Origin of the sequence: Bacillus sp. CGMCC 1.16607, from assembly GCF_042683745.1 — a bacterium.
In the GTDB taxonomy this organism is placed as follows: domain Bacteria; phylum Bacillota; class Bacilli; order Bacillales; family Cytobacillaceae; genus Pseudoneobacillus.
In genome coordinates this window covers 1-57,671 of record NZ_JBHUJX010000025.1, presented here as the reverse complement: position 1 = coordinate 57,671, position 57,671 = coordinate 1, and the positions used below count along the sequence as shown (strand labels likewise).

The 57,671-nt window shown below is 35.4% G+C and carries 50 protein-coding genes and 1 riboswitch; of the genes, 39 read left to right on the top strand and 11 right to left on the bottom strand.

Features of this window, described 5'->3' with window-relative positions:
• Positions 1-102: 102 nt before the first annotated feature.
• The 3 genes from ACFSO7_RS16600 (at position 103) to ACFSO7_RS16590 (ending at position 4,526) form a co-directional block, all read left to right on the top strand.
• Positions 103-1,458 (top strand): aspartate aminotransferase family protein, encoded by a 1,356-nt coding sequence (locus ACFSO7_RS16600; protein WP_377878455.1) that lies wholly within the window; start codon positions 103-105, stop codon positions 1,456-1,458.
• A gap of 244 nt (positions 1,459-1,702) precedes the next feature.
• Positions 1,703-2,326, top strand: coding sequence for a hypothetical protein (locus ACFSO7_RS16595; RefSeq protein ID WP_377878454.1), 624 nt, complete (start codon positions 1,703-1,705; stop codon positions 2,324-2,326).
• Between the two features lie 658 nt (positions 2,327-2,984).
• Positions 2,985-4,526 carry an ABC-F family ATP-binding cassette domain-containing protein gene (locus tag ACFSO7_RS16590; RefSeq protein ID WP_377878453.1) on the top strand — a complete coding sequence of 514 codons (1,542 nt, stop codon included), beginning with the start codon at positions 2,985-2,987 and terminating at the stop codon, positions 4,524-4,526.
• Positions 4,527-4,746: 220 nt separating this feature from the next.
• Here the strand turns inward: ACFSO7_RS16590 and ACFSO7_RS16585 are convergent, their stop codons facing one another.
• The gene (locus ACFSO7_RS16585) at positions 4,747-5,151 is read right to left on the bottom strand and encodes a DUF5367 family protein (protein ID WP_377878452.1); all 405 of its coding nucleotides are present in this window, start codon (positions 5,149-5,151) and stop codon (positions 4,747-4,749) included.
• Positions 5,151-5,735, bottom strand: a complete 585-nt coding sequence (locus ACFSO7_RS16580) for a TetR/AcrR family transcriptional regulator (RefSeq protein WP_377878451.1) — start codon at positions 5,733-5,735, stop codon at positions 5,151-5,153. Before ACFSO7_RS16580 ends, ACFSO7_RS16585 begins: the two co-directional genes overlap by 1 nt.
• A gap of 256 nt (positions 5,736-5,991) precedes the next feature.
• Here ACFSO7_RS16580 and ACFSO7_RS16575 point away from each other — a divergent pair, with 256 nt between their 5' ends.
• The 6 genes from ACFSO7_RS16575 to ACFSO7_RS16550 all read left to right on the top strand — a co-directional run bounded on the left by ACFSO7_RS16575 (position 5,992) and on the right by ACFSO7_RS16550 (position 12,475).
• Entirely contained in the window at positions 5,992-6,750 is a 759-nt protein-coding gene (locus ACFSO7_RS16575) for an exodeoxyribonuclease III (RefSeq protein ID WP_377878450.1), read from the top strand.
• A gap of 301 nt (positions 6,751-7,051) precedes the next feature.
• Positions 7,052-9,634 (top strand): DEAD/DEAH box helicase, encoded by a 2,583-nt coding sequence (locus tag ACFSO7_RS16570; protein ID WP_377878449.1) that lies wholly within the window; start codon positions 7,052-7,054, stop codon positions 9,632-9,634.
• Between the two features lie 319 nt (positions 9,635-9,953).
• A complete protein-coding gene (locus tag ACFSO7_RS16565) occupies positions 9,954-10,298 on the top strand; it encodes a PadR family transcriptional regulator (RefSeq protein ID WP_377878448.1) in 345 nt (114 codons plus the stop codon).
• A complete protein-coding gene (locus ACFSO7_RS16560) occupies positions 10,295-10,636 on the top strand; it encodes a DUF1048 domain-containing protein (RefSeq protein WP_377878447.1) in 342 nt (113 codons plus the stop codon). Before ACFSO7_RS16565 ends, ACFSO7_RS16560 begins: the two co-directional genes overlap by 4 nt.
• Before the next feature lie 327 nt (positions 10,637-10,963).
• Positions 10,964-11,725, top strand: coding sequence for an ABC transporter ATP-binding protein (locus tag ACFSO7_RS16555; RefSeq protein WP_377878446.1), 762 nt, complete (start codon positions 10,964-10,966; stop codon positions 11,723-11,725).
• Entirely contained in the window at positions 11,726-12,475 is a 750-nt protein-coding gene (locus ACFSO7_RS16550; protein WP_377878445.1) for an ABC transporter permease, read from the top strand. It begins immediately after the preceding gene.
• A 253-nt stretch (positions 12,476-12,728) separates the two neighbouring features.
• Here ACFSO7_RS16550 and ACFSO7_RS16545 read toward each other — a convergent pair whose 3' ends face one another.
• The 3 genes from ACFSO7_RS16545 to shc all read right to left on the bottom strand — a co-directional run bounded on the left by ACFSO7_RS16545 (position 12,729) and on the right by shc (position 16,692).
• Complete coding sequence (locus ACFSO7_RS16545) at positions 12,729-13,664, bottom strand: VanW family protein (protein ID WP_377879449.1); 936 nt, start codon at positions 13,662-13,664, stop codon at positions 12,729-12,731.
• Between the two features lie 126 nt (positions 13,665-13,790).
• Positions 13,791-14,660: a DUF1259 domain-containing protein gene (locus ACFSO7_RS16540; RefSeq protein WP_377878444.1), complete on the bottom strand. Its 870-nt coding sequence runs from the start codon at positions 14,658-14,660 to the stop codon at positions 13,791-13,793.
• A 133-nt stretch (positions 14,661-14,793) separates the two neighbouring features.
• Positions 14,794-16,692, bottom strand: coding sequence for a squalene--hopene cyclase (shc, locus tag ACFSO7_RS16535; RefSeq protein WP_377879448.1), 1,899 nt, complete (start codon positions 16,690-16,692; stop codon positions 14,794-14,796).
• Between the two features lie 90 nt (positions 16,693-16,782).
• Here shc and ACFSO7_RS16530 point away from each other — a divergent pair, with 90 nt between their 5' ends.
• Positions 16,783-17,910 (top strand): DUF2515 family protein, encoded by a 1,128-nt coding sequence (locus ACFSO7_RS16530; RefSeq protein ID WP_377878443.1) that lies wholly within the window; start codon positions 16,783-16,785, stop codon positions 17,908-17,910.
• On the top strand, positions 17,843-18,280 hold the full coding sequence (locus ACFSO7_RS16525) for a CBO0543 family protein (protein ID WP_377878442.1): 438 nt from the start codon (positions 17,843-17,845) through the stop codon (positions 18,278-18,280). Before ACFSO7_RS16530 ends, ACFSO7_RS16525 begins: the two co-directional genes overlap by 68 nt.
• 161 nt (positions 18,281-18,441) lie before the next feature.
• On the opposite strand, the gene ACFSO7_RS16520 is transcribed toward ACFSO7_RS16525, so the two are convergent.
• The gene (locus ACFSO7_RS16520) at positions 18,442-19,515 is read right to left on the bottom strand and encodes a Gfo/Idh/MocA family protein (protein WP_377878441.1); all 1,074 of its coding nucleotides are present in this window, start codon (positions 19,513-19,515) and stop codon (positions 18,442-18,444) included.
• Between the two features lie 144 nt (positions 19,516-19,659).
• On the opposite strand from ACFSO7_RS16520, the gene ACFSO7_RS16515 reads away from it, so the two are divergent.
• A complete protein-coding gene (locus tag ACFSO7_RS16515) occupies positions 19,660-20,115 on the top strand; it encodes an SRPBCC family protein (RefSeq protein ID WP_377878440.1) in 456 nt (151 codons plus the stop codon).
• Positions 20,116-21,144: 1,029 nt separating this feature from the next.
• Here ACFSO7_RS16515 and ACFSO7_RS16510 read toward each other — a convergent pair.
• Positions 21,145-21,768 (bottom strand): ribonuclease H1 domain-containing protein, encoded by a 624-nt coding sequence (locus ACFSO7_RS16510; protein ID WP_377878439.1) that lies wholly within the window; start codon positions 21,766-21,768, stop codon positions 21,145-21,147.
• A gap of 242 nt (positions 21,769-22,010) precedes the next feature.
• On the opposite strand from ACFSO7_RS16510, the gene ACFSO7_RS16505 reads away from it, so the two are divergent.
• The 5 genes from ACFSO7_RS16505 (at position 22,011) to ACFSO7_RS16485 (ending at position 29,813) form a co-directional block, all read left to right on the top strand.
• The gene (locus ACFSO7_RS16505) at positions 22,011-22,961 is read left to right on the top strand and encodes an AAA family ATPase (RefSeq protein ID WP_377878438.1); all 951 of its coding nucleotides are present in this window, start codon (positions 22,011-22,013) and stop codon (positions 22,959-22,961) included.
• Positions 22,961-24,160: a DUF58 domain-containing protein gene (locus tag ACFSO7_RS16500; RefSeq protein ID WP_377878437.1), complete on the top strand. Its 1,200-nt coding sequence runs from the start codon at positions 22,961-22,963 to the stop codon at positions 24,158-24,160. Before ACFSO7_RS16505 ends, ACFSO7_RS16500 begins: the two co-directional genes overlap by 1 nt.
• A 25-nt stretch (positions 24,161-24,185) precedes the next feature.
• Positions 24,186-25,397, top strand: coding sequence for a UbiA prenyltransferase family protein (locus ACFSO7_RS16495; protein ID WP_377878436.1), 1,212 nt, complete (start codon positions 24,186-24,188; stop codon positions 25,395-25,397).
• 170 nt (positions 25,398-25,567) lie between these two features.
• Complete coding sequence (locus ACFSO7_RS16490; RefSeq protein WP_377878435.1) at positions 25,568-28,573, top strand: efflux RND transporter permease subunit; 3,006 nt, start codon at positions 25,568-25,570, stop codon at positions 28,571-28,573.
• 136 nt (positions 28,574-28,709) lie between these two features.
• A complete protein-coding gene (locus ACFSO7_RS16485) occupies positions 28,710-29,813 on the top strand; it encodes an alpha/beta hydrolase (protein ID WP_377878434.1) in 1,104 nt (367 codons plus the stop codon).
• Positions 29,814-29,869: 56 nt separating this feature from the next.
• On the opposite strand, the gene ACFSO7_RS16480 is transcribed toward ACFSO7_RS16485, so the two are convergent.
• A complete protein-coding gene (locus tag ACFSO7_RS16480; RefSeq protein ID WP_377878433.1) occupies positions 29,870-30,799 on the bottom strand; it encodes a DMT family transporter in 930 nt (309 codons plus the stop codon).
• 100 nt (positions 30,800-30,899) lie between these two features.
• On the opposite strand from ACFSO7_RS16480, the gene pdxR reads away from it, so the two are divergent.
• Positions 30,900-32,306, top strand: a complete 1,407-nt coding sequence (pdxR, locus tag ACFSO7_RS16475) for a MocR-like pyridoxine biosynthesis transcription factor PdxR (RefSeq protein ID WP_377878432.1) — start codon at positions 30,900-30,902, stop codon at positions 32,304-32,306.
• A gap of 36 nt (positions 32,307-32,342) precedes the next feature.
• Here pdxR and ACFSO7_RS16470 read toward each other — a convergent pair whose 3' ends face one another.
• Positions 32,343-33,326 (bottom strand): DMT family transporter, encoded by a 984-nt coding sequence (locus ACFSO7_RS16470; RefSeq protein WP_377878431.1) that lies wholly within the window; start codon positions 33,324-33,326, stop codon positions 32,343-32,345.
• A 138-nt stretch (positions 33,327-33,464) separates the two neighbouring features.
• On the opposite strand from ACFSO7_RS16470, the gene ACFSO7_RS16465 reads away from it, so the two are divergent.
• The 4 genes from ACFSO7_RS16465 (at position 33,465) to ACFSO7_RS16450 (ending at position 37,333) form a co-directional block, all read left to right on the top strand.
• On the top strand, positions 33,465-34,835 hold the full coding sequence (locus ACFSO7_RS16465) for an aldehyde dehydrogenase (protein ID WP_377878430.1): 1,371 nt from the start codon (positions 33,465-33,467) through the stop codon (positions 34,833-34,835).
• Between the two features lie 17 nt (positions 34,836-34,852).
• Complete coding sequence (locus ACFSO7_RS16460; RefSeq protein ID WP_377878429.1) at positions 34,853-35,455, top strand: branched-chain amino acid aminotransferase; 603 nt, start codon at positions 34,853-34,855, stop codon at positions 35,453-35,455.
• A gap of 161 nt (positions 35,456-35,616) precedes the next feature.
• Positions 35,617-36,273, top strand: coding sequence for a TetR/AcrR family transcriptional regulator (locus tag ACFSO7_RS16455; RefSeq protein ID WP_377878428.1), 657 nt, complete (start codon positions 35,617-35,619; stop codon positions 36,271-36,273).
• 25 nt (positions 36,274-36,298) lie between these two features.
• Entirely contained in the window at positions 36,299-37,333 is a 1,035-nt protein-coding gene (locus tag ACFSO7_RS16450; protein WP_377878427.1) for an alpha/beta hydrolase, read from the top strand.
• 155 nt (positions 37,334-37,488) lie between these two features.
• Here the strand turns inward: ACFSO7_RS16450 and ACFSO7_RS16445 are convergent, their stop codons facing one another.
• Entirely contained in the window at positions 37,489-38,706 is a 1,218-nt protein-coding gene (locus tag ACFSO7_RS16445) for a gluzincin family metallopeptidase (protein ID WP_377878426.1), read from the bottom strand.
• 173 nt (positions 38,707-38,879) lie between these two features.
• On the opposite strand from ACFSO7_RS16445, the gene ACFSO7_RS16440 reads away from it, so the two are divergent.
• The 10 genes from ACFSO7_RS16440 to ACFSO7_RS16395 all read left to right on the top strand — a co-directional run bounded on the left by ACFSO7_RS16440 (position 38,880) and on the right by ACFSO7_RS16395 (position 47,116).
• Positions 38,880-39,083 carry a hypothetical protein gene (locus ACFSO7_RS16440; protein WP_377878425.1) on the top strand — a complete coding sequence of 68 codons (204 nt, stop codon included), beginning with the start codon at positions 38,880-38,882 and terminating at the stop codon, positions 39,081-39,083.
• A 108-nt stretch (positions 39,084-39,191) separates the two neighbouring features.
• Positions 39,192-39,686 carry a DinB family protein gene (locus tag ACFSO7_RS16435; RefSeq protein WP_377878424.1) on the top strand — a complete coding sequence of 165 codons (495 nt, stop codon included), beginning with the start codon at positions 39,192-39,194 and terminating at the stop codon, positions 39,684-39,686.
• 282 nt (positions 39,687-39,968) lie between these two features.
• Positions 39,969-40,481, top strand: a complete 513-nt coding sequence (locus tag ACFSO7_RS16430) for a GNAT family N-acetyltransferase (RefSeq protein WP_377879447.1) — start codon at positions 39,969-39,971, stop codon at positions 40,479-40,481.
• Between the two features lie 143 nt (positions 40,482-40,624).
• Entirely contained in the window at positions 40,625-41,071 is a 447-nt protein-coding gene (locus tag ACFSO7_RS16425) for a GNAT family N-acetyltransferase (RefSeq protein WP_377878423.1), read from the top strand.
• Between the two features lie 273 nt (positions 41,072-41,344).
• Positions 41,345-42,310 carry an NAD(P)-dependent alcohol dehydrogenase gene (locus ACFSO7_RS16420; RefSeq protein WP_377878421.1) on the top strand — a complete coding sequence of 322 codons (966 nt, stop codon included), beginning with the start codon at positions 41,345-41,347 and terminating at the stop codon, positions 42,308-42,310.
• Between the two features lie 33 nt (positions 42,311-42,343).
• Positions 42,344-42,571: a DUF3951 domain-containing protein gene (locus ACFSO7_RS16415; RefSeq protein ID WP_377878420.1), complete on the top strand. Its 228-nt coding sequence runs from the start codon at positions 42,344-42,346 to the stop codon at positions 42,569-42,571.
• Between the two features lie 288 nt (positions 42,572-42,859).
• Positions 42,860-43,029: riboswitch (M-box (ykoK) riboswitch) on the top strand.
• Positions 43,030-43,382: 353 nt separating this feature from the next.
• A complete protein-coding gene (locus ACFSO7_RS16410) occupies positions 43,383-44,321 on the top strand; it encodes a magnesium transporter CorA family protein (RefSeq protein WP_377878419.1) in 939 nt (312 codons plus the stop codon).
• A gap of 434 nt (positions 44,322-44,755) precedes the next feature.
• Positions 44,756-46,180 (top strand): FAD-binding oxidoreductase, encoded by a 1,425-nt coding sequence (locus ACFSO7_RS16405; RefSeq protein WP_377878417.1) that lies wholly within the window; start codon positions 44,756-44,758, stop codon positions 46,178-46,180.
• Positions 46,180-46,737, top strand: a complete 558-nt coding sequence (locus tag ACFSO7_RS16400) for an MFS transporter (protein WP_377878416.1) — start codon at positions 46,180-46,182, stop codon at positions 46,735-46,737. Before ACFSO7_RS16405 ends, ACFSO7_RS16400 begins: the two co-directional genes overlap by 1 nt.
• A gap of 109 nt (positions 46,738-46,846) precedes the next feature.
• Positions 46,847-47,116: a DUF1292 domain-containing protein gene (locus tag ACFSO7_RS16395; RefSeq protein WP_377878415.1), complete on the top strand. Its 270-nt coding sequence runs from the start codon at positions 46,847-46,849 to the stop codon at positions 47,114-47,116.
• 31 nt (positions 47,117-47,147) lie between these two features.
• Here ACFSO7_RS16395 and ACFSO7_RS16390 read toward each other — a convergent pair whose 3' ends face one another.
• Entirely contained in the window at positions 47,148-48,281 is a 1,134-nt protein-coding gene (locus tag ACFSO7_RS16390) for a glycoside hydrolase family 18 protein (protein ID WP_377878414.1), read from the bottom strand.
• Between the two features lie 180 nt (positions 48,282-48,461).
• Between ACFSO7_RS16390 and ACFSO7_RS16385 the strand changes: the two genes are divergently transcribed.
• The 7 genes from ACFSO7_RS16385 (at position 48,462) to ACFSO7_RS16355 (ending at position 57,385) form a co-directional block, all read left to right on the top strand.
• Complete coding sequence (locus ACFSO7_RS16385) at positions 48,462-49,376, top strand: copper amine oxidase N-terminal domain-containing protein (RefSeq protein WP_377878413.1); 915 nt, start codon at positions 48,462-48,464, stop codon at positions 49,374-49,376.
• A 184-nt stretch (positions 49,377-49,560) separates the two neighbouring features.
• On the top strand, positions 49,561-51,609 hold the full coding sequence (locus tag ACFSO7_RS16380) for a bifunctional diguanylate cyclase/phosphodiesterase (RefSeq protein WP_377878412.1): 2,049 nt from the start codon (positions 49,561-49,563) through the stop codon (positions 51,607-51,609).
• A 251-nt stretch (positions 51,610-51,860) separates the two neighbouring features.
• Positions 51,861-52,406, top strand: a complete 546-nt coding sequence (locus ACFSO7_RS16375; RefSeq protein ID WP_377878411.1) for a YkoP family protein — start codon at positions 51,861-51,863, stop codon at positions 52,404-52,406.
• Between the two features lie 77 nt (positions 52,407-52,483).
• On the top strand, positions 52,484-53,281 hold the full coding sequence (locus tag ACFSO7_RS16370; RefSeq protein WP_377879446.1) for a metallophosphoesterase: 798 nt from the start codon (positions 52,484-52,486) through the stop codon (positions 53,279-53,281).
• Between the two features lie 249 nt (positions 53,282-53,530).
• Positions 53,531-55,480, top strand: coding sequence for a lipoteichoic acid synthase (ltaS, locus tag ACFSO7_RS16365; RefSeq protein ID WP_377878410.1), 1,950 nt, complete (start codon positions 53,531-53,533; stop codon positions 55,478-55,480).
• Positions 55,481-55,768: 288 nt separating this feature from the next.
• Positions 55,769-56,146, top strand: a complete 378-nt coding sequence (locus tag ACFSO7_RS16360; protein ID WP_377878409.1) for a YunG family protein — start codon at positions 55,769-55,771, stop codon at positions 56,144-56,146.
• A 177-nt stretch (positions 56,147-56,323) separates the two neighbouring features.
• Entirely contained in the window at positions 56,324-57,385 is a 1,062-nt protein-coding gene (locus ACFSO7_RS16355; protein ID WP_377878408.1) for an alpha/beta fold hydrolase, read from the top strand.
• The last annotated feature ends 286 nt before the right edge of the window (positions 57,386-57,671 follow it).

Sequence of the window (57,671 nt, the reverse complement as noted above, 5' to 3'; positions counted from 1 at the left end):
AAATATGTTTGCGTTTCACTATATGTTGAAAAACGAAGAAATTGGAAATTAAGCGCGTCCAAATTCAGGTAGGTTTGAAATAGATTGGAGGGATTTAAAAAAATGGCTCAAACAAGTCAGTCCCAGGAAACTTTATTGAATCTCGACGAAAAGTATGTTTGGCATTCGATGAAGCCTTATAATCCGAAAGCGACCATCGTTGCCGCTAAGGCTGAAGGTTCATGGATCACAGATGTTGATGGAAATCGTTATTTAGATGCAATGGCGGGCTTATGGTGTGTAAATGTAGGATATGGAAGAGAAGAACTTGCAGAAGCAGCCTATGAACAGTTGAAGGAAATGGCTTATTTTCCTCTATCACAAAGCCATGTTCCAGCTATTAAACTCGCGGAAAAGCTCAATGAACTAATAGGAGAAGAATATGTTATTTTCTTCTCCAACAGTGGGTCAGAGGCAAACGAAACGGCCTTTAAAATAGCTCGTCAATATCATCAACAGAAGGGTGAGCATAACCGTTATAAAATCCTTTCGCGCTACCGGGGCTATCACGGTAATTCAATGGGAGCTTTGGCAGCGACAGGCCAAGCGCAAAGAAAATACAAATACGAACCATTAGCTCCAGGCTTTATTCATGTGGCACCTCCTGATTCCTATCGAGATGATTGTAATGTATCAGACCCGCATGAGTTGGATTCCGTAAAAGATTTAGACCGTGTCATGACATGGGAATTAAGTGAAACGATAGCAGCAATGATTATGGAACCAATCATTACAGGTGGAGGGGTGCTTGTTCCACCTGAGGGGTATATGAAAGCAGCCAAAGAGGTTTGTGAAAAGCATGGTGCACTTTTGATTGTTGATGAAGTCATTTGCGGATTTGGTCGGACAGGGAAACCGTTTGGTTTTATGAACTATGGAGTGAAGCCAGATATAATTACGATGGCGAAAGGAATTACGAGTGCTTATTTGCCGCTTTCTGCGACAGCTGTGAGAAAAGAAATCTATGAAGCCTTTAAAGGTTCCGAAGAATATGACTTTTTCCGGCATGTAAACACATTTGGAGGAAATCCTGCTGCTTGTGCATTAGCATTGAAAAATATAGAAATCATGGAACGAGAAAATTTATTTGATCGTTCACGTGATTTAGGAGAAATTTTATTAAAAAATTTGACCAATCCTCTTCAAGACCATCCTTATGTCGGTAATGTCCGAGGAAAGGGGTTATTGATAGGGATTGAATTGGTGAAAGACAAGAATACAAAAGAGCCTTTAGATTCTAATCTTGTCAATGAGGTCATCGCAGGCTGCAAGCAGAAAGGCTTGTTAATCGGCAAAAATGGTGTCACCGTGGCTGGGTTCAATAATGTATTGACCTTGTCTCCTCCATTAAATATTGAACAAAAAGATATAGACTTTATGGTCAAAACACTTGTAACATCTCTTGAAAACATAAAATAGACTTTTACTAAACACTCGCTGTTATGAAATAAGCGGGTGTTTTTACTTTTTTCATGTAAAGGATCCACGTCGCTATAATCACTTTGTATGAAAGTTCTAGTGTACATGTCCCCAGCATTTATAAATATCTAAACAACGGAATTGGAATGGTTTGAGACATAAAATAGCAAGATTTTGCTAGACATACATTAATTCTTGTTAGGCTGAATATAAAATAGGAATTATTTGTTTGGGGTGAATATTAATGAAGTGGAAACCAGATAGGTTATTACACGCAACATTAATTTATATTATTCTTAGTGGGATTACATTTTGGTTGCCGTTAATTAGAGGACTATTAGATGGCAAATCTTATTCATGGCAAGGGTGGATGGGGATTGGTGGAGCAGGTGTAGGTGGAGATTACTGGATATTATTGATATTGACTTCCGGTCTGATCGCTGTAGTTTTTACGGGTTGGAGGGGTTCGAGGAAACCGTTTTATTGGTTATTAATCATATGGTTTTTTCTGTTGGTTATTGAATCAGGTTCTTTATTCTTTTCTTCAGAAATAATTTATTTCAAAGGTGACACACTAGGTGTGAACTTAGCAATAGGAAAAGTCATTTTTCCTATCGATGTTCTTTTCTTTCTTCTCTCAATCTTTTGGATTATTCGTGATAGGAAAACCGCACTTTATCAGCACAGACCCCCTTGGTTAAAGATAAATAGTTGGTTAATGATTCTGTTCTTCTTCCTTTTGCCATTACAATTCATTTTCCTCAGGCTTTTTGATCTATATAAAATATTTGATCAGATCGGAGTTTTCCTCACTGTATTTCAATGGTTTTTGCTAAACTTATCGTTTTATCCTTGGGAGAAGAAGTAGTAAATGGAAGATAGGTGACTGATTTCAAAGCAATGGATAAGCCAAAATTGAATGATTTTGAATAAATACAGAATTAACCCGTTAGCCTGAGCGGTTCACATATAGCTTCAAAAAGGGGAATTTATTGCTTGTATATCGATAGGACAAGGGGGAACTATACCCATATTTTTTCAAAAGTCCAAAGTGAAATCATATCAAGTTAGGAACAGTGAACCTATTATTACTATGACCCTCCTAAACACTCGCTATTTTGAAATTAGCTTCTTTTCTTGCTTTTCTAGGCAAATATCCCTTTACTAGAACTCGTATTATTTGTAAAATTATCTTGAATACTATTTTTTAACATTAAAGGAGGAATCAGGGTCTGATGAATAAGTTTGTTGTTTTGGCGATGGTTTGAGTTTAAACGGGATAAGTCTGCCCATTTTCACTACTACCAATCGTAAAACAACGGACAATTTGACCCTTTTTCTCTATTTATATTCGTGTTTCAGGTGTATAGCCAATAAATGGTTACCTAAAATATGTTTAAGGTAGAGGTGTATTTCTCTACCTTTTTTATTTGGATTTTCCGAAAAGTGAATATGACCGGGTTTATTTATTTGTCCTCTCTTTTTACGATTGGTTCATTTTATAACCAAAAAAGGAGAGACCTAATATGAGTATCTTGAATGCAGAAAATGTAACGGTATTTTATGGAGATAAATTAGTTTTGAAAAATATAGAGTTTCGGTTATTAAATAAGGAGCGAGTTGGATTAGTTGGCCCAAATGGTGCTGGAAAATCCACATTATTTCAAGTATTGTCAGGAAATATCCTCCCGGATGAAGGCGCAATAAAATGGCAACCCAATATACAGGTAGGCTATTTAGAGCAGCATATGGATTTATCGGAGGGGCTAAGTATCCGTAATTTTTTACGGAGTGCCTTCCAGAATTTATATGCTTTAGAAGAAGAGATGATCCAGCTTCTTGAAAAGATGGCAATTTGTGACTCAAATGAACTAGAAAAGAGTTTAAATCGATTTGCATATATTCAAGAGCAATTAGAGCATCATGACTTCTATTTTATTGATCCGAAGATTGATGAAATTGCATACGGTTTAGGTATTCAAGTGTTAGGGATGGAAAAAGATGTCTCTCAATTAAGTGGTGGACAGCGAACGAAACTGTTGCTTGCTAAATTGCTATTAAAAGAGCCAGATGTTCTGTTGCTTGATGAACCAACCAACTATTTAGATTATGAACATATAAATTGGTTAAAGGACTACCTGAAAAACTATAAAAACTCCTTGATTTTAATTTCCCATGATACAGAGTTTCTTAATGAGGTGGTCAATATCATATACCATCTTGAGTATAAGCAATTAACGAGGTATGTTGGGAATTATCAAAAATTTATTGAAGTTTATGAATTTAGAAAGCAGCAAATCTTTATCAATTATGATCGTCAACAAAAAGAGATTGAAAAGCTTGAGACCTATATTCAGAAAAATAAAGTACGCGCATCCACATCGAAACAGGCGAAATCACGTGAAATCAAATTATCAAAAATCGATCGAATTGATAAACCAGAAGCAGCTGCTAAACCGAAGTTTTCATTTGCGATATCAGAAAAACCAGCTAGTTTAATTGTAGAAGCAAAACAACTGGAAGTCGGTTATGAAACATCGTTATTACCTCCATTCCAATTCAAATTGAAAAGGGGCGAAAAAGTCGCCATTATTGGCCATAATGGGATTGGCAAATCAACAATGTTAAAAACGATTATCGGTGAACTTACTCCATTTAATGGGAGTGTTTCTTTCGGACAAAATGTAAAACCAGCTTATTTTGCCCAAGAATGGAACACAACTTCAAATGAAACACCTCTTGAATACATTTGGTCCAAACATGAAACGATGACCCAAAAGGAAGTCCGACAAGCATTGGCCAGATCAGGACTTAAAACGGAACATATTTTTCAACCTTTGCATTCTTTAAGTGGTGGAGAGCAAACAAAGGTTAGATTATGTCAATTAATCTTAGAAAAGAGCAACTGGCTTATTTTAGACGAACCGACGAATCACTTAGACTTATTAGCCAAAGAATCCTTAGCAAATGCCCTACAGCAATACGAGGGAACTATTTTACTCGTTTCCCATGAACCAGATTTTTATAAGGACTGGGTATCACAGGTTTGGAATTTGGAACAAATGTAAGAAAAGGATAAAGGACGAAAAAATGCGATTCGATTCAGGAATCGCATTTTTTTTCAAAACGGGCATTTGCTTTCCCCATTATTTCTATAGTATTTTTGATTTTTATAAATCCAGTTTTGCGGTAATATTTAAATTTTGAATGATTGAAAAATAATGAAAGGCTTTTTTTTCTAATCTCATATTTATTTAAAGTCTTTTCTTTGAATCAGAACATCATTCTCTAATTAATACTACGACCTAATTGTCGGTTAAACTTTAAAGGTATAAATAAATATAACGCATATGCAAAAGACATCCATGCTGTAAAAGCAATAACCTGTGAATCATCTAGTTTTGGAAAAAACATATGATGATTAGATAAAGAAAATGTGTCTAACACTAAACCAATAATAGTACCAAGTACCCCGAATTTTAACGGTGCATTGTTTGTTTTATCGAATAATAGATACACATATGTAACACCCCACAGTAAAACGGATGTTCCAACTAATAAGAGGAAAATGCTGAAAACGAATTCATTTGTATCAGGACTGAAGAGAACGTGTTCCCCAAAAAACCTGAAAAATAATGAAGCAAATAGCCATACTAAAACACCCCATGTTGCCGTGAATAAATAGCCTTTCATTATTGGACCTCCTTACTTACCAAAGTGTTAAGTCCCTTAACTAATTGCTCAAGTTCCTTGTATGTTTTTTCAATTGGAAGATCTTTTTGTAATAATGCCTGTAATGCCAACCCGTCGACAATGGCATTTAATAAAATTCCCCACGTCTCAAGAGTAACCCCTTCTATGGGTGATTCCGTCCACAAGTTCAATAAATTTCCAGTTAGAGCTTTATTTTCTTTCATAATAATTTCGCCAAGTTTACCTTTTATGTCCACATTATTAAAGCTTAGAGCAACCAAGGAAAAAAATAATTTATGAAAATAAGAGTCATATGAACAACGACTTTTAGCCGATGCAATAGCTTGCTCTATCAAATATTCACTACTATGAGATATTTCTTGCCAGCTGGTTTCACAAATGTCTTGAACAATATCAATCAATAGCTGTTCCTTTGTTCTAAAATGGTAATAGATTGTACCTTGTGTAACTCCTGCCGTTTCAGCAACTGCTCGTAATGTGAATTTTTCAATTCCGTTATCGACCAAACATTTCTTTGCACAGTTAATTAGTTCACCCTTACTTATCACATTTGATTTTGCCATTGTATCATCTCCTTTTAGTTATTCAACTAACTAACTGTATAGTAACAACAAAGAATAATCATTACAATCATTTCTTTGTTAAACTTTTTATTCCACAAAATACAAAGATTTATGGTTAATATGTTATTAGGCTATTAAATCAGTAATTCCACTATATACTCCGAAGACTCTATAAAAATATGACATTAGTAATTTGTATATGAATCTATTAAAATGTAAGATAGCGTTCATATTATGCAACAAGGAGGATATATAGATGAAACTTGTCTCATGGAATGTGAATGGTCTTCGGGCTTGTACAAATAAAGGGTTTTTAGATTACTTTCATGATATAGATGCCGATATTTTCTGTGTTCAGGAAACGAAATTGCAGGAGGGGCAAATCAATCTTGAATTGGATGGTTATTCTCAATTTTGGAATTATGCAACGAAAAAAGGGTATTCAGGTACAGCGATTTTTTCAAAAAGAAAACCTTTGTCCGTACAATATGGAATCCGTTCAGAGGAACACGATTCGGAAGGTCGAGCGATTACATTAGAGTTTGAGGAATTTTATCTTGTCAATGTTTATACACCTAACTCACAACGTGATTTAGCAAGACTGGAGTATCGATTAAGATGGGAGGAAGAAATACGAAAGTACTTATTAGAATTGAGCTCAATGAAACATGTTATTCTCTGTGGAGACCTTAATGTAGCCCATTCTGACATAGATTTAAAGAATGCGAAGTCTAATAGAGGAAATTCTGGTTTTACTGATGAAGAACGTGGGAAAATGAGTGAATTACTAGACAGTGGATTCGTTGATACATTTCGACATCTTTATCCAGATACAGAAGGCGCATACACATGGTGGTCATACATGAATAAGGTCAGAGAACGGAATATTGGTTGGAGAATCGATTATTTTATTCTCTCAGAAAAGGCAGCAGAATTCATTAAAGATTCTCAAATACATTCATCTGTTATAGGCAGTGATCATTGTCCAGTCGTTTTAGAAATTGATTTTAAATAATGGCTGTGCTTAAGGACAGTGTTGTATATTGAACTGTTGATTGGAGCAAAAGGCGCTTGACTCCTGCGGGAGCAGCGGGACAGGTGAGACCCCACAGGCGCGAAAAGCGCCGAGGAGGCTCACTGCACGCCCTGCGGAAAGCAAGCGCCTGAAGTGGAAATCAGCATTCTACTTTAATAATCTTAATTAATAAAAGGAAGGGACGAATTCAAAATGAATCGTCCCCCTTTAAATTTGGAACATTGTCATTTTCTACACAAATAGTAGCAAACTAATGATGATTGAAGGGAGGAGTCCGAAAATGAGTAAATTAAATGATTTATATCCACTCGCAGTCCAGCATACAAAACGGAAAATATATGAAGATATTGACCGCTATTTAGAAAATAAAGAGAAACCTCCAACTTTTGAACAGTATATCGAAGATCGAATCCATTATATTGATCAGATTTGGATGAATGTGTGGTTAAACGAAACGAATAATAAGGTTTCAAAAAGTGATAAGAAACAATTTTTAAGTGAAAAAGGATTTGAAACAGAAGGAATCGAACGGAAACTGATTCAATCTTTGTTTCGAACCGAAATGAGAACGTATCAACCGTTTCAAGTGCAAGAGTGGTTAAAGCAAACGTTTTCTAATCAAGAAGGAAAATGGCTAGAAAGGTATGAACAAGCGAGACATTATTTTTTCAATCGTGAGTTTGAAGAACAAATTTTGGAAAAAAGAGAAAAATTACTAGAAGAGCTTGAGGATTGGGCAATTGATTTTATAAATGAGAAGGTAGAAGATTTCTATTTGTATGTAAGAAGTTTCATTGCTTATCGTTTAAGAGAAGATTTCAAAAACAAAACAAAGTATCAAAAAGTCGACACTTTTGCATTGGAATTGAAGTTGGTTGAACAAGGAGCCTTCCAACTGGAATCCTATGCCACCATGACTGATTTTTTGGAAGAATTGACTGGGGAAATTCATAAAACGTTTCACTTTGGACGGTCATATTTTGAATATGAAACGTATTATTATGCCTATGAAAGGGCCATTTATGAATATGTAAAAGAATTGGTTTCAGGCCTTATTTTATTGGAGTTACCTGTAGAACTTGTTAATCAGTATCATGAATTATTTGATGAAAGTTTGACTGAATTACAACTAAAGGAACTACTAGAAGATCCTCTAATCGACTTATTTGATCATGTTTTTCCAAAAATACAAGAAGAGTATTTGTCTGATTTGATCAGATTATCTGATATTCCTTTTGATATGGATCTTCATAAAGAAATTTATGAACAGGACCTTGCTGCTTGGGCAAAAAGAAAAATGGAAGAGCTGGCTGAGTTGGAGCGGAAAAGGGAAGAAGAAGCCCGAATGATGGCTGATATATTTGGTCGTGAATACAGTTCTTCTTACGGAAAAAATATTCGCTACGTCCTTCATATTGGGGAGACGAATACAGGAAAAACTCACCATGCACTTGAGAAAATGAAGGAAGCAGAGAGTGGTTTGTATTTAGCTCCATTAAGATTATTGGCACTTGAAGTATACGACAAATTGAATGCAGAAGGTACCCCATGCTCGTTAAAAACAGGAGAAGAAGAAAAGGTGGTACATAATGCACAACATATATCCTGCACGGTAGAAATGTTTCATGAGAAGGATTTCTATGAAGTGATTGTCATTGATGAAGCGCAAATGATTACTGATAAGGATCGGGGCTTTTCGTGGTATAAGGCCATTACGAAAGCAAATGCAAATGAGGTACATATAATCGGAAGTAAAAATGCAAAATCAATGATGTTGAAACTTTTAGGAGATTCTAATATTGAAATCCATGAATATAGACGGGAGACTCCGCTTGAAGTGGAACCGAAGGATTTTAATATGAATGATGTAAAAAAAGGTGATGCCCTTATTTGTTTTTCAAGAAAGCGAGTATTGGAAAATGCCGCTAGATTACAAAGGTCAGGTCATTCGGTCAGTATGATTTATGGAAGTATGCCACCTGAAACGAGACAAAAACAAGTTCAGCTGTTTATTAAGGGAGAAACGAAAGTGATTGTCTCAACGGATGCGATTGGGATGGGTTTAAATTTACCGATTCGTCGAATTGTGTTTTTAGAAAATGATAAATTTGATGGGACAAAACGAAGAACACTGACATCTCAGGAGGTTAAACAAATTGCTGGCCGTGCTGGACGTAAAGGTATTTATAATGTAGGGAAAGTGGCATTTTTCTCTGATAATAAAAAAATGAAGGAATTATTAGAGAAAGAAGATGTCCCTGTCCATCAGTTTGCAATCGCCCCAACAACGGGTGTGTTTGATCGTTTTCAAAAATATTATCGGGACTTAGGCACCTTTTTTGAATTATGGGAAGAATTTGAAAGTCCTAAGGGAACGAAGAAAGCATCCCTCTCCGAAGAACGCGAGCTTTATAAACTGATTCGGGGGACGGATATTGAAGGACGTTTATCACTGGCAGATTTGTATGGTTTTTTACATATGCCTTTTTCCTCGAAAGAGCCAGAGCTTATTGAACAATGGAAACAAAGTATGTTTGCTATTGTAGAAGGGCGAGATCTACCAGAACCTAAGGTGAAAAAGCGAAATCTTGAGGATTTGGAGTTAACATATAAAGCAATTGGGTTGCATCTATTGTTTTTATATCGTCTAGGTCAGAGGACAGAAGCAATTTATTGGGAGCGATTGAGAGCTAGTATTAGTGATGATGTCCATGAAAGTTTAAAAACTGAAGTCAAAACCCTCACGAAAAAATGCAAAAACTGTGGGAAAAAGTTATCGTTGGAACATTCCTTTCCGATTTGTAATAGTTGTTTTGAAGCAAGATCACGGCGTAGGTATGATGATTATGAGGGGTGGAATTGATTTTTTGCTATTTTATTACTAATCATCATTTTGATTGCTTTAAGATGTAAATCAAGTACACCAAATTTTCTATAAAAAATGAGCCCCGTGGCTCATTTTTTTGTTAAAGCAGTCTAATTTCTGAACTATCAAATTTGATAAAAACATTTATGAATTCCTATTAAAACGGGCTTTTTTGACTAAATGTTTTACTCATTGACAAATGATACTACTCTGCGTTACTATATACCAGTAATAAGTAATACTAAATATCCGTATCACAAAATACTCGTGATACAGAGTACTGTAAAAATACAATAAAATACAAGTGGTGAAAAATTTGGAAAATATAACAGAAATGCTGAAAGGAGTGCTTGAGGGGTGTGTGCTTGAGATTATCAGCCGTGGCGAAACATACGGCTATGAAATCACGCAACAGTTGCGAGAACTTGGCTTCACTGATGTGGTTGAAGGCACAGTTTATACGATAACCATGCGGCTTGAGAAAAACAATCTGGTGGACATTGAGAAAAAGCCATCCACTATGGGACCACCAAGAAAATTTTACACACTCAACTCAGCAGGTCAAGAGTACCTTGAAGTTTTTTGGAAAAAATGGGAGTTCGTCTCAAGCAAAATTAATGAACTCAAAACTAACATTAAATCGAAAGGAGAAGTAATATGAGTTTTATTGAAAAAATTATCGGAAGTCTGGATGACAAGCGAGAATGGAGGGCGATGGAGGCGCGAGCGAAGGCACTTCCAAGTGAGTACCGAAATGCTTACAAAGCTATTCAAAAATATATGTGGACTACTGGTGGTGGTCCCACCGACTGGAAGGACAGCAGTCGTATATTTATCGGCATTCTTGACCTCTTCGAGGAAGGAGCAGCGGAAGGCAAGAAAGTTACAGACCTGACGGGCGAGGATGTGGCTGCTTTTTGCGATGACCTGGTGAAGGATGAGCAAACTTGGAAAGACAAGTATCGCAAAGAGTTGAACGATACCATTGGTCGTGGCTAACGACGAAATGCTAGTTGTTTTGCCTAACGTCGACACTCACGAGGTAAACCTGAAAATATCGATAATACTTACTGAATAGCTAGTTACATATGTGAATTTCAAATTTCACGTACACTATTCAGTTCTTTTTTTATCCTGGTAGTAAGTCATACTGATTATCAGTCATGCTAAGTAGGGGAATATAGGTAATCTAACTACGCAAGGTGCTCGATCGGATCTCTAGTCGGCATTGTTTGAATGCGAGCCACAAGCCCGCTTATCAGACAAAGCTTCATAATTTCCGAATCTCGCAAACAACCTTGCTACGTTTTTAAAGGAGGAAAAAGTATGAGCAAAGCAGCGATTTCTGTAAAAGGATTAAAAAAATCCTTTAAAGACAAGGAAGTCTTAAAGGGGGTGGATTTTGAGGTGCAGCGTGGCGAAATTTTCGCACTACTAGGCTCAAATGGAGCGGGCAAGACGACGACGGTCAACATCCTCTCGACGCTGGTGAAGCCCGATAGCGGCCAAGTAGGTATTTGTGGCTTTGATGTTCAGCGCCAACCGGATCATGTTCGCCAGAGTATTAGCCTAACAGGGCAGTTCGCAGCTTTAGACGGAATGCTCACTGGGAGAGAAAATCTGATGATGATTGCCAGGTTGCGTGGTGTTTCCAATCCTGCCCATGTCGTCGACAATCTGCTTGCAAGATTCAGCCTGACCGATGCAGGTCACCGCCGGGCGGATAAATATTCCGGCGGGACGAAACGCCGGCTTGACATTGCTATGAGCTTGATCGGGACGCCAGATGTTATTTTTCTCGACGAACCGACGACAGGGCTTGACCCCGAAGCGAGAATCGAGGTCTGGGAAACGGTTAAGGAGCTTGCCGACGGTGGAAAGACCATCTTGCTAACGACCCAGTACCTGGAGGAAGCCGAACAACTGGCGGACCGTATCGCTATCCTGCATGGTGGAGAGATCATTACGACCGGTACTCTCACCGAACTCAAAGAGATGTTCCCGCCAGCGAAAGTGGAGTACATTGAGAAGCAGCCGACATTAGAGGAAATTTTCCTCGCGATCATCGGCAAAAGGGAGGAAAAGTAAATGAAAAGCAAAACAGGGGTATTACTAGGTCGTTTAATGCTCAATATCCTGCGAAGCCCGGATACGATTATCACGGTGGCGATTACGCCGATTATGATGATGCTACTGTTTGTCTACGTATTTGGCGGTGCCATAGAATCAGACACGGACAACTACGTCAATTATTTATTGCCGGGAATCTTGCTGATGGCTATTGCATCTGGCGTTGTTTACACTTCAGTAAGGTTGTTTACGGATGTAAAGAGCGGGCTGATGGCGCGTTTCATTACCATGCCCATCAAGCGCTCGTCGGTATTGTGGGCACACGTGTTAGCCTCGCTTGTTTCAAATGCACTTACTGTCGTGGTGGTTATCCTTGTCGCTATCTTGATGGGCTTCCGTTCTAGCGCTGATATTCTGGCTTGGCTCGCGGTAGCTGGGATACTCGGGCTGTTTACAATAGCGCTGACTTGGCTGGCGGTCATCCCCGGATTGACAGCAGGGTCTATGGAAGGGGCGACAGCCTACTCGTACCCGCTGATTTTCCTACCGTTTATTAGTTCGGCTTTTGTCCCTACCGAAACCATGCCTAAACTTGTCCGTGCGTTCGCTGAGAACCAGCCTGTGACTTCAATTGTGAATGCGATTCGTTCCCTTTTGTATGAAGGGGCAGTTGGCAACGGTATCTGGACCGCGCTTGCCTGGTGCGTCGGCATCATGGTCATCTCTTACTTCTTCGCCAGTAAAGAATTTAAACGCCAGCTAGGGTAATATAAAATAGAAATAATAAAATTTTAGTTCTTTAGTAGATTATTACATCCGCGACGCTCAGATTTTTTCTGAGCGTCGCGGATAACTATTTATATTATTGCTTTACTGATGAAAATTCGCTATTTAGCTATTGTTATAAGCATTTTCTTCCCGATAAATGAACCTGTTTTTCAAACATAGACGAGTTTTTTCTCATTTATTTTGCTTACAAATAGTCAATTAACTGAAAAAGCACCTCAAAACCATATGTATTCTACTCCATATAAGAATCATTAATTTCTAAATCAACCTTGATTTCTTCTGGTAGTGTGTGGGAGGCACTAGGAATTTTTCGTGGTTTATAATTAATTAAATCAGATGAAAAGACCATAATGACTAAAATACCTTCATATGTTTTCGCCTTTATTAGTATGGGTTGATTAAATTTATTTTGAAAACGGAAGTCTGGGCCATACCAGCTGACAGTTGCGTCCCGGCCATCTGGAACATAAGGAACTCGTTTACTATGCGAATACCTCTGAATAATTTTTAAACCTGCATTATCTACGGCATTAAACAGGGTAGAGGACACTTGGCAAATCCCTCCCCCTATCCCTTCAGATAATTCTCCTTTAACAATGACGGGAGCTAATAAATACCCCTTATCTTTCGTTCTTTTCCCAACGGTTCGATTGAATGAGAATGTTTCTCCAGGGAAAATAACTTGATTATTAATCGCTTCTGCCGCTAAATGAATATTATGAGAGCGTGTTTTGTTGCCTGCATTATAATAGGTAACATAATGGCCAATTCGTTGTTCACGAATGGTTGAAAGTAATTCCGTATCCACCTTGGGAAAAAGGGTATGTGTCGGAACATCAATGATTTTTGGACCTGATTGAAAAAAACTATCATAAAGCATAGCGGTAAATCTCTCACGATCCAAGATAAAACCCTTCTGTTCTGGTTGGATGGTTCCATGATCGTCGATGGAGGCATTTATTGGTTCGATATATATTTGTTTCTCCAATTGATTAAGAAATTGTTGATACGAACTAATATTTAGAAAAGGTCCACCAGGAATGGGCAAAATATAATCAGAGTTTTTGATAATGGCAATCGTATTCTTATCCTGTTGGACGATGATTTCGTCATTTGGAATCATTTGCTGAGCTAGTAGTAAAATACCTAATATCCAAGATACTTTCATCAACGTACATTCCTCCCGTTGTTAGTATTGGCAATGAAATACCATTTCATGTGAAAATTGTTAAGTACAAACAAAAAGGCGCAAGCATGTTCCTTAATAGGACTTTGCTTGCGCTTTCGTATATTTTTACTTTCTTGGATAAACATCTTTTGTTGTAAGGACCTCGAAAGAATCTTCCACATCTTCAGCAAAGCGGACAGGATCTTCAATTTTTTCAAAATGAATATACATGAGGCGAGGGTCATCAAATAACCAATGATTATGAAAGGCTGTAACAATAATTTTATGTTCTCGTAAGCGACTTACAAGCGGATTGAATTCTTCTTGTAAAATGACAGATTCTCCGCTACAAAGAGCAGTACCATCTCTTGCTAATGATTCAAAAGTAAACATTTGAGGGATCGCTAGGAAAGAATTCGTTCGTCTACCAAGAATGGTTGGTTTAATATTTGTGCGAGCTCTCATTATCGTACAAATCCCATTTTCAAAAGTATGCATTCCACCAAGAATGTCATGAAATTCGTTGCAAAGCTCTTCGGATGGAAAGGAACGATTATGATGGAAACCGAATGTATGACCAAATCGGTGGTTCCTAGAGTTTAATACTTCTAGAGCGTCCCTTACATTTCTTGCAAATGAAAGGGGTAAGTCAATCGTCTCAAAATGAATATACATTAATCTAGGTTCATCAAATAGCCAATGGTTGTGAACGGCAGTGACAATAATCTCATGCTCTCGAAGCCTAGAAATGAATGGATTAATTTCATCCTGAAGAATGACCGTTTCCCCAAGGCAAAGCGCTCTTCCTTCATTATCTATGTTTTCAAAAGAAAAAGCCTGGGGTACAAACATAAATGAATTTGCTCTGCGCCCTAATACAATGGGACGAATGTCTTCCCTTGATTTAGACGCTGTACAGACACCATTAATAACACCTGGATTTGCCCCAAGAATTCTCGCAAATTCTTCGCAAAGTTTACTAGGTTGGTTTTCCATCAAGAATCACCTCTTTGATTTTCTCTAGATAGTGTATGTTATGGATGACAACCTGTAAGGGCAAATTTCCTATATGGACAAATAAATAGAGGAATTTCAAGGAATAAAATTCTGACACTGTCAAAATTAAGACCTACTCAATCTTGAAAAATTTTTTCTTATAATGGGCAAGTGCTAACAATGGAAAAATATATTGATAGCTATGGTAATGAATATAAAATCCACCTGCCATTCCTTGGCCTGTTGGATAGTTAGCTTCCCAATCTTCTTTTTCAAAAGGCTTAAAAAGGAATTTAATACCTGCTTCGATTTCTGGAGTTGATTTTTCTGAAGCTGAAATTAAAGCATCTAATGCCCATGCGGTATGTGTGACCGTACTTTTTCCTAATGGAATATAGCGATTTTCACTGTCGCTTTTGCATGATTCACCCCAGCCACCATCACGGTTTTGGATGCTTTTTAACCATGTGACAGATCGCCTGATGGCAAGGTGATTCGGCTCAATTCCCGCTGCGATAAGGCCCGTGACAGCTGCCCATGTTCCATATATATAACAAATACCCCATCTGCCATACCAAGATCCGTCATCTTCTTGTTGACTAAGTAGCCAATTAACCCCATGTTTTATTGCCTTATCGTTTTTTGATAATTTTGTATATCTTCCGAAAAACTCGATTGTTCGCCCTGTTAAATCAGGGGAAGATGGATCGGCAATTAAATATTTTATGCCTTGTATCGGTATGATCTTATAAATTTTTTTGTTTACGTTTTTTTCAAATGCTGACCAACCGCCATCATCATTTTGCATAGAGAACAACCATTTTATGCCTCTGTCCCATGCTTGGTGGCTATTTGGATTTTTATTAACTGTTGATACGATGGAACGCATGGAGGCTGTCGTGTCATCTATATCTGGGTTAATCGTATTCACATTCGAGAAACCCCAACCTCCAGGTAAATGTTGAGGATTATGATACGCCCAATCACCAAATTTATAATGCTGTCGTGATAGTAAATATTGATTTGCTTTACGAACCATTGGGTCAGTCTCTGACACACCAGCTGCTTGTAAAGCATAGTTAATCAAGGAAGTATTCCAAACCGTAGCGGTTGTATACTGGATATGGGTTTTCCCGTTTATTTCACATTTCATTGATTTTATTCCTGAAATTGCATTTTTAATCGTCGGGTGATCTTTAGGATAGCCAAGCGCGAGTAAGGCGTAAACCATGAGAAAGGTGGAGCTGAAATAACTGTAAAACGTGCCATCGGGTTCAATTCTATCCAACATATATTGTTTTAATCGTTCGATAGCTAGAATTTTATTCTCTGAGGGAACTCCGAGTAAGCCTTTTATTCCTGATTTGATGATTGATAGAATATTACCCCACTTACTTGATCTCATCCACATTGAGTATTCTTCATTCCATTCGCTCCCCCTATTTACAAAAAGATCTGATAGGTCAGGACTTTTATTCGTTCGAATGCTATATTTTTTGTTTTCAAGAATGAGAATTGGAGAAATATTAGCTCTTCCGTAAACAGAGAAATCGAAGAAATTGATAGGGAAGGAATTAGGTAGAAGAATGATTTCAATTGGAATAGGGAAAAAATTAGGCCATGGTAACTGACCCGTTATCGCAAGCATGATTTTCAATAACATATGACTCTTTTCAATCCCCCCATTTGCTAAAATGAATTTTCTCGCAGCACGAAGTTTAGGATCTGTTTTTGGATAATAGCCAGAATATAGTAAAGCGTAATAAGCTTCCATGGTCGATGTAATATTTCCGTTTCCTTCATCATAAAACAACTTCCAAGATCCATTTTTCTCTTGTTTACTCATAATTCGTTCCGCAAGCTCTTCGATTAATTGCTCATCATTAATTTGTAAAGAGCGCAATAAAATAATCATATAGGAATCTGTGGAGACACCCGTCTCGAAAGGGTAATCCCATGTCCCATCATCTAGTTGATCCTTTTTTAATCGATCGATGATCCGGTTCATTTCAGGTATTGGATTTAGTGTCATCATTACTCATCCTCCCTAAAGGATTCCTTTTTACCTAAACATATTCAGCTTTTCGTGAAAGCATTCAAAAAGGTGGTGATTCAAGTTTTTTTGATAAAGAATAAACATAAAAGGCGTTCCTTTACAACATCACTTCTTGAATTAAAAGAAGAAATAACAAGCTTGAATCCCCTAATTAAGAGTCCGATTAAGATCGAAGAGCGAACACTACTTGAAAAAATTAATCATACAACAAAGGAGTTCAATACAAATAATGTAACGAGAACAAAAGCTTATCTTGATTTTTATCGTCTTCATCCTGAGATTCATTGGGCATTTCTTGGCCATATGGTTTCTAGGAATGGCGGCTGGAATATGACAGATTTAAAAGGGGATTTCATTTCTAGATTGCTAGAAAGGCGCGCGAAACAAGAATTTTTTTCGTTTTTGGAAAGGGGAAATTGGCTCATTTTTCAAGATGCTTTTCCGCAGTTTATGTTATATGAAGAAAGTTTAAAAAGAAATCGGAATCTATTCCATCTCTTATCTTACTTTAATGTTTCTCAATTTATGGAAGGTGTATGGAACTATTTTTGGAGAAAAGGAGATAAGTATATTTTAACGATGGCTTTAGTTATAAATGAACAAAGTTATTTAGAGGAAAGAGTGATGAAGAATGTTCATTTTAAAGAAAAAGTCTTTAACACGATAGAGTTCAAGCTGCAGGAGTTACTGTCTTTTAATCACATTCTCTTTCCTTATGATCAGAACGGAGTTACAAAAATCATTGGGCAAACGCTTAATCAGTTTGGCTCGTTGCATGAACGAATATTACTCGGCAAACGATTATACGCTTTACTTTTTTCAAATGACTCTTTATTAAAAAACGCTGAAAAGTGGGCAATCGAACATCCGCATACAAGTTCAAGAAAAGATTACTGGCCGCATTTGTTTAATGATGTAAAGGAGTACACTCCGGGTAACTTATATATTCGTAGGTTGAAAAAATGCCAGCTACGGAAAGGAAAAGCAAGACTATATAGTCCCAAGCTTGAATTCGCCTGGAAAAATGTTGTTCATGAGCCAGCGGAAAAGGGAGATTGGTATAAAGACTGGAGAGTGATCGATTATTTAAATAATGAGGATATCAATATAGATGGAGAGATTAAAAATGAATATTGTGAAACCCTTGAAAGACTTGAACTGGCAACTATCGCCAAAAAAGCTATTTTTCTGTAAAAAAGATATTTCTATTCTTTTATTGGCATCCCTAATCGGAACTTATTTAGATTTATACTTTGTTGGAAAAGGGTACTATTCATTTCCGTACCGTCTATTCCCAACTATTTTTTCTATTAATATTGCATTCACATTAGTTATTCTACCTATTTTCACCTATTTATTGATCTTGTTTGTTAAAAAAATGGATGGGTTGAAAGGGTTGGGAGTGCTGATTTTAGTTAGTCTGATTATAGCTTGTATGGAAAAGTTTTCTGAAGAAGTTGGCTTTTTTATCCATCATGAGCAGTGGAAACATCTGTATTCATTCTTTGGTTACTTTTTATATTTGGTGGTTATGTGGGGGTTTTATCGGTGGGTAAATAAATAAAACTGTAGGGGATCTCCTTTAGATGCGGGTTCCCCTACAGTGTGAAGAACATTAAAGACATTTTATTTGTGAAAAGAGAGGGCTTTGTCTTTAAGAGTCTTTGTTAAAGACATTTCTCCTTTGAATTTGACCCATTAGAAAACTACCCTTGGAGTTATGTTTTAAAGTAAAACTTTCCTACCTTCTTTCGCTGACTTACGGATCGCATCAAGGACTTGTTGAGTCGCATGTCCTGTTTCAAAATCAGCAAGATAAGGGTGTTTACTTCCAGAAACTAAGGTTTCATGTAGAGCATCGAGCATTCTATGAAAACCGTTATAATAGCGGGCAGCGATGACTGGCATTTCAGCAGGTGCGTTTAAATCAGGTACTAATTCGACTTCTTGAAGCGATTCATCTCCAAATCCAAGCAGCACTTTATTGTCATCAAGCATGACGAGCGTACCTTCACTGCCGAAAATTTCTAAACGCCAGTTATTTGCCGTATGTCGGGCTGCGGATAATAACTCCATAGTAACGGTTGCTCCATTTTCAAGTGCTCCAATGACTTGAAAAGCATCGTCTGCCGTTCGGAGTTCTTCATTCCCATCGACATCTGTTAGAGTAGGAACATGGATTGGAAGATTAGCAAGAACTTCTTTAAATTTACTGTTCATCCACCATTGTAAAGAGTCAGTCATATGCGAACCGATCGCACCAAGCATCCCGCCACCTTTTTCCTCCTGACCTAGCCAGCCACGTGTTCTTGTGGTAAGAGATGTAAAGTTTGCATAAGAGCATAAATAACGGACGTGTAGGATCTTACCAAGTTTACCGCTATCTACAATTTCCTTTACCTTTGTACGCGCTGGAAGGAAGCGAAATTCATGATTAATCAGCCCTAATTTCGCAGTTTTTTCTTTTGCTGTAATCATTTCCGCAGTTTCAGAAGTATGTAAGGCCATTGGTTTTTCGCATAAAACATGAATACCTTTTTCGTAGGCAGTTAATACCATTTCTTTATGTAAAAATACAGCTGAAGCGACAACAACGAGATCAAGCTGTTCGTGATCTAGCATTTCTCGCCAATTTGTATAAACATTTGCGACGCCGCTTACAGACTTCGCTTCTTCAAGATTGCCTCGTGACACACTAGATAGTCCAACCACATCAAATCCTTCGTGAAAATTCATCATCGGTGCATGCACTTTTGCACCAAAGCCTGTTCCTATGATCCCAACTTTAATTTTTTTCAAAAAAATTCACTCCTTCATAAAGGTGATATTGTTATCTTACTGGTTGTTGGGGAAGATTGCGAATATTTTAACTTTAATCATTTCTTCTAATAAAACAGATAAAGGCATATAACTTTTATGAAAACGTAGGAAGGGGAAATGATCATGCCAAGCGGTTTACATCAAGTAATAGTAGGGCTACCGATCGATGAGGTTTGGGATTTTGTTAAAGATATGGATCATTGGGCTCCACTTGTTCCTGGTTACATTCATCATCAAAAAATAAATGATCGAAAGTCCACATGGGAATTTAAAAGTGATCTTGGATTTATGAAAAAGAAAGTGAGCTTAATGATCGATATAAAAGAATGGATTGAACCAACGAGAGTTACCTTTGATTTAGCTGGTATTAATGAGAAATTTTCTGGGAGCGGATATTTTGAAGCAGAAGCTATAAGCTCACAAAAAACTAAAATGACAGGATACCTCGACATCCAAGCAGAGGGCCCAATGGCAGGTATGGTTAATAATATTTTAAAAACGGTCATACCAAAAACAGCAGAAGAGATGGCGATAGGGATATCGGCAAAGTTAGAAAAATTAAAAGAATCCAGTAAGTGAAATATGAATAGATCAAAAAAAGACACATGGAAGGTTAACGGGTTCCGTTTCCTATCGCAAAACTTTAGTTTGCATTGGAAAATGTAAATGGGAATGCTTCCCTTCTTGCACCATAAAATGCTATTCAATTCGTACGGTATTGAAAGAAAAAAAGGCGAGTAAAAGACATTATAAAAAGCAAGGTTTTATGCCTTGCTTTTGTGCTTTTAATTGCCGCTTTCTTCGTACTGTGTCATTAACTTTTTATTTTTTCTTGGTAATCCGCAATTCCGTTCCCTCTTTATCGAAGTATTTTTTTTCCTATTTTGGATGGAAATTATGACTGTGTTTCCCAAACTCATCAAAGAAAACATTTATATTACCACCTCTGCGTACTGTATCTTTAATGAATCCTTAATCATTATCGGACGTATATTAATTTAACAAACGATTGGAGGTGAAAAAAATGGACCTCGTTTTATGGATGACTGTTTTGTCTGGTACCTTTATCGCAATATTCGCCGATAATAAAAAATGCAACAAGAAAAAGTGTTAAGCTTTTCCATATCTACTCAAATTATTGGTTGCTTCATAAACTGAACCCTATGTTATAGATTTATTTTTTAGGAGCACATTTTGTTTCCCCCTCTTCACCTAAATAGGGGCTTTAGGGGGCTTTTTTGTTGGATAGGTAGGAAATTCAGCTGTGTAGTCTTACTTACATAATGAACATAATAGGTCATTAGTTTACTTGCTATAAAGTTTTTAACACGTAATTAAACCATAATAATAAAAAACAACAATATTTTATGCGAATCAATTTGTAAGTTAAAATGTAGTGCAATTTGTAGATATGCACTAGGCAGTGTACCTCTTCATTTTTATATACAAATTGAACGACAAATTCACTCAAGATTATAACTAAAATCCCTCTATATCAAATAAAAATGACCTACAAATTAGTATACATTTTGCAGGTCATTTTAGTTTACATTTTTAATGTTTGCGATAGGGAACGGAACCCGTTAATGGAAGGTGTCTTTTTTTTGACTACTTCCTACCAAAATCCGCCTTTATTTCCCCAAGTTGATTGGTGTCCCATTTTAGTATTTTATTCTGATAGGTATTTTCCTTTAACCATTTTTCTGCACGTACAATCATTTTCCAAACTTCTTCTGTTTTTTCGTTTTTTACTAATGTAGTATTTGCTTTTTTGTTTCGAACCCATGAAAGGGCTGTCATTGAATCGGAATAGATGGTTGTATTTTCGCCTTTTTGTTTCAAATATGCTAGGGCATGGACAATTCCTAAAAATTCGCCAATATTATTTGTACCTAAAATAGGTCCAAAATGAAAAATAACTTCTCCCGTTTTCGTAGATACACCTTGATATTCCATCATTCCAGGATTTCCACTGCAGGCTGCATCAACAGATATACTTTCCATTTCATATGTGGTGTTACTTGGTTGGGCAGAATTACTCTTTATTTTCGTTTTGGTTTGTCCTGTTATTGAACCTCCATTATTAAATGCCTCGGTTGCTTCTTCTAATGAAGAGAAGGACTTGAACCGTGCCCCCTGATAGCCTTTTGTTTGCTTCTCACAATCAGCCCAATTGTTATAAATACCTGTTTTTCTCCCGCTCCATACAACATAAAATTTTTTCCCAGCCATTTTATTATTCCCTTCAAGTATCGTTAGATTAATCCTTCTTTCTTCTTAGAATACCATATCCTTAATATGGAATAGATATACGAACGAAACGAATCGAAAATTGTCTATAATTTGTAAATAAAAATAGACAAACAGAATATGAAATTGCATAATAATAGGAAATGGTCTGAATGTTTCGAGCATTCAGTACATAGAAGAGGACGCTGTCTACTTCTTTAAACATAATTAAGAGGAGAAGTCGAATGAACTTAAAAGAAAAGGTATTACAACTAAAAAAAGAAATTGGAAAAGTGATTATTGGTAAAGAGGAGACGGTTGAATTAGTTTTTATTTCTCTTTTGAATGATGGTCACGTTCTACTTGAAAGTGTTCCCGGTACTGGGAAAACTCAATTAGCGAAGAGCTTTGCAAAAACGATTAGTGGATCTTTTAAACGAATTCAATTCACGCCTGATTTATTGCCGAGTGATGTAACTGGAATTCAATTTTTCCATCCTAAGGAACAAGATTTCCAACTCCGCATCGGTCCGGTTATGACAAATATATTATTAGCAGATGAAATCAATCGTGCAACTCCTAGAACACAAGCAAGTTTATTAGAGGTGATGGAAGAACGTCAAGTTACTATAGATGGTGAAACCATTCCGTTACCAAAGCCTTTTATCGTTATCGCTACACAAAACCCCATTGAGTCACAGCAAGGTACTTTCGCTCTACCTGAAGCACAAATGGATCGTTTCTTCATGCAAATTCCATTAAGTTATCCATCGATCGAAGAAGAAAAGAAAATCATGCAGACCTATCGTTCAGGTACTCCTTATAACGAACTAGAAACAGTTCTTACTTTGGAAGAGATTTCTCAAATGAAGGAAGAAGTAAAGCAGGTTACGATTTCTAGTGATGTGGAGGATTACATCCTAAATATCGTTCATTTATCTCGTCATCATGATGAAATTGAAATGGGCGTCAGTCCACGTGGAACATTAGCATTAATGAGGGGAGCTCAAGGAAGAGCATTTACACAAGATAGATATTTTGTTACTCCACAGGATGTAAAGGATGTTGCTGAATATATTTTAGCTCATCGTTTAGTATTAACGATGGATGCTTCATTAAAAAAGACAAATGCTCAAGTGCTTAAATCGATTTTAAATAATGTAGAAGTACCTGCTGAAACTGGGGCGTTGAAGTAATGGCATGGAGGAAAACCATTAATGGGGGTAATACATTAGAAGGTATTACCTTAATCTCAGCTGTTTTATTGGTTTTTAGTTTTTATCAACAAACATTTTGGTTGATGTTTCTTGGAGGCTTATTGTTAGTATTAAGTCGAATGAGTATTTACTATTTAAACCATGCTGCAGATAGCCTCGAATTTGAAAACAATCGAGAAACAATCCGTCTTTCAGAAGGAGAGGAAACGACAGTAAATATTGTCCTTTCGCAGCTTAGTAGATTACCAATCTTTCAAGCTACTTTGCAGGTTAGATTGGAAAACGTTGTTGAGGGAGTAGGAATTCCATCTTTACATAGCGAATCGAACGTGGAATTAATGATCCCTATTCAATTAAAAGGGAATGATACGATTCATATTCCGTTACAACTAAAAGCAATGAGGCGTGGGGTAACTAGAATTAAATCATTAGAATTAATCATTCCTAACTTTTTTGGTTTTGGTTCCGTTGAGTTAACCTACCAGCCATATATTCAAAAGGAGTTGATTATTCATCCAACTTCCATCGCAGTACCACAGACTGATCAGTTAGTTGCAACAAAGTTACAAGGTAACTATGCCACACCTACAAGTATGTATGAGCAAATTTTAGCGCCAATTGGTACAAGGGATTATGTTTTTACAGATTCATTTCAACGGATTCATTGGAAAGCGAGTGCAAAAACACAAAACCTACAAACGAAAATTTATGAACGGACTGCTCACCATTCTTGGACGTTTATTATTAATTTACGTGAACCTAATACGCCTAACTATCATATGGGTGTAGTTGAAAATATTGAATCCATCGCAAGTAATGTAGCCTACATGGCTCAAGTTGCCACAAAAAAAGGTATAGACTATGAAGTATTTCTAAATATCCGCACGGCTAGTCAAGGTGCCGTATACCATATTCCGATCGGAAACGGTACACATCAGTTAGGAAGAGTCCTTGATAGCCTTGCAAGAGTACAACGTAATGGTAATACTCTTCCAATAAATAAGCTTCTTCGTTATGTTGATAAGCAACAACAAAATTCACCAGTTGTGATTGCTTGCGGTCCTTATGAAGAAGAGGGTTATCTTCATTTAGCCCAAATGCAGAAAAAAGGGCAAAGAGTATACCTACTTCATGATGACGTGGAATATCCAGCAATTATTCCACTCAGTCGTTCTTAAAGTGGTAGGAAATGGGTGAACATAAATGATACAGAGGATATTGCCAGCTTACTATTTTTCAATTGAAGGTTTATTTTTATATTTCCTTCTCTTTCTTTTTTATACCAGAATAGGGGAAATACCTTCTATTCCCAGCTTTGTAGCTGTACTTGCTGTTGCTTATTTGTTTTTACTATTTGGTTTGAAACAAAAGCTAGTTTCGGGAACACTTCCATTTGTAGGAGCAGTTTTATCAGGTGGGATTGCCTATGTATTTGGCTTTACATTCATGTCAATTGTATTAATTGCGGTGTTTTTATTTTTCCGTATGACAGCATTTCTAAAAGATCCGGCTATGTGGAAAGAGGAAAGGACCAAATTAGCGATTCTGTTTTATTGTAGTGCTTTCGTTATTTTTTTAGAAGGATGGGTATATAAATTCCCATTTATGAATTGGTTATTTGGCACCGTCATCATTTTCACATTGCTATTTAGTGTTGGTCGATTTTTGCAGCAAGTGGAAACAAATAAAAACGTTCGAAATGTTGGTGGAATTGCCGGTGTACTTGGGATTGCGGCTGCATTAGCTACAGCAGTAACATTTTTGATTCCGATTGCAAAGTGGATGGTTTTTACCATATTTGAAGGTTTATTTTTAATCATCGGTTTTCTTCTTACACCTATTTTTAATCTAGTTGAGAGTATCATTATTAGGGATCGTAGAAGGGCTGTCGATAAGGATGAATTTGAACAAGTAGAATTCACCGATGATCAAAAGGGAGGATTATCAGATACCCCGGTAGCTGTAGAAGATCCAATTTGGCTTTGGCTGCTTTTACTTGCTATCGTGTTATTTGTCATTTGGTTTTTCGTTAGAAAGCGGAAGATGAATAGAGACGATAATGCTCCATCATCAGGAATAGAAATTGAACATCAACCTGTTCAAAGGAATCTTGGAAAAAAACATCGATTCTTCGGGGAACCCGCTCCAAACGAGTATATCCGAAAACTGTTTTTCCATTTTCAGATTTATGCGGAGAAATACGGCATGGGTAGGTATGACCATGAAACTGTTCAGGAATGGTTTCATCGAGTGAATTTTCGAAAAGATGAAGATCTTTTTTACGCCTATGATTGTGTTCGATACGGAGAAGTGATCATTCCTAAAGATGAGGCAAAGCATTATGAAGAGATCTTTGAAGAAATGAAAAGAGAGATAAAAGAACGCAAAAAAAACGAAAAGGGTAAAGAGGCATAACAATGCTTCTTTACTTTTTTTTGTTTATTTACTTACATGCACTAAGTCTTAAGTCTTAGAAAAAGATAAATCCTCCGCTCCATTTGTCTGTATGAAAAATACAATATGATTATTTTTGTAAAAGTTGGAAGGTGTACCAAAATAATCAAATGAAAGATTGGAGAAAAGGCATGATAAGATCAATTATTCGTTTTAGTATGAAAAATGCAGTAGCACTGTTTTTAATGATGCTGCTAATCGTTGCAGGAGGTATTTACTCATTAAGGGAAATCAATATCGAAAAGTATCCGAATGTTGATATTCCTTATATGACAGTTGCCATTGTTTATCCAGGTGCATCTCCTGATCAATCGATGAAGGATATTGGAGAGCCAGTCGAAAGAGAGCTCATGAATATTGATGGTGTAAAGAATGTTTATACTGACGCTGTTTCAAATGCTGCTTATTCGACGATGGAGTTTGACATGTCGATCAGTATGAATGAGGCAGAACAGTTAGTAAGAGCTGCTATTGATAAAATAAAGCTACCAGAAACTGCTGAAAACCCTGAGATTATTTTACAAGGGCCTGAACCAGACCCAACGGTATTCTCAATGGGGGTATACGCAAGTAAAAATCAGTCAGAAGTACAGAAGTTTGTTCAAGATAGTATCATTCCTAGACTTGAAGTGATTGAAGGAGTGAATAAAGTAGAAGTTGGCGGACTAGATAAAAAGTCGGTAACCATTCATCTCTTACCAGAAGAACTTAAGAAACGTGGAATCACACTTGATGATGTAAAAACAGCGATTACAGCAAATAATCTTACCATTCCGACGGGAGACGTAACTCTATCCAGCGAAGTACTGCCTGTACGCGTCAGTAAAGAATTAAAATCATTAGATGATGTGAAAAATATTCGTTTGTTTAGTACAGTAACAGGTGCAGTGCCTAAACTTGAAAGTATTAAACTAAGTGAAATTGCAGACGTGGCCTACGGATCTGAAAACACAAGTGATTTTACGAGAATCAATGGAAAACCTGGAGTAAGATTTGGAATTGTAGCCGAGGGTGGAGCCAATGTTGTTGCTATCGTTGAAAAAGTGAAAGAAGAAGTTGAAGCTGTAAAGCTTCCAGAAGGATTTGAAATTAAAACTTTACGTGATCAATCGATAGAAATTAAAGATTCAGTGTATTCCATGCTAAGAGAAGCATTGCTTGGAGCAGTAATGGCTGTTGTTGTTACGTTTCTGTTTCTGAGAAATGTTCGATCAACGATTATTGCTATTATCTCGATTCCACTATCGATCTTTGCTTCCTTTACCGTTATTAATATGCTTGGCTACACTTTGAATATTATGACGTTAGCAGGAATAGCGGTAGCAGTTGGGCGAGTCGTTGATGATTCCATTGTTGTCATTGAGAATGTGTTTAGAAGAATTAGAGCGGCAAAAGAGAGAAATGAAAGACTTGTTGAGCAAGCAACAAGGGAAGTGGCGTCAGCCATTACATCTTCAACTATCACAACGATTGCCGTTTTCTTACCAATGGCATTTGTTCCAGGTATTATTGGAAGATTCTTTGCACCGCTTGCATGGACGATTGTCATATCACTAATCTTTTCCTTAATCGTAGCGGTTACCGTTGTTCCATTAATGTCGAGAATTTTCCTATTGAAAATTTCACCAAAGGAACATCGTGAAAATTCATTGCAAAAAGGTTATCGAAAAGGACTTACATGGGTTTTGAAAAATAGAATCGTGACTCTTGTCATGTCATTGGTACTTCTTGCAAGTTCTGTCGTGTTTATTGCCCCTAAACTGGGAACAACCTTTTTACCTCAAGAAAAAGCGAGTAATTTTGATGTGAGCATCTCCATGGAAAAAGGTAGTTCACCAGAGAAAACTAGTGAAGTAGCAGGTAAGGTTGAGAATATTTTGTTAAATAAAACAGAAGTAAAACTTGTAAGTACAAGTGTAAATGGAGAATTTGAACATGCTTCGATTACTTTTGCTTTAAAAGATTCAGTCAAAGATGCTGAAGGATTGATAAAAGATTTGCGAAAGCAATTTTCTAACATGAAGGAAGCGAAGGAAATTTCTGTTTCTGGAGTCGGAAGTTTTGCTGGAGGAGCACAGTCTCAATACGTATTGGTCGTAAATGGATCAGATTTCGAGGAGATCAAAGCAGCAAGCAAAAAAATAGTTGGTGAATTAAAAGAAATAAAAGGAATGGCAGACGTTAGTTCATCATTAGAAGGCGATGAGCCAGAAATTGAAATTGATTTAAATGAAGATAAGTTGGCTGAAAAAGCTTTGATGCCAGCGATGGTTGGAAAAAGTCTTCGTGATTTGATAAATGGTGATGTTGTTACAACGATGAATTTAGATGATCAAACAACAGATGTTAAGTTACGATTGAAAATGGATCAGCTTACTTCTTTAGAAAAATTAGGAGATCAGAAAATTATTAATTTGCTAGGTATGCCTGTTGCTTTAAAAGAAGTGGGAGAACTTAAACGTGTGAATAACAGAACTGTTATTACTCACTTAAATCAAAATGAATATGTGATGGTTTTCGCTCAAATCACCGATTCAAAAACAGGTGAAGTGTCGAAAAAGGCGGATGACGCAATCGCAAAATTGAATTTACCTAGTAGTGTGAATTACTACAAAGAAGGTGCTTCTGCCGCGATGGAAGAAGGATTCAAAAATATGGCACTCGCTATTGCAGTGAGCATTCTTCTCGTATACATGGTTATGGTTATTGCTTTTGGGGAAGGAAAAGCTCCATTTGTTATCTTATTCGCGATTCCATTCTCCGTGATCGGTGCTTTATTAGGTCTATATATTGTTAAAGAGCCTATTGGAATGCCAGCTATGATCGGATTGCTCATGTTAAACGGAATTGTTGTGACAAATGCGATTGTTCTTATCGACAAAGTCAAACAAAATGAAAAAATTGGTCTAGAAAAGCATGAGGCGTTGATTGAAGCTGGAGTCGTACGGATCAGACCAATCTTAATGACGGCCATTGCAACAGTGGGTGCTTTAATACCGATGGCGATTTCTAGTCATGCTGGAATTGTATCTGCTTCGCTTGCGGTTGTGGTCATTGGTGGATTAATTACGTCAACTCTTTTAACACTATTCATTGTACCAGTGCTATATAGCTTATTTAACCCAAGGAAAAAGTAGAAAAAAATAAAACTGAAATACATGCAAAAGCAGTATAATGAATTCAAACATTCTTTTAGTAAACTCCCCTTAAAAAGGGGGAGTCAAAAGAATGGCGGGATTCAACCATATTACCAATGAATAGGTAGGAATGATCATGTTTTCAGTTGTTAAAAATGGATTCTTCATTATTATTTCAATCATTTTGTTTGCAATCGTTATCTCTCTTATCGTACGAGAATTCAAACAGAAGCAAATTATGAATAAAAGTGAAGAGTTAGTTGTAAATGGCGGCATAAGCGAAGTTGAAGAAATTAAAATTGGAGGAATTAACCAAAGTCTTCTTATTGAAGGAGCCGACAAATCTAATCCAGTGTGCATCTTTCTACATGGTGGACCAGGAGCACCCTTTCCATTTGGTGTAAGCGCTCGGTCACTTTTTCCTGAAATCACGAAGAGTTGTACGGCAGTTTATTATGATCAACGTGGTTCAGGTAAAAGCTATGTTAAAAATATGGACGTTTCAATAATGAATATGGATCAATTTGTCAGTGATGCAAATGAAGTGGTTGATTTTGTACGAAACAAATTTAATCAAGAACAAATAGTTGTAATTGGTAATTCATTTGGTTCAATCGTTGGGATCGAATTAGCTCACCGATACCCAGAAAAAATTCGAGCCTATATTGGTTTAGGACAAGTAACGAATGTAGTCGAAGGTCAGAAGCATGCCTATCATTGGTTACAAACAGAAGCAAGTAAAAAAGATGATAAAAAAACGTTAAAAATACTTGAAGAAATAGGCGGAGCACCTTATTTCAATGAACGTGAAGCGAAACTTGGAGATCTACTAAATAAATACCCTGGTTATAATTATTTTGATGAGAATACTAAGAAAGCTAGTATACTAGGCTTGATAAAAGGTGTTTTCACTTCACCAGATTATTCTATTTCAGATATTTATAAAACTCTGATTTCAGCTCCGAAATTTAGTATATTTGATAGTAAGGACCTTCAAGAGGAAATCATCAAAACGAATTTATTTGAAACCGTACCGGAAATGAAAACATCGGTATACTTTATTCAAGGAAAGCATGATAAAGTCGCAAATTATTCGTTAGCTAAAGAATATTTAGATACATTGAAGACATCAGGAAAGAAAGAATTTTTCACTTTGGAAAACTCTGCACACTATCCTAATGAAAATGATTTTAAAGAGTTTAAGAAGATATTGGTTCGTATTTTAGAAGAAGGAAATTAATTTCAAAGCGCCTGTTATCGTCCTTATATAGGAATAAACAACAGGCGCTATTTTTGTCATGAGGCACGTTTTGATACCATTTTAGGTTGAATTTCTTTTTCAGGTATTGTTAAAAATACTACTGCCAATATGATAAACATCCCACCTACTAATTGAAACACACCAAAAGTTTCCTTCAGCCAAATAATAGATACAAGGGCTGCCACGAGTGGTTCAATGCTTGATAGAATACTAGTTTCCATTGGAGATAGATATTTTAAACTTCCAAAATAGAGAGCAAATGATAATGTTCCACTAATGATAATTAAAATAAGCATCGAGCCCGTTCCCATAGTTAAATGGTGAATCATGTTAGAAAGACTAAAAGATGGTTGTAACAAAAATAAAACTATACCCCCGAGCAACATTCCCCAACCAACAATGATAGATGTGCCCCATTTCTTTATTAGAGAATTAGGCTGTAAAGTGTAAAAAGCAAAGGTTACTGCTGTTAGTATCCCAAAAATAATCGCTTGATTTGATAAGACAATACTCTCCGCATTGCCATTGGTAATGAGGAAAAAGGTACCGAATAATGCAGCCAGAACGGCAAGTAATTGTAGTGATGTCGGCAACTTTTTATTCTGTAATGAGACCCAAATCGTAATAAGCACAGGGCCGAGAAATTGGAACAAGGTAGCGGTTACAGCATTGCTTATGCGGACAGTCTCGATAAAGACATATTGTCCTCCTAACATACCGATGATTGAAAATAATAAGAGCTGTATGACATCTTTTGGATGCTTCCAGAGTTGAAAAATAGGAACTTTCTTAAAATGCAGAAAGCCTAAAATAAATATACCAGCGATCCATAATCTTACAATTAGATAATCTATTGACGTTATCTCTGAATGTTGAAAGAACCATTGAATCATAGGACCAGAGAGTCCCCATAAAGTAGCACCGCTAATGATCATCAATTGGCCGAGTCGCCTTGACTGTTTCATGATGTAACCCCCTATGTAATTTTTGCAATGAATGTATTATATTAAATATGTGATACTATAAGTAGAGTCAGTTTTTTGTTAATTAAAGGGGTCAGTAAAGATGATTGAAATAACACCAAATCTTGATACACAAAGTGATGTGCCACTATATGTGCAGCTATATGAATATATTAAACAAGAAATGAAGGCAGGTAATCTGGAACCTTTCACAAAGCTACCATCTAAGCGGAAGTTGTCAAAATATTTACAGATTAGCCAGAACACGATTGAAGCTGCTTATGGTCAGTTAACGGCAGAAGGTTATATAGAGGCAATCCCACGAAAAGGTTTTTTTGTTTCTGATTGGGATCAGAACCTGTTAGAAGCAAAGAGAAGCATTGAAGATGTTGTAGAAAAAGCAATCCAAGATCAAAAGTTTACGTTTGATTTTACAAATACGGGAATCGATACCCGTTCTTTTCCATTTGGATTATATCGCAAATTAGCTAATGAAGTAATGACGATCGAGAATAAAGATGTACTTTTACTTGGACATCCTCAAGGGGAGTATGAACTTAGATTAGCAATTTCAAACTACTTATTTGAATCACGTGGAGTTCGATGTTCACCTAGTCAAATCATCATTGGATCAGGGACACAAATATTAATGAAAATGTTATTTCAGCTTTTAAAGGGGAGTGCATTTGCTGTAGAAGACCCTGGATTTCATCGCAAACTTGTGACTTTTGAAAGAGATCCGAGTCAAGTTAAATTAATTCCACTAGACCAAGAGGGAATCATTATTTCTAGTTTAGAAGAAAGCGGATCTAACATAGCCTTCGTCACTCCATCACACCAGTTTCCCTGTGGAATGGTTATGCCCATTTCAAGAAGAATGCAATTATTAAATTGGGCAGAAAATGGAGAAGACCGCTTCATTATTGAAGATGATTATGATAGTGAATTCCGCTATAAAGGGAAACCAATCCCCGCTTTACAAGGTTTAGACTCGAATGGAAAAGTAATTTATATGAGTACATTTTCAAAGGCGCTCATTCCATCCCTACGAATTAGTTACATGGTCTTGCCAAAACCTTTAATAGAAACGTATCAAAAGGATTATTTCTTCTATACACAAACCGTTTCACGAATTGATCAAAAAATAGTATGTAACTTTCTTGAGAGAGGTTATTGGGAAAAACATATCCAGAAGATGAGGGTTATTTATCATAAGAAGAGGGATATGCTTGTATCGGCCATTGCTGAATGGTTTCCGCAGACAGTTGAAGTGGTCGGACAAGATTCGGGATTGCATTTATTAATACGAGCGAATAATGGAATGACGGAGAGTGAACTCATAGAGGAAGCTGCTAAAGTTAGTATTAAAGTGTATCCTGTCTCTACATTTGGACATTCTGATAATCAAACCGTTATGTTGGGTTTCGCCATTTTATCTGAGGGAGAAATAAAGCAATCTATTCAGTTATTGGCGAAAGTGTGGTTTAAAAAAATGAAAAAAAGAGCCTGACTTAATCCACGGCGGGATGTAATCAGGCTCTACATGCTAAAAATTTTCACTCTTTTCTTTAACTGTTAACTTTTGTTTTGTAGAAAGTTTTTTCGTATAGAAACTATGAAGGAGCATTCCTAAAATAATGATGAGTAGACCAATCAATGCTAAACTAGTAGGCAATGGGCTGGAAAGTAAGAAAATTTCCCCAATCATGACAAATAGTACTTGGGTTGATTGGGTAGCCTCTACTGCTGCTAATTTACCTTGATGATTTCTAACCCGATCGGTTGCAATAAAAAACAAGGTCGTTGCAATGACTCCAGAACAAATGGCAACAATAAAGGATTGCAGTATTTGATCTGATGAAGGTGCTCCTGCCTGAGTGAATCCAATAATGGCAATCACAATCCAAAATGGGAGCGTTACTAAAGTCATGCCAAATACCCGTTGAAGGGGGTCTAACCTACCTTCACAAACCTCCATCATTTTTCGATTTCCTAATGGATACGCAAATGCGGCAATGACGACTGGTAACACACCGACTATGATTTGATTCAAACTTAAAGAATTCGCTTTTTCCAATTGGATGAATACGACACCAACCAAAATGAGTGAAGATATACAAAGGGCACCAAGTGGAATCTTATTTCTCACTTTCACTATTCCTTCAGTGGTTTGAATTTTTTCGAAAAAGAGAGGTCCTAATAAGGTTCCAGCGACAATGGTAATTTGCCAGGTTCCAGCCACTAACCAACCAGGGCCATAAGCAGCCGCATAGGTTATAGGCGCGTAAAATAAAACAAAGCCAAAAAAACTCCAAATAAACCATTGAATTGGGTGCTTTCTTATTTCACTTAGTACTTGTTTTAAATTGTTTCGAAAAAGTACAATGAAGAATAAGATTGGAAGCATAAAGATGAATCGTAATGAGGAACTCCACATCCAGCTTCCTCCGGATAATTCCATCGATCGATTTAAAATAAAGGTGACGGCAAAGAATATGGAAGCTAATATGCCAATGAATATCTCTCTCATTTTCGATCTCTCCAAATCTGATAAAATGTATAATATTATGTACGTATTCGTTATTATAGTATACTTTACATAATAATTGACTACTGAATGTTCTATTAATTTCAAAAATTTGCACAAAAATGATATTTGGAGGAATCCATGGGAAATTATAGCGGTCTTTTCCAAAAACAAAGGGATTACTTTTTACTAGGAGAAACGAAAAGTGTTTCTTTTCGAATGGAAGCTCTAAATCGATTAAAAAGTGTCATTAAATCGAATGAAAATGAGCTTATGAAAGCCTTAAAGCAGGATCTAAATAAAAGTGAATTTGAAGCTTATTTAACGGAGATTGGAATTGTTTTAGAGGAAATTCGTTTTACGATGAAAAATTTACATAAATGGGCAAAGCCGAGAAGGGTTAAATCTTCTATCACATTAGTTGGCTCAAAAAGCTATATTTATCCTGAACCATACGGAGTAGCCTTAATTTTAGCACCATGGAACTATCCTTTTCAGTTAATGATTGCCCCATTAATTGGTGCGATTGCTGCTGGAAATTGTGCCATTATAAAACCTTCGGAACTTACGCCACATACTTCAGCTTTAATGGCAAAAATAATAAATGAGAGTTTTCCGGAAGAATATATCTCTGTTGTTGAAGGTGGAGTAGAAACGAGCACGGCTTTATTGAAAGAGAAAAGTGATTATATTTTCTTTACTGGTAGTGTGTCTGTAGGGAAGGTCATTATGGAAGCTGCTTCAAAGCATTTGACTCCAGTGACACTAGAGCTTGGTGGGAAAAGTCCATGTATTGTTCATGAGGATGCAAACTTAAAGCTAGCTGCTAAAAGAATAGCTTGGGGGAAATTCATGAATGCGGGGCAAACGTGTGTAGCCCCAGATTATCTTTATGTACATAGTCGCATTAAGGCAGAGTTTTTACATTTGTTAAAAGAAGCTGTGAAAGAGATCTATAGTGAAAATCCAATTCCAAAAGGTGACTTCACTAAAATCGTCAGTGAAAGGCATTTAAACAGACTTACAGCTTTTTTGAATAATGGGTCCATTTATTCAGGTGGAAGATATGATGTAACTAAAGGAATGATCGAACCAACGATACTTGACGATATTTCTTGGTCCGATGAAATCATGCAAGATGAAATATTTGGTCCGATTTTGCCTGTGCTAGAATATGACGATATGTCATCAATGACTAATATGATTAATAAACGGCCAAAACCTTTAGCACTTTATATTTTTTCTGAAAATAAAGAAGTTCAAGCATTTATTTTGGATCATGTCTCTTTTGGTGGGGGATGCATTAATGACACAGTATTTCACTTAAGCTCTCCATATTTACCTTTTGGAGGTGTGGGGGAGAGCGGGATAGGTGCGTATCATGGGAAAGGGAGCTTTGATGTGTTTTCACATGAGAAAAGTATATTAAAGCAAACAACTTTGTTTGATCTTCCATTCCGTTACCCTAATACAAAGAATGCGTTGAAAAAAATTAAATATTTTCTTAAATGAACGAGGAGGTTTTCATTTTGTTAAAAAAACAAATCATAAAACTAATTTCTGAAATGACTGCAGATGGAACTGGCGACAAAATTGAATTATATAAAGAGGAAAAAGAATATATCGAGAAAAATCAGTTATTACCCTCGGACTTTATTTTAGTGGAGAAAGATTCCGCGTTTCGTTTCGCCGATGCATACATTGAAAGAAGTGACAAAGAAACCGAAGAGGTTATTGATGAAGAAGGACAAGCATTTTTAAATCAGCCAATTGATTATTTGAAAAAACAGATGAATGAATTTATCTATTTAGAATCTAATTGGATGGAATTGATCGGGGTCGATTCTGTTTCTTTAGAAGTAGATGATGTGTTTAGAACATATGATGTTATGCTAGGATTAAAGCTTCAAAAAAAATTCGAATCCAACATTAAGAACTATTTGATGAAGAACTTAAACGGTAATGAGGCGAATTATGATTTAATGTTCAGCCAAGATGATGGTTTATGGAATTTAAATATTGAATTGAATTCGATTGAAGGTTTTCATGATGATATGACAATTGGACGAGCCTTCCAATTTATTTATCAGTTTCTATTTAAATTAGTTGAAGAGGTAGAGGAAACAAAATAAAAAAGAGTATGAAAGCCAATCCGGGTTAAATGGATTGGCTTTTATCAATTCTACGGGCATAAATAGTGAAATATTACCAAAATACCAGTTGACGGCTAACGTTCGTTATCCTATACTCAAGCTAACGAACGTTATCTAAATTTTATGTAGGAGAAACGACAATGGAAAACATCAATGAACAGCCTGTCCTATTGGACAAAAATCTCCAACCGATTATTAACAATACTAAGAATCTAATTTTGCACACAGCTATTGATTTATTCTCACAGCGTGGATACAGAGGAGTTTCCATTAGGCAAATTACTGGCCAGGTTGGAATCAAGGAAAGCTCCTTATACAAACATTTCAAAAACAAAGAAGATATCCTTGATATCATTTTTGCCAATTTCGAAGTGGAGGTTGTGAAAATTCTTCCACCGGAAGAAGAAATTGAAATGATCGCAAAAATGATGAGCCCAAAAGAGTTTTTGGAAAGAGGTCTCCAGAATTTTATGGACCATATCGGTAACCTTACAATGCGTAAAATTTGGCGGATCATCTACAATGAGATGTTTTCGGATGCTCGAGCTCGTGAGATTTACTTTGAAACTATCCAGAAAAAGACATTCGACCGAGTAGAGTTGATTTTTGCTCATATGATTGCATTGGGTAAAATACCTCCTCATGACCCAAGAATATTATCGATGGAATACCATTATCCCTTATATGCAATGGTCATGGAATATAATGCGCTTAAATTTGAGGTGAAAAGTACAGTTGAAATAGAACATTCGTTTCACCGCCATATTGATTTTTTTGTAAAATCAATAACAACTTAAAGAAAAAACAAAGGGGAGAACAAATATGGCAGGATTTTTTACGAGAAAAGGGGACTTTACCATTCCTTCTGGGGGCATAAGTGCAGTGGAAACCATTTCACTTGGCGGGATTGAACAGACGATCCTGGTACAGGGGGAAAATCGGCAAAATCCGGTTCTTTTATTCGTCCATGGAGGACCTTCGATGCCAACGCCTGGTGTATCCGCTAGGGGAAGGGATTATACGATCACAACGAATACGAAAGAGCTTGTCAAGCATTTTATGGTCGTTTTTTGGGACCAACGCGGGACGGGAAGATCATATCATAAGGATATACCAAAAGAATCAATGAGGATTCAACAGTTTGTGACGGATGCCAATGAACTTACTGATTACCTAAGGAGTCGATTCAATAAGGAAAAAATCTTTCTCGTCGCGCATTCATGGGGTTCAACAATCGGGCTAGATCTTGCATCGCGTTATCCGGAAAAATTTTATTCTTATACTGGTTTATCCCAAATTGTCAGCTGGACTGAAAATGATCTTCATACGCTAAATTATTTGAAGGCTGAGGCAACTCTAAGGGGAAATAAAAAAGCCCTAAAGGAATTGGAATCTGTAGGGAAACCCCCATATTTGGAGAGTCCTGAACAATGGTCACTTATACGAAAATGGCAGATGAAATTCAAAACACTGATCTATCAGGACGAATTCATCAAGCATCCAGGGCTTATGGGAGTCACACTAGATATTCTTAAATCACCCGACTACCGTCTAAAGGACGTTTATAATACCTTTATTAAAGGATTTCAGCTTGTGTATACACAAAGCTTTATAGAAGACTTAGCCCTAAATAACTTCAGGGAAAGCGTAAAGGAAATTTCGATACCTGTCACGTTTATCCATGGAAGGAAGGATTTCCATGTAAATGCTAGCCCTGTTCAATCTTATTTTGAGGAATTAACCGCACCGATGGGTAAAAAATTCATTTGGGCAAATAAATCAGCCCACGCATTTCATCCTGACGATACAAAAATAAATGAACAGCATTTAATCGAACAAACAAAGTATGTCCATTAAACAACAAATACACTGGAAATTGTTTAGTTCAAATGAATGGAGCTACATATCAAATTTCCGATAAAAGTACCGACCCGTATTAACCAAATTGAAACAGGATTTATATTACAGTTATAAAAAACGTTACTTCAGTATTTGAAGTAACGTTTTTAAGCTTAATTTAAATAATATTCCGTATATTTTTTGGTTAATTCATCCTTAGGTCCATATGTTTTTTCTAGTGCCTCTAATGACCTTGAGCGTATAGTTTCAAGCTTGTGCTCCAATCTCTTATCAATATAATCATATTGAGCTAAATGTGAGAGCATTTCTAAATATTTTTCTAAGCCATGAGTTAACACTAAGTAATTCGTAATCAACGATCCATCACGATATAATCGGGTAGAATTACCGGCATAATCAATCTCAGCTAACTCATCAATGGAAAGCACGCTATTTGTAACCTGAATCGCTTTAATTGACTTAGAGTTTACGATACTTTGGTCAAAATAGATTTTTCCTTCAGGATCCTTTTGAACTTTATTCTCTAGGTAAGTGGCGAGTCCCTCTTGGAAAAATAAAATAGCATTATCATTTGTTAAATCACTTAACATTTTATGAGTTAATTCATGAGCAAGCAAACGAAAAATATCATCTTTATTTTGGGACGTAATTTTCAGTGATTCACCTATCTCATTCCATCCTCCTACTATGGTCCATGGAACAGTTGCAGAAACCTCTACAGGAGAAGAGAATATTTTTACTGAAATCGGATTTGGTACCCATCTAAATTCAGTTGCATAAAATTTCATCAGATTTTCAGCATCTTTTATGGTAGTCTCGGCAATTCCATCCTCGCCCTCTTTATAATAAACGGTTACCCATCCATTTTCGGAAGTAAGTGTTTTAAATGGGACATCGTTTAATAACCAAACATCATCCACCTTAATACATTCATAAATTACTGTATTGTTAAATTCTTCAATTCCTTCAGGGTGTTTCATTTTTACAGATAGAATAACCCTTCCATTTGTATCTGATTCCTGTTGAAACCCACTAAACTCAATGGAAAGGGAATAACCTTGGCCTTTTTTAAAAACGGCTTCCTCTATCCACCTCTTTTGTTCTTTGTAAAAAAGGATATTTTCTTCATATTGATATTTCATAAATTCCAAGAGATTATCTTCTGCTACGGCTTTAACTAAATGTTGAAATGTCCAATCCGGTGTTCCTTCCTTTGCGGTGATAATTATTTCCTCATTTTTCTCTATTATCGATGTTTTTTCTTCTATACCATTTGAATGGTTAGTAGCCGTTTTTTTATTCTGATTACACCCAGAAATAAGCATCGATAAAACCGCTAAGTAAATGAATACTTTTAACAATCGATTCATCTCTTTCTCCCCCTTATACCAATAATAAACAGTTATAGGTTAAAGTGGAATTTTTTTCTACAGAATTGGGCGGAAAAAGGTAATGTGTTGTTCAGAATACTTCAAGAAGGAAGAACGTACTTTAATATTGAATTATATAGGGGAAAATTCTTGATTTCTTTAGGGGGATGTAATTGGATAGAAAGTTAATCGGATATATTGTAAGTTCTTTCGGATTAGGTATATTATCAAGCGCAATAATTTACCCTTTGGGTTATTTGGAATCAGTAGTTGTATTTCGTACAATGACTTCTATAGGAACTTCATTAATTGTTCTTGGATTATTTATACGTCCAACAGTTAAAAAGAAAGAAAAAGCAAAGTTGAATGATAACTAATACTAAATTTGTAAAGAATCATACTTAATCGAACGGGTGCTAAAGACAGTAAGGAATATAATTATAAAGCCAAAATTATGCAAGATTATTAATATTAGGAGTGTTGAAATGGTTCATGCAAAAGATGTTTTAACGGATCAATTGCTGGCAAATGCGAATGACCCTAGTTGGTACATACCATTTTCGGATTCAGTTGAAAGTTTGTCCGAGGAACAAGCATTTTGGAAGCCGAACGAAGTAAGTAATAGTATTGCTGAAATAGTGCAGCATCTACTATATTGGAATCAAACATGGCAAAAAAGGTATAAAAAATCTCACGTTGATGCTGTGCCTTCTATAGGAAATAATAATAAAAGCTTTATAATTCCTGACAATCAGACATTTGCTGATATAAAAAAACAACTATTACAGGTGCTCTTACATTGGCAAGAGTTATTATCTGAAGAGAAAGTTGAAAGTGAAGTAAATGGTTTTCCTGAACAAGTGAAATGGTGGGCAGTACTCGGAAATGTGTCAACTCATAACGCATATCACATTGGTCAGATCATTTATATCCGGAAGTTGCAAAATAGCTGGAAAATAGAAGCAGGATATGATGAATAAATAAAAGTTGCACAAGTGTGCATTCTTAAACTAAAGAGTAGCTAGAATTGGAGATTTCGAGGCTGTCTCTTTTTTTTGTGCAAATGGGGCTAACAAGAAGCTCTTCCGACAAAAAATCATTGTTTCGTTTACATATTCCACTTGTCTTACTTTCCTTCTCGAATCGATAGTTCATACTTCTGTTCGGAAAAATAATCCATTAAATTCGCAACAGCTTCTATCGCAATACCGAAATGTTGAATAAATAGAGACAAATACATGGATGTTGAAAGGATGAAAAAAATGATAAGGGAAGCAATTCAAAAAGATTTAATGAACATTTTAGATATCTATAATGATGCCATTCTCCATACGACTGCTGTATACGCATATAAACCCCAGACGCTTGAAAGCAGACAAAATTGGTTTGATCTAAAGAAGGAGGAAGGTTACCCAGTATTAGTATACGAACAAGATACTAAAGTAGTTGGATTTGCGACATTTGGTCCTTTTAGAGCGTGGCCGGCTTATAAATATTCGATTGAGCATTCTGTTTATGTAGATAAGCAATACAGAAAAAAGGGAATCGGGACTTCTTTACTTAAAGAATTAATCGCTAAAGCCAAGGAAAGAGAGTACATGACTTTAATTGCTGGGATCGATGCTTCAAATGAAAAAAGCATTGCCATGCATAAAAACTTTGGCTTTGTTCACTCAGGTACTATAAATAAGGCTGGTTTTAAATTTAATAGATGGCTTGACTTAGCTTTTTATCAATTAGAACTTAATGGACCCAAAAATCCTGTAGAAGAATAGAAGGATACTATAATTGTTATTAAAGATAAAGACAGAAAGGTGAAGGCTGTGACTGAATGGAATCCTTTTATTAATGAAAAAGTTCGAGTGTTCCAGTCATGCTTAGAAAATGAATTTAATTTGTCTTGGAAGGGGGATAATATTTGAATTTTGATTACTTAATTTATCATTCAATCCCTAATATTGATGTATTAGATGGAATTCTAAAACTACATCACGACATTTTTGGTAATGCGGATGATTTGATTAACAAAATGGCATCTAAACCGCAATTATTAGTTATAACTGCTATGTATGGCAAAAAAGTGATTGGGTATAAGATCGGATATGCAATTGATAATCATAAATTTTATAGTTGGTTAGGTGGAGTAGACAAAAATTACAGGAAAAATGGTCTTGCTTCAGTATTAATGGAAAGGCAACATCAATTTTTGAAGAAAAATGGTTATAAGGTTGTTCAAACAAAAACAATGAACAAATGGCGAAATATGTTAATTTTAAATCTTAAAAGTGGATTTGATATCATTGATACTTATACAGACGAAAAAGGGTTTCATAAAATTATACTTGAAAAAAGTTTATTTAACTAAAGCAGGCTATTTTAAAGCATAAATTTACACTATACCAAAATATATTAATTTCCATAGTTGATCAAAAGAGGAAGGAGTTGCTTAGTGGCACTCCTTTTTATAATGGTTTCCTGTCAACTGAAAAATGGTAAACATTATGAAACTATTTCTAATTGTTTTACGTACTAGTAGTAATTAGGTAACCCCAATTGTATCTTTTCATTTTGAAATTGTTATTTCAATTTACGAAGACTGAGTTTATCCGAAATATGTGTATGTAAAGGAGAAAACTGCATGAAGGCGATAGTATACAATGAATATGGGACAGCAGATGTCCTTAAACTCAAGGAAGTAAATATTCCTGCTATAAAAGATAATGAAGTGCTAGTAAAAGTTCATGCAGTATCCGTAAATTCATGGGACTGGGATCTTCTGAGAGGTAAACCATTCTTAGCTCGTCTTGGAGGGTTAAATAAGCCAAAATTCAAAATCTTAGGTGCCGACATCGCTGGCAAAGTTGAAGCGATTGGAAGTGGCGTAAAGCAGTTTATGCCAGGCGATGCGGTATTTGGGGACATTTCTTGGTGTGGTTGGGGTGGATTTGCAGAATATGTAAGTGTCAGGGAAGATGCATTGACATTGAAACCTGACGTTATGACATTTGAGGAAGCAGCAGCTATACCACAAGCAGCAGTTCTGGCTTTGCAGGGGATTCGCGATAAAGGACAGATAAAGGAAGGTCAGAAGGTTTTAATTAACGGTGCTGGTGGAGGCGTAGGTACGTTTGCTTTGCAAATTGCTAAATTATATGGGGCTGAAGTAACATGTGTGGATCGCGCCAGCAAATTGGATATGCTGCAGTCTCTTGGAGCAGATCATGTCTTAGATTATACACGAGAAGATTTCATTCAAAAAGGGCAGTGTTATGACCTAATTCTTGATGTTGTAGGTTCTCGATCAATTTTTAATTACAAGCGTATATTGAATCCCAAAGGTACTTATGTCATGGTCGGAGGTCCTTTATCCCTTATCCTTCAGTTGGTTATCTTTGGGCCATTGATTTCTAAAGTAGCGAGTAAGAATATGAATATCCTTTTTCATAGACCAAACCAAAATGATCAAAATGTTTTAAAAGAGCTTTTTCTAATCGGTTCAGTTAAACCGGTAATAGATAGACAATTTTCATTAAGTGAGGTGGGTAAGGCTATTCAATATTTAGGCGAGGGACACGCAAAAGGAAAAGTTGTCATCGTTCTTTAACAAAAAACTTCTATTTGAAAAGGGGAATATCCATTGAATTTAATTGATTCAGTGATAATAGGATTTCTAACTATTTATCTTATAGTAGTGATAATAGGTTTTTATAAAGTCTTTGTGAAGAAGAAGAGTCCAGCTCTCTTTTACACTCCATTTGATAACATAACCGGACAATCAGAAGTGGAATTTCACGAAGAACAAGAAATCCTTGCAGAAGATGAAGGCCAGGGTGACGATAAGAATAAAAGTAAGAAGTATAGATGAATTTCTAAAGAAATAACTTTTATAAATAAAGGAAATAGCTTTGTTCATTTGAATGGGGCTATTTTTGATTGCGTACTTATTAATCATTTTCTAAGGAATCAATGTAATTCTTTGAATAATTGACATGACTGTTATGGGAAAAGCGGCTTAAGTTTACCATTTTCATAGAGAAAAATGTGAATATTAAACATAATTTTTACAAATAACCATAGATAGCCTTATACTTTAGGGGCTGGAAAAATATTATTGACTTAATGTAGTGGTAAGTGTAATATGTCAGTGTTAATTATAAATCCTCGTTAGGTGAGGCTCCTATACAAACATAGGCTACTGCCCGGAAACATCGAAAGATGCCAATGGGTAGAACAGGAACTGCCGAATTAAGGCTTTTCTTAAGGTAGCTAAGGATTTTTTCCTTTACGTTGTATAGTGCCAAAGCTCTACTGTGGGGGAGAAGTTTAAGTGCTTTTTTTTGTACGCTTATCTAACCCTCTATGAATTTATCTAGAGGGTTTTTTTTATTTGAAAGGGGGGAACAAATTCCATTGGATAGTAGTAGTGAGAGGTGTCGATTATATATAACTTGTATCAAAATTCTGAACAGAGAGACTGCAAATCTTATGGGATTCCCAACATGTTCCCCTTACTTTAGTTTGCATTAATCAACTTATGTAGGCCATGTAAACTTATGATATTACTATTTTACATGTTAGCGTAACATGGTTGTTTTCGATTTAGCAGCGATCCCTGTTTTCAGGAAAAAAATTTTTTTATAAAAAAATCGTTAATAAATCGAAAGGATGAGAAAATCATGTTGAAAATCTATAAAACTGATGTTGCTGGAAAAACAAATGAAATTGATCAATTTGAAAAGGGTTACTGGATAAATCTTACTACTCCTTCAAATGATGAACTTAAAGAGGTATCACAACTTTGTAATATCCCAATTGAGTTTTTAGAAGATCCGTTAGATTTAGAAGAAAGTGCTCGAATTCAATATGATGAAGAGACGAATTGTACATTAATTATTAGTGATTTTCCAACTATTGATGTTAATAACCATCAATTCGATTCATATATTACTATTCCTATTGGAGTTATCTTAGGAACAGATTTTATTGTTACGGTTTGTAACCAAACAACAAACTTCTTAGAAAATTTAATTAAGAAAAATGTTAATACTTCAATGAAGATTCGTTTTGCATTAGAAATATTATTGTCAATATCAACTCAATATATAGAAAAATTAAAACTGCTTAACAAACAACGACTTAAAATAGAGAGCAATTTGCGTGATTCATTAACAAACAAACAACTCTATGATCTAATGGAGATTGAAAAAAGCTTGGTTTATTTTCTCACATCATTAAAAGCTAATGCAGATGTTATAACCAAACTATTTCGTACCAATTCCGTCAAGTTATATGAAGAGGATAAAGATCTTCTAGAGGATGTTAAAATTGAAAATAATCAAGGCATTGAGACCACAGAATTATATACGAGAATTTTGAACAGTATAACTGGGTCATATTCTTCGCTAATATCTAATGAATTGAATAAAACAATGAAAACTCTTACCTTATTAACAGTTTTTTTAACTCTCCCAACACTTGTATTTAGTTTCTTTGGTATGAATATTACCTTACCTATTGATGATAAAGATTCATTCTCTTGGATTATTACATTGATAATAGCATTAGTATTAGTTATTTGGATTGGATTGGCATTATGGAGAAAGAAGATATTCTAATTATCGTGTATCATTTAAAAAAGGCAGCCGATTTATAAACATAATCGAGCTGCTTTTTAATATGATCTAGCCTCAAAACTTAAGCATATGTATGAATGTACTTAAAATAACAAGTAGCTTTAGTAAAATTGCTGAGGTAACAACATTTTTATAGTTATATCGCATTTTTCTTATTCCACGATCTGGCGCTATTGTTGAATAGCAAAGGTTAATTTCACAATGAAACATAGATAAATCAGCCTTATTTATCATCTTTTTTCTTCGCTAATTCTTCCCGATTTTTTTCGTTCCTGGTGGCTGTTCTAGCCAGCTGTGTTTGATCATTGATGGGATCGAGAATGAAGGTTGTTATAAAAAACCATTTAGTGTAAAATTACACACAAAAGGTTTATTTTTGTGAAAACTAAAGACTGGTAAAAGGGGGAGATTGTTATATGAGGAAATATAAAATCTGGGCAATTCTCATTTATTTTACTTGTTTCTTCGTTTCAATTATCGCTTACATTCTTCTCCCTATTTATGTGGAGGATGCTGGTAAGTTACTGCCAACTGCAATGAAAGAAATCAAACCAGCTACATCTGAAAGTTCACTAGAAAAATGGGTGAAATCCACTAATCTTCATAAAGAAAAGGTAACCCTTGCTGGGATGCAGCATACCCAAGGAGGACATACGCTTTATCCCGGAGCAACGATGATTGATATGAAAAGCTTTAATAATATTTTAGATTATCGACCGGATCAACAAAGAATTACCGTTCAAAGCGGAATCACTTGGGAACGAATTCAGCAAAAAATTAATCGTGATGGATTAGCGTTAAAAGTCACACAATCGCAAGCTATTTTTACTGTAGGTGGTTCTTTAAGTGCAAATATTCATGGACGTGATATTCGATTTGGTTCTTTATATGATACGGTTGAATCATTCCGGTTGTTGACACCGTTAGGAGAAGTCATCGAAGTATCTCGAACAAAAAATAGTCAATGGTTTCCTTATGTCATTGGTGGTTATGGTTTATTTGGTATTATTTTGGACGTGACATTGATTCTTACAAAAGATGAACTTTATCAAATAGAAACAAAAACAATGACAGTGCAAGATTATCCGACATATTTTTTAGAGAAAGTGAAGAATAATGAGCTTGTTCGTATGCATTTCGCAAGAATTTCTGTGGCACCTGATACATTTTTCAATGATATGTATGTGATGAATTACAACCTTGTGGAAAATCAAGGAAAAAGAACCCAGTATAGTCGTTTAAAGGGTGAGCCGATTATTGCGTTACCAAAGGCAATATTAGGACTTTCTCGATACAGTGATTATGGAAAGAATTTGTTTTGGGAAACACAGAAAAAATATTTGTATAAGAAGCACGGTTCATTCATAACAAGAAATAATGTGATGCGTTCTGACAGTGAATTTATGGAATATGAACATCCAGATCGAACAGAAGTATTGTCAGAGCTATTCATACCTATTCATGAATTTCCAGGTTTAATTAGCGATCTGAAAACGATAGTAAATAATGAAAATCTGAATCTATTAAATATCACCATTCGGTACGTGGAAAAAGATAAGCAAGCGGTTCTTTCTTATGCTAAAGAGGATATGTTTGGCCTTGTATTACTGATCAATCAAGGAAATAGCTCCGAAGACATTAATAAGACCAAAAAAATTGTTCAGCAAATGATTGATACGACTCTTTCCTACCGAGGGAGTTATTATCTCCCTTATTATCCATATGCTTCAAAAGAACAATTGAGGGAGTCTTACCCAAATATTCAAAAGTTCTTTAAAAAGAAAAAGGAACTTGATCCGAACGAGGTGTTTGTCAATCTTTTTTATGAGGAGTATAAATGATGAATTATCAAAAATTATTGCGATCTCAAAGTTTGATGGTGGCTGCTGGTAGTGTCATTTTTCCTTTTTATCTTCTATTTATTCGAAAGATTGGTGATAGCTATTCGCAATTTGGCTGGGCATACGGTCTATTTACGCTGATTGCCGCTTGTTCATATCCGATCATTGGACGAATGACGGACCGTTTTGGTGAGCGACAATTACTGCTTTTATATTCTTGGGGAATGTCACTCATCATGCTTGTTATTCCGATTACCACTGAAATTTGGATGATTTATTTTATCCAGATAGTTATGGGATTCCTAGGGGCTGTCCAAAAAACAGCTGAAAAAACAGCTCTCTCGCGTCATGTACAGGACTCCCCGAACAATATAGGTAAATCGATGGGGCATTATCATCTTTGGACTTCTGTCTGGTCAGCGGTTGCAATTATTGTAACTGGTTATTTAATTGATTTTTTAACGATCGGTTCTTTATTTTATTTAGCATCTTTGATGTTTGCTTATGCTGGAGTGATTCTATTAGTTAAGAAGAACAAAGAACCTATGATTCCATAGGTAGACAGAAAAAGACTAATAATTAATTAAAGATAGCATGAAAAGGTTTAAATATGAGAAGATAATATTGAGTTAAACTTAGGCTTTTTTTATGAGAGGGGAAAAGGAAATGGAAAAAATTGAAATTGGTGAGATCTTTTCGATAAGCGACGAGAACGGTGAAGAGTCAGAGGTGGAAGTACTTGGTTCAATGAATATCGAAGGAAAAGACTATGTTGCTGTTGGGTTTGTCGAAGATATTCAACAAGAAGGTGACGACGATATAGATATCTTCTTTTTAAGAGTGGATGGAGAAGGTGACTTTTCAGCCATCGAAAGCGATGAAGAGTTTGATAAAGTGTCAGCAGCATTTGATGAAATAATGGAAGATGTAGAGTAGTTTAGGGTGGAGAGGGTTTAGATACCCTCTCCTATTTTAAAGTATATAGATTTGATGCTTCAAGCTCATTTGCTATCGCACTTGTTAAACTATGAGGTCCCTTCGTATCATGACCAGCTTCCCACAGCATCATTCCTCCAAAGCCATGATCAAGCGCTAGTTTTGTTTTCTTTTGTACGGAAGCTTCACCATTATAATAATAGGTCGTTCCATTCAGTTTGACAGTGTCCGTTTTTGCATTTGCGGGATTATTTTTAATGATCGTTGCATAAGAAACCTGTTTGATCGCAGGGTCTGCTGGTTGTGCATAAAATGGAATCCCTAAAACTAATTTTTCCCGTGAAATTTTGTAGGTGTCAAAAAGCTTTGACCAATAGTTTACAATATTTACATTGTATGAGTAAGGAGATAAATTAGCTGCATTATATTTTCCATCCCATTGACCGTCATATGCCATAATATTGACATGATTGACGTATTTAAACATTGAAGGCTCAAAAACGACATTATTGATCTCGGTGCCTGCAACACTATGAACTTTGGCATTCACTGCAATGGATAATACTTTTTTATCTTTTTGTAATTTCTCGCTTAATTCTTTAGCGAAAGAAGTAAGATTTTCAGCATCTTTCTTCGTACGTGGATGCTCAAAATCGATATCAATACCGTCAAGTTGTTCCCGATCTACGATAGTAACGAGCTCATCGACTAGCTTTGTTCGGGCAAGTGAATTCGTAATCGCTTCTTTAAAATAAGGATAGGATTCTCCACCTTGAATATGGTACCAGCCACCAATAGCGAGCATAACTTTAGTGTGTTGTTTATGTGCATTAGAAACTGTTTTACGTAAATTATTTAATGCTGAATCTCCATTTAATAAAAGATGACCATCTTTTGTTGGATGGGCAAAGGAAAAAATAACATGTGTCAGTTTTGAGTAATCGACCGAGTCTGGATTTCGAAAATCTTGAACATAACCGATCAAAACTTTCTTTTGTTTAGAAATAGACTGTGGTTTTTGCTTTTGATTCGGTTTTTTTACTGAGCTGGCTAATTGCCCCATAGTTGTTTGCCCGTGGTTTGGATTATAGAATACTCCTGTAATAAACCCTCCAATGAAGGTAACTAGCAATACTAGTGTAAGAAGTAGATTTCGCTTTTTCATTCGCAATTTCCCTCCCTTAAATGTCGCGCTATATCATTCTATCAAAATAGTAAACAAATAGGGGTTGGTAATATCAGCCTTATATTAATTTAGTAAAATTCTTTGTTAGGAAAATGTAACCTTTTATTTATTTTAACGTCTATCTTTACGAATTAACTATTACATCGGAAGGATTTCAAAATGAAAGTATTCGTAACAGCAGCTTTAATAACGGGTTTAGTATGGAGTGGGACATCAGCAATGGCAATCGGACAAACTCCTATAAACAAATCAGAGGTAGAAATGACACAACCAACAGAGCAAATTGATTCTTCAAGATTCATAAAATTTTCTGGAGTCATTACAAATATTAACCAAATGAAAGATAAATTATCATTGGTTGTGGAGGATAAGAGCACTAATAATACGATGGTGTTTCCTATGACAGATGAAGTTCTCATACTTAATAGTATAAAAGGAAATGGGATGCAAAAAGACAAATTGAAAAACGGTCTAAAGGTAGATGTTTACTATGCTAAAAATAAGCCAATGCCATTGATCTATCCGCCGATGATTACACCAGATATTGTAATTGTAGAGGAAGAGGTTATGGGGCAAGTGAAAATTTCAAAGTTTAACGATGATTTAACAAGTCTCGATGCAACACTTAAATTACATATTTCTAAGGAAACGATTCTTGAAGATGAAAAAGGGGAAAAAGTAACAGAGAACGAACTAAAAGGAAAAGAACTGATCGTATTTTACGATATTTCAACTAGAAGTATTCCAGCCCAAACAACACCTAAGAAGATCATTGTCTTAGATAATCCATTATCTATTGAATTACAGCAGATAATAAATGAAGATCATTACTTGAAAAATAATACAAAAATGATTCCTCTAAGAAAAGTGGCAGAACATTTAGGATACAAAGTGGAGTGGCAGAAAAAAACATCTAGTGTCATGGTAAGCAAACAAAATCGTTCCTTTCTAGTTACAATTGAGAAGAACGACTATGGATATAATCGTAGTCTTCGATATTTTGATGTCGCACCTGAAATAAAGAATGGAAAAACGTATGTTTCAGAAGAACTTTTAGACTTGTTAAATGAGTAATAATGTGAAATCAACCACCACTAATACTTGTTATTGGTGGTGTTTTTTTTTGTGAACAATCGATCCAGCCTTTTTTTTCCATTGGAACAAATCATTTTTTTGTCGATATTACTTGAAGAATACGTAATTTACTATAAAATATAATTCTATTTAATATGTCTATTTTATGTAAGAGGTGGAGTTTTTGTTTTCTATACCTGAATCAGCTGATGTAACAATTTTACAAGGTGAATTTTCTCCTTCTATTGTTCTCCTTTCTATTTTTATTGCTTGTTGTGCCTCGTATACAGCTCTTTCTATGAATGAAAGAATACAGCAGAATAGTTTTTTTCATCGCAACTTTTGGTTAGCTCTTGCCTCGATTGCAATGGGATTTGGTATTTGGTCTATGCATTTTATTGGAATGAGTGCATTTATGCTTCCAGTAAACATGAAATATGACCCACTTCTTACCATTTTATCCGTTATTCCAGCAATCCTTGCTTCTTTTATCGCTTTTTTTATTGCTAATCGTACGAATAGGTTTAATGGAACTTATATTTTTGCAGGAATCATAATGGGTCTCGGTATTTCGATCATGCACTATTTGGGGATGGCTGCAATGCAGATGGAGGCGGATTATGTTTATAAGCCTTGGATTTTTGCTTCATCCATTTTCATTGCAATTTTAGTTTCCCTCGTTGCTCTATTTATTTTCTCCAAGATGCAACGATATATGACAAATCGGCTGTTTAAAGGAATAACTGCTATTGTAATGGGTGGTGCAGTTGCAAGTATGCACTATACTGGAATGGCTGCAATCGTATTTTATGTAAATCCAAATACAGTGCAAGTGATGGGCCATATGCATAATATGGATATGACCTTGCTTGTAACAGGAGTCACTGTCGGTATAACGATACTACTTGGATTATCCGGATTATCAAGTGTGTTAGATAAATATGTTGATTATCGATTGAATTATTTTGATGCGTTAACGAAGCTTTCTAATCGTAGACAATTTGAGAACATACTTATGTCTTCCTCTTCAAGTTCTTTGGCTATATTGCATATACATGGTTTAGAAAAATGGAATAGTGACTTTGGTTATGAATTTGGGGATGACATCATTCGTACGGTTGGGGAACTTTTACTTCGATTAAAACCTGTGACATCACAATTATTTCGTGTTGAAGGAAACCAATTTGCACTTGTTACATCGGAACAAAAGGAAATAGCTGAATTGAAAACAGCTGTAGAGAGAGTTGCATCTATATTAACAAAGCCAATTGTTATTAAGGATCATCGTATAATAATCGAAACTGTTTGTGCTATTTCTTCGGCTGAGAATGAGGAAAGAGCGAATCAATTATTTTCAAATGCAAATGCAGTATTGCAACATCCATCTATCACATATAATCATGAAGTGATCGAATATGATCCTGCCTTTCACACGTATACGTTTGAGCGGCAAATTGCAGAGGATATTGAACGTGGGATGAATAACGGGGAGTTATTTCTTGTTTATCAGCCTAAAGTAAGTGCAAAAGAAAGAGAAATTATTGGTCTAGAAGCATTATTAAGATGGAATCATTCTGTTTATGGATTTTTGTCCCCGGCTATTTTTATTCCGATTTTGGAACAGAATGGGAAGATGTTTGATGTGACAGATTGGGTCATTGATCAAGCTTGTCAAACGATTTCGAATCGATTTAAGAATGGACTTCCCATTTGGCAAGTAGCAGTAAATATACCAGGTCCTTATATAACCACTTCTAGATTAAAAGAAAAAATCAAGTTTAGTGTTGAAAAGTATGGTATTGAAAGTAAATATTTAGAATTAGAAATAACAGAGACAAGTGTCGTCAGCAATATCGAAAGTGCCATTAAATCAGTACATGAAATTCGAAAAGATGGCTTTTCAGTAGCATTAGATGATTTTGGAACAGGTGTATCATCCTTATCTTATTTAAAGCGTCTGCCCATTTCTACATTAAAAATTGATAAATCCTTTGTTGATGGAATTCCTGAATCGGAAAAGGACTCTGCCATCATGAAGGCTATCATTACATTATGTTTTTCTTTAAATTTAAACATCATCATTGAAGGTGTTGAAACAGATGAACAATATCAATTCTTATCTTCAATGCCAGAAAATTTGTCGATACAAGGCTATTATTTTGCTAAACCGCTTAAATTAGAAGAACTAACAGAATGGGTTTCATCCTTTCAAATGCAAAAAATCATGCAATAGTTAATCAAAAAAATAATTCCATTTTTTAATCCATTCATTTCCATTTCTAAAAAGGGTTGAAATTTATCATCCTAATAATAAAGTGAAACTTCATCAGTGGGGATTCACTTCATCCCCACTGATGGTTAGTTGAACCAATCGGACCTTTACGGGCAGATGAACCCTATCTACCTTCTTTGTTCTCCCAGAATCTTGAGGTGGGGGTCTTACTGCCCGTTAAGTTGGGATAATGTTAATGAAAGGAGAAAAAGATGATACGTGGAATATTTTTATTCATTTGGAATGTTTTTGATCCTTTCTATTTTTCCCTCACTCGATTAAAGCGAAATGGAGTTTTCCGAGTTAGATTAACGAGATATAAGGGAAAAGATGTATTGTTGTCAGATGGAATGATGATTTGCAAAAATGATCTCTTATTAAAAATTCATTTACACAATGTAAAATTATTGCGGGAATTTTCTAATAAAAAGAATGAACTAGCAAAAGGAAGAGGTGTTTACCGTAGGGTGTTAGAGTCAATGCCTCTTCTAGCTGAATATATTTTTAACCACCCAAAAGAAGCTGACATCAAAGGAATCATCGGAATTACTCTTATTAATAAGGGATTCCGACCTTTAGGGTTTGACTGTGTTAAGCCGAATAATAAACTATATTCCATATACAAAAAAATCTCTCATATTCCTATCTTTTTGTTATCTAACCCAAAATTTTCCTTTGATAACTTAAAAAAACATCAATCTGTTTATTTAATGATGTCAAAAAAGAGCTTGGTTAAGAGGTACAATCATCTATCGTAATCATTTCCTATAACTACCACTAGGACTATCCCCTCATCCTTTCTATACTTGAAAGGGGAGGGGATATTTCATTGACTATCTCTATTATTCTACTAATAAGCATCTTATTGATCATTCTTTTTAAAAAAGCAAATGAAAACACAAAAGATGTAACTATAAATACAATTTCCGTCTCAAAAAATAACGATCAAGTTTCGCTTAATATACTTCATCTTTCTGATTTACATTTGGAGAATATTTCAATCAGTCCAAATGAATTATATAAAAAAATCTCAAACCAACAAGTTGATTTAATTGCTCTTACTGGAGATTTTCTTGATCGAAAACGAAGCATACCGAAATTGGAAGGCTATCTTCAAGTGTTGGAAAAAATCAATCCAAAGTATGGAATGTATGCGGTATTCGGTAATCATGATTATGTCTTAAAAGGGAAAAACTTTGAATCTTTGAAAAGAACACTAGAAGAAAATGGCTGTAAAACGATGCAAAACGAGCATGTAACGGTAAAAGTTGGCGAGGATAATTTGAACATCATCGGAATTGATGATTATAGCACTAAACGTAGCAATATTAAAATGGCTTATCAAGGACTCCCAAGCGGCTACAACTTAGTGCTGACTCATGATCCTAATGTTGTACTACGAATGAAGAATGTGCCATTTGATTATTTATTATCCGGTCATTTTCATGGTGGTCAAATTCACTGGCCAAAACCTTATCATCTGATCAAAATGGGCAAGCTTGTGCGTATGAAAATGATTAAGGGTCTTCATTATCATGATGGTAAACCATTTTATATTAGCGAAGGTTTGGGGCAAACGGGAGTCAATATCCGTATCGGAAGCCGACCTGAAATTACTTTTCATAAAATTTAATGGAGTATCAACGTTAAGTCGGCTAATGATGAATTAGTCGACTTTTCATTGGACTTACTAAGTACTATTGACATTTAACGAAAAAGGTCTATAATAATGTTCTTGTGTTAGTAATAAATTTATTTTTAAATATGTTCATAGTTTGTTCATATTTTACATTTATAATAGAAAAAAGATTAATTGGTTCGAATTTCGTATTAAAATACATTTAAAAATATGCAATAATGTACTAGAAGGATGGTGCAAAAAATGAATAAAATGATTCAAAAAAGTCAAATCGCTTTTAATAAATACATTGGCTTTTTCTTCTTAGCAGTCATTTTCCTTTGGATGAAAACATATATTATTCAATTGACCCAGTTTAATTTGGGTATTGAAAATTCACTACAAAAATTTCTATTATTTTTAAATCCTTTAGGATCTTCTATCTTGTTTTTAGGTTTTGCTTCCATTTTTAAGGGGAGAAAAAAATATATATGGCTGATTGTCATTGATTTTCTCATGTCGTTTCTGTTATATGCCAATATTTTATATTACCGCTTTTTTAATGATTTTATAACATTACCGACATTAACTCAGACCCAAAACTTTGGTGATGTAAGTGGTAGTGTTGTTTCACTTTTAAAACCTTATGATTTTTTATTTTTCGTAGATATCGTACTGTTAATCACATTACTTGCTTCACGAAAAGTAAAGATTGAAATGAAAGATATGAATCGTAGAAAAGTAGCTGCTGTACTTCTTTTTGCATTGGCTATTTCTAGTGCAAATCTTGCTTTAGCAGAAACCGATCGTCCTCAATTATTGACTAGAGGATTTGATCGAAACTATATTGTGAAATATTTAGGTATGTACAATTATACAATTTATGATGCTGTTCAAAGTACAAAAGCATCTGCACAAAGGGTTTTAGCTGATAGCAATGACACGACAGAAGTAGTAAATTTCACTAAATCAAACTATGCTGATCCAAATCCAGCTTACTTCGGTGCTGGAAAAGGGATGAATGTAATTTATTTGCATTTAGAATCGATGCAAAATTTTCTTATTAATTACAAGCTAAATGGAGAAGAAGTCACACCTTTTTTAAATTCTTTAACTAAAGATAAAAATACATTTTATTTTGATAATTTCTTCCATCAAACAGCACAAGGTAAAACATCCGATGCTGAATTTATGTTGGAAAATTCATTGTTTGGGCTACCGCAAGGTTCTGCTTTTACAACGAAAGGTAGAAACACGTATCAAGCAGCTCCAGCTATTTTAGGACAACAGGGGTATACTTCTGCTGTATTCCACGGGAATTCTGGTAGCTTCTGGAATCGTAATGAAATTTATAAATCATTCGGCTTTAATCACTTTTTTGATTCAAACTTTTATCAAATGGACGATAATGCAATGGTGGAGTATGGCTTAAAGGATAAGCCTTTCTATGAACAATCCATTTCACTATTAGAAACATTGCCAGAGCCATTTTATACGAAATTTATTACTGTTTCGAACCATTTTCCTTATCCAATTGATGAAGCTGATGCGACCATTGGACCACATACAACAGGTGATAAATCGGTTGATTCCTATTTTCAAACAGCTCGTTATGCTGACGAAGCATTAGAGCAATTCTTCGTTTATTTGAAGGAATCTGGTTTATATGATCGCTCGATTATTGTCATGTATGGTGACCATTATGGTATTTCCGAAAATCATAATAAAGCTATGTCTCAAGTATTGGGGAAAGAAATTACCTCAATGGAAAGTACTGGATTACAACGTGTTCCATTATTTATTCGCGTTCCTGGTGTGAAAGGTGGAGTAAACCACGAATACGGTGGTCAAGTCGATATTTTACCAACCTTGCTTCACTTACTCGGTACGGATACAAAGGAGTATATCCAATTTGGGACAGATTTATTGTCTAAGCAACATGATGATCTTGTTCCATTCAGAAATGGTGATTTTGTAAGCTCAACGATCACTTCTATTGATGGGAAATTCTATGATTCGAAAACAGGACTTCCGTTAGAAATGGACAAAGTAGAAGAAGCGAAGAAATATCAAGAAAGCGTAGAAAACAAATTAGCCCTTTCAGATAAAGTTGTAAATGGAGATTTATTACGATTCTATACTCCTAAAAACTTTACACCAGTAGATCGTTCAAAATACGATTATAATCCGAAAGATATACAAGCTAATGAATAAGTTAAAGGCTACATGAGAGATGATTCTCAAGTAGCCTTTTTTGCTTTAAGTTCTGTTAAAGAATAGTGTTGATATTGGATAAAGTTTTATTGAAGAAGTAGCAATGAAAGCACTAAATATAATTTCAAAGAGTTTCTAATGACTTCATTTGTATTCTAATTGACAGATGCGTATCCATGTTTACGTTGATCTAAATTAGCTGTTTTGTGCTTATTTAACTATCAGGGAATATTTTTTTAATTTGAATTATAATTATTGTAAGTTAATCCGAGAAGTAAGGAGATTTATATGGATAATATTAGGTTAAACATAGAGGAATTAATAGTTGCATTGTTTAAATCTTGGTCTTTAGAATCAAGTTCAAAATGGAGTAAGGATAATCCTGCAAAAGGACAATGTGGAGTAACCACATTAGTTGTAAATGATATATTAGGTGGAGAAATAAAGAAAACAAAATTGCCTGATGGATGGCATTTTTATAATATTATTAATAAAAAGAGATACGATTTTACAGCATCTCAATTTAGAGAAAATATTTTATATATGGATATTCCCTCAAATAGAGAAGAAGCATATAAAGATACTAATGAAAAACAGTATAATTATTTAAAAGAGAAAGTCTTAATAAATTTAGATACTTACTTCAACAAAAGTGGCATTTGTTGAAGAGGGCGGGGAACCTCAACATATAAAGGTTCCCCTAATTACTATATAAAAATCAGCATTAGAAATAAACAGAGCCTTGTTTTAAGAAAAAATTAAGAAATATTTCAATAACATTTAATATCTTTACCTTATGCTGATATATGTATGGTTGTTCTATGAACATGAGGAGGTAAAAGATTGGAAAGCGTAATAAAGGTTAAGAGAAAGAAAACTAGCATATTAATGAAAATATTTATAGGTTTTTGTTTAATTATTGGCCTATTAATCATTTTTTTAATTGGTAGTTTCATAAATGAATTAGTTGCTTCGAGTAAAGTAGAGGAAAATTATCCTGTACCAGGTACACTTGTTGAAGCGGGCGGGAGTAAGCTTCATGTTTTAAAACAGGGCAGTGGTTCTCCAACTATCGTTTTTGAAAGTGGTCAAGGAGCTACAAGTATGTATTGGCGAAAAGTAGTATCTCAATTGCCTTCAAATGTCACGGTAGTAACCTACGACCGCGCGGGATATGGATGGAGTGAGAAACATGTATCAAAACGCACTGGCGAAAATATTGCTAAAGAATTACATACAGCTCTAGAAAATGCTCAAATTGGGGGACCATATATTTTTGTAGCACATTCCATTGGAGGAATGTACTCAAGGATTTTTGCAAAAGAGTATAAAGGTGAAATGTTTGGAATGATGTTTTTAGACTCACCAAGTGAAAATTTTTTGAAACAAATTGATAAAATAATTAAGAACGCCGGCTTTGATCCAAAATCTTTTGGTACAGCTCCGACAGGAACCTTAAAATTCCTTAAGACTTCTGGTTTATTAAGAGTTTTCAAAGGACCGATATTGGGAAGTTATTATGATACTGAAAAAGAGATAAACGAAGCAGTAAATATTACGATGACTCCTCAATATTATGATGCAATTAAAGCTGAAACTCTTGAAGAGCCAAAATTGGCTAAAGCATTGCAGAACCAAACGTTAGGTGATATTCCGATTACAGTGATTTCAAAAGGAAAAGCTGAAGATTTTACGGAATTAGGATTGTCAGAGAAAGATAATAAAACATTACAAGAATTATGGAATAAGGAACAAAAGTGGTTAGCCACTTTGTCAACCGATAGCGAAATTCTTGTTGCTGAAAACAGTGGTCATAATATTCCCATCGATGAACCTGATTTAGTCATTACTGAAATTAATAAATTAATCAAGAGGGTTCAAAATAAAAACAGTCATAAACATTGATAATATAGTTTGAATATGAATTTTTAAAACGCCTATTGAAGGCGTTTTATTTTTTTAAATTGGTTCTGTTAAACGTTATTGTTGATCCTTAAACCGTTGATTGGAGAGGAAGTCGCTTGACTCCTGTGGGATTAGCGGGACACATGAGAACCCATAGGCGTAGGTAATTGTTTTTGGCAAGTAGGAAATGCTTTAAATGGCAATTAAAAATGTAAGACTTGCCAACTCCCATAAATTATCTGTTTTGTAAAATTGAATCCTTCATTCGATGACTTGGCCCATTAAA

Excerpts from the sequence above, each read along its gene's own strand:
- ACFSO7_RS16480 (WP_377878433.1), bottom strand. The coding sequence starts at position 30,799 with ATGAAACAGTCAAGGCGACTCGGCCAATTGATGATCATTAGCGGTGCT.
- ACFSO7_RS16560 (WP_377878447.1), top strand. The coding sequence starts at position 10,295 with ATGAGTTTTATTGAAAAAATTATCGGAAGTCTGGATGACAAGCGAGAA.
- ACFSO7_RS16360 (WP_377878409.1), top strand. The coding sequence starts at position 55,769 with ATGGATAATATTAGGTTAAACATAGAGGAATTAATAGTTGCATTGTTT.
- ACFSO7_RS16410 (WP_377878419.1), top strand. The coding sequence starts at position 43,383 with ATGTTGAAAATCTATAAAACTGATGTTGCTGGAAAAACAAATGAAATT.
- ACFSO7_RS16395 (WP_377878415.1), top strand. The coding sequence starts at position 46,847 with ATGGAAAAAATTGAAATTGGTGAGATCTTTTCGATAAGCGACGAGAAC.
- ACFSO7_RS16445 (WP_377878426.1), bottom strand. The coding sequence starts at position 38,706 with ATGAATCGATTGTTAAAAGTATTCATTTACTTAGCGGTTTTATCGATG.
- ACFSO7_RS16515 (WP_377878440.1), top strand. The coding sequence starts at position 19,660 with ATGCCAAGCGGTTTACATCAAGTAATAGTAGGGCTACCGATCGATGAG.
- ACFSO7_RS16590 (WP_377878453.1), top strand. The coding sequence starts at position 2,985 with ATGAGTATCTTGAATGCAGAAAATGTAACGGTATTTTATGGAGATAAA.
- ltaS (WP_377878410.1), top strand. The coding sequence starts at position 53,531 with ATGAATAAAATGATTCAAAAAAGTCAAATCGCTTTTAATAAATACATT.
- ACFSO7_RS16430 (WP_377879447.1), top strand. The coding sequence starts at position 39,969 with ATGATAAGGGAAGCAATTCAAAAAGATTTAATGAACATTTTAGATATC.
- ACFSO7_RS16525 (WP_377878442.1), top strand. The coding sequence starts at position 17,843 with ATGAATATTGTGAAACCCTTGAAAGACTTGAACTGGCAACTATCGCCA.
- ACFSO7_RS16375 (WP_377878411.1), top strand. The coding sequence starts at position 51,861 with ATGATACGTGGAATATTTTTATTCATTTGGAATGTTTTTGATCCTTTC.
- ACFSO7_RS16555 (WP_377878446.1), top strand. The coding sequence starts at position 10,964 with ATGAGCAAAGCAGCGATTTCTGTAAAAGGATTAAAAAAATCCTTTAAA.
- ACFSO7_RS16595 (WP_377878454.1), top strand. The coding sequence starts at position 1,703 with ATGAAGTGGAAACCAGATAGGTTATTACACGCAACATTAATTTATATT.
- ACFSO7_RS16465 (WP_377878430.1), top strand. The coding sequence starts at position 33,465 with ATGGGAAATTATAGCGGTCTTTTCCAAAAACAAAGGGATTACTTTTTA.
- ACFSO7_RS16540 (WP_377878444.1), bottom strand. The coding sequence starts at position 14,660 with ATGGAAAACCAACCTAGTAAACTTTGCGAAGAATTTGCGAGAATTCTT.
- ACFSO7_RS16390 (WP_377878414.1), bottom strand. The coding sequence starts at position 48,281 with ATGAAAAAGCGAAATCTACTTCTTACACTAGTATTGCTAGTTACCTTC.
- pdxR (WP_377878432.1), top strand. The coding sequence starts at position 30,900 with ATGATTGAAATAACACCAAATCTTGATACACAAAGTGATGTGCCACTA.
- ACFSO7_RS16435 (WP_377878424.1), top strand. The coding sequence starts at position 39,192 with ATGGTTCATGCAAAAGATGTTTTAACGGATCAATTGCTGGCAAATGCG.
- ACFSO7_RS16490 (WP_377878435.1), top strand. The coding sequence starts at position 25,568 with ATGATAAGATCAATTATTCGTTTTAGTATGAAAAATGCAGTAGCACTG.
- ACFSO7_RS16505 (WP_377878438.1), top strand. The coding sequence starts at position 22,011 with ATGAACTTAAAAGAAAAGGTATTACAACTAAAAAAAGAAATTGGAAAA.
- ACFSO7_RS16545 (WP_377879449.1), bottom strand. The coding sequence starts at position 13,664 with ATGAAAGTATCTTGGATATTAGGTATTTTACTACTAGCTCAGCAAATG.
- ACFSO7_RS16600 (WP_377878455.1), top strand. The coding sequence starts at position 103 with ATGGCTCAAACAAGTCAGTCCCAGGAAACTTTATTGAATCTCGACGAA.
- ACFSO7_RS16580 (WP_377878451.1), bottom strand. The coding sequence starts at position 5,735 with ATGGCAAAATCAAATGTGATAAGTAAGGGTGAACTAATTAACTGTGCA.
- ACFSO7_RS16455 (WP_377878428.1), top strand. The coding sequence starts at position 35,617 with ATGGAAAACATCAATGAACAGCCTGTCCTATTGGACAAAAATCTCCAA.
- ACFSO7_RS16450 (WP_377878427.1), top strand. The coding sequence starts at position 36,299 with ATGGCAGGATTTTTTACGAGAAAAGGGGACTTTACCATTCCTTCTGGG.
- ACFSO7_RS16400 (WP_377878416.1), top strand. The coding sequence starts at position 46,180 with ATGAATTATCAAAAATTATTGCGATCTCAAAGTTTGATGGTGGCTGCT.
- ACFSO7_RS16500 (WP_377878437.1), top strand. The coding sequence starts at position 22,961 with ATGGCATGGAGGAAAACCATTAATGGGGGTAATACATTAGAAGGTATT.
- ACFSO7_RS16385 (WP_377878413.1), top strand. The coding sequence starts at position 48,462 with ATGAAAGTATTCGTAACAGCAGCTTTAATAACGGGTTTAGTATGGAGT.
- ACFSO7_RS16510 (WP_377878439.1), bottom strand. The coding sequence starts at position 21,768 with ATGGCTGGGAAAAAATTTTATGTTGTATGGAGCGGGAGAAAAACAGGT.
- ACFSO7_RS16575 (WP_377878450.1), top strand. The coding sequence starts at position 5,992 with ATGAAACTTGTCTCATGGAATGTGAATGGTCTTCGGGCTTGTACAAAT.
- shc (WP_377879448.1), bottom strand. The coding sequence starts at position 16,692 with ATGACACTAAATCCAATACCTGAAATGAACCGGATCATCGATCGATTA.
- ACFSO7_RS16470 (WP_377878431.1), bottom strand. The coding sequence starts at position 33,326 with ATGAGAGAGATATTCATTGGCATATTAGCTTCCATATTCTTTGCCGTC.
- ACFSO7_RS16485 (WP_377878434.1), top strand. The coding sequence starts at position 28,710 with ATGTTTTCAGTTGTTAAAAATGGATTCTTCATTATTATTTCAATCATT.
- ACFSO7_RS16570 (WP_377878449.1), top strand. The coding sequence starts at position 7,052 with ATGAGTAAATTAAATGATTTATATCCACTCGCAGTCCAGCATACAAAA.
- ACFSO7_RS16405 (WP_377878417.1), top strand. The coding sequence starts at position 44,756 with ATGAGGAAATATAAAATCTGGGCAATTCTCATTTATTTTACTTGTTTC.
- ACFSO7_RS16550 (WP_377878445.1), top strand. The coding sequence starts at position 11,726 with ATGAAAAGCAAAACAGGGGTATTACTAGGTCGTTTAATGCTCAATATC.
- ACFSO7_RS16495 (WP_377878436.1), top strand. The coding sequence starts at position 24,186 with ATGATACAGAGGATATTGCCAGCTTACTATTTTTCAATTGAAGGTTTA.
- ACFSO7_RS16585 (WP_377878452.1), bottom strand. The coding sequence starts at position 5,151 with ATGAAAGGCTATTTATTCACGGCAACATGGGGTGTTTTAGTATGGCTA.
- ACFSO7_RS16420 (WP_377878421.1), top strand. The coding sequence starts at position 41,345 with ATGAAGGCGATAGTATACAATGAATATGGGACAGCAGATGTCCTTAAA.